This is a genomic window from Pseudomonas sp. St316, assembly GCF_018325905.1.
GTDB lineage: Bacteria > Pseudomonadota > Gammaproteobacteria > Pseudomonadales > Pseudomonadaceae > Aquipseudomonas.
In genome coordinates, this window is sequence record NZ_AP021901.1 from 1,032,214 (window position 1) to 1,089,884 (window position 57,671).

The following is a 57,671-nucleotide window of genomic DNA, read 5'->3' on the forward strand; positions in this document are numbered from 1 at the left end:
GAGTGGCTCAATGAGCGTGATCGAATTTTCGGCGAATGTCGTCTTCACAGTATAACCAGATTGCTTGGGGTTATATGGTCAAGTGAAGAAGCGCATACGGTGGATGCCTTGGCAGTCAGAGGCGATGAAAGACGTGGTAGCCTGCGAAAAGCTTCGGGGAGTCGGCAAACAGACTTTGATCCGGAGATGTCTGAATGGGGGAACCCAGCCATCATAAGATGGTTATCTTGTACTGAATACATAGGTGCAAGAGGCGAACCAGGGGAACTGAAACATCTAAGTACCCTGAGGAAAAGAAATCAACCGAGATTCCCTTAGTAGTGGCGAGCGAACGGGGACTAGCCCTTAAGCTTCTTTGATTTTAGCGGAACGCTCTGGAAAGTGCGGCCATAGTGGGTGATAGCCCTGTACGCGAAAGGATCTTAGAAGTGAAATCGAGTAGGACGGAGCACGAGAAACTTTGTCTGAATATGGGGGGACCATCCTCCAAGGCTAAATACTACTGACTGACCGATAGTGAACTAGTACCGTGAGGGAAAGGCGAAAAGAACCCCGGAGAGGGGAGTGAAATAGATCCTGAAACCGTATGCGTACAAGCAGTGGGAGCCCACTTTGTTGGGTGACTGCGTACCTTTTGTATAATGGGTCAGCGACTTATTTTCAGTGGCGAGCTTAACCGAATAGGGGAGGCGTAGCGAAAGCGAGTCTTAATAGGGCGTCTAGTCGCTGGGAATAGACCCGAAACCGGGCGATCTATCCATGGGCAGGTTGAAGGTTGGGTAACACTAACTGGAGGACCGAACCGACTACCGTTGAAAAGTTAGCGGATGACCTGTGGATCGGAGTGAAAGGCTAATCAAGCTCGGAGATAGCTGGTTCTCCTCGAAAGCTATTTAGGTAGCGCCTCATGTATCACTGTAGGGGTAGAGCACTGTTTCGGCTAGGGGGTCATCCCGACTTACCAAACCGATGCAAACTCCGAATACCTACAAGTGCCGAGCATGGGAGACACACGGCGGGTGCTAACGTCCGTCGTGAAAAGGGAAACAACCCAGACCGTCAGCTAAGGTCCCAAAGTTATGGTTAAGTGGGAAACGATGTGGGAAGGCTTAGACAGCTAGGAGGTTGGCTTAGAAGCAGCCACCCTTTAAAGAAAGCGTAATAGCTCACTAGTCGAGTCGGCCTGCGCGGAAGATGTAACGGGGCTCAAACCATACACCGAAGCTACGGGTATCACGTAAGTGATGCGGTAGAGGAGCGTTCTGTAAGCCTGTGAAGGTGAGTTGAGAAGCTTGCTGGAGGTATCAGAAGTGCGAATGCTGACATGAGTAACGACAATGGGTGTGAAAAACACCCACGCCGAAAGACCAAGGTTTCCTGCGCAACGTTAATCGACGCAGGGTTAGTCGGTCCCTAAGGCGAGGCTGAAAAGCGTAGTCGATGGAAAACAGGTTAATATTCCTGTACTTCTGGTTATTGCGATGGAGGGACGGAGAAGGCTAGGCCAGCTTGGCGTTGGTTGTCCAAGTTTAAGGTGGTAGGCTGGAATCTTAGGTAAATCCGGGATTCCAAGGCCGAGAGCTGATGACGAGTTACCCTTTGGGTGACGAAGTGGTTGATGCCATGCTTCCAAGAAAAGCTTCTAAGCTTCAGGTAACCAGGAACCGTACCCCAAACCGACACAGGTGGTTGGGTAGAGAATACCAAGGCGCTTGAGAGAACTCGGGTGAAGGAACTAGGCAAAATGGCACCGTAACTTCGGGAGAAGGTGCGCCGGTGAGGGTGAAGCACTTGCTGCGTAAGCCCACGCCGGTCGAAGATACCAGGCCGCTGCGACTGTTTATTAAAAACACAGCACTCTGCAAACACGAAAGTGGACGTATAGGGTGTGACGCCTGCCCGGTGCCGGAAGGTTAATTGATGGGGTTAGCTAACGCGAAGCTCTTGATCGAAGCCCCGGTAAACGGCGGCCGTAACTATAACGGTCCTAAGGTAGCGAAATTCCTTGTCGGGTAAGTTCCGACCTGCACGAATGGCGTAACGATGGCGGCGCTGTCTCCACCCGAGACTCAGTGAAATTGAAATCGCTGTGAAGATGCAGTGTATCCGCGGCTAGACGGAAAGACCCCGTGAACCTTTACTATAGCTTTGCACTGGACTTTGAATTTGCTTGTGTAGGATAGGTGGGAGGCTTTGAAGCGTGGACGCCAGTTCGCGTGGAGCCAACCTTGAAATACCACCCTGGCAACTTTGAGGTTCTAACTCAGGTCCGTTATCCGGATCGAGGACAGTGTATGGTGGGTAGTTTGACTGGGGCGGTCTCCTCCTAAAGAGTAACGGAGGAGTACGAAGGTGCGCTCAGACCGGTCGGAAATCGGTCGTAGAGTATAAAGGCAAAAGCGCGCTTGACTGCGAGACAGACACGTCGAGCAGGTACGAAAGTAGGTCTTAGTGATCCGGTGGTTCTGTATGGAAGGGCCATCGCTCAACGGATAAAAGGTACTCCGGGGATAACAGGCTGATACCGCCCAAGAGTTCATATCGACGGCGGTGTTTGGCACCTCGATGTCGGCTCATCACATCCTGGGGCTGAAGCCGGTCCCAAGGGTATGGCTGTTCGCCATTTAAAGTGGTACGCGAGCTGGGTTTAGAACGTCGTGAGACAGTTCGGTCCCTATCTGCCGTGGACGTTTGAGATTTGAGAGGGGCTGCTCCTAGTACGAGAGGACCGGAGTGGACGAACCTCTGGTGTTCCGGTTGTCACGCCAGTGGCATTGCCGGGTAGCTATGTTCGGGAAAGATAACCGCTGAAAGCATCTAAGCGGGAAACTTGCCTCAAGATGAGATCTCACTGGGACCTTGAGTCCCCTGAAGGGCCGTCGAAGACTACGACGTTGATAGGCAGGGTGTGTAAGCGCTGTGAGGCGTTGAGCTAACCTGTACTAATTGCCCGTGAGGCTTGACCATATAACACCCAAGCAATTTGTGAACTCGAAAGAGGCCAGATTGCGGTGTGTGAAGACGAAACGAACCGAAAGTTCGAGAGACTCGACAGCAACACACAAATCTATCGCATACCCATTCGCTGGCACGTGACCGCAAGGCACGCACCGGCTACCGAATTTCTTGACGACCATAGAGCATTGGAACCACCTGATCCCATCCCGAACTCAGCAGTGAAACGATGCATCGCCGATGGTAGTGTGGGGTTTCCCCATGTGAGAGTAGGTCATCGTCAAGATTAAATTCCGAAACCCCAATTGCGAAAGCAGTTGGGGTTTTGTTTTTGCCCCTAGGAAAGCCTGCGAAAGCTCGTGATAAATTTGCACAGTTATTTCCGAGCCGCAGCACTAGAATAGCCCCACCTTAGCTGAGCCAGAGCTGTTTATGCCCGATACGTCAGACATTGATAGGTTGTCAGATCTGCCCCTGAGCGATCTGGTGGCGTGTCATGAGTGCGACCTATTGCTGCGCAAGCCTCAGCTGGCCCATGGTGAAAAAGCCGAGTGCCCCCGTTGTGGTTATGAGCTCTATGCTCACCGGCACAATGTAGTCGAACGCAGTCTTGCCTTGGTTATCGCCGCCCTGCTGTTGTATGTGCCGGCGAACTTCTTACCCATCATGGAACTCAATCTGCTCGGGCAGTCCTCCCAGGACACCGTTTGGAGTGGGGTAGTCGGTCTGTTCGATACCGGCATGCAAGGTGTCTCGGTGGTGGTGTTTTTGTGCAGCATGGGCATTCCGCTGCTCAAGTTGCTTTGTCAGTTGGCTGTGCTGCTGACCATCCGCTTGGACATTGGCCGTAGCTACGGTTTGTTGCTGTACCGCATTTATCACCATCTACGCGATTGGGGAATGCTTGAGGTTTACCTCATGGGCGTGTTGGTGGCCATCGTCAAGTTGGCAGACATGGCGGCCATCACCGTAGGCCTCGGCTTGGTGTGCTTCATCAGTTTGTTGCTGGTCCAGGTCTGGCTGGAGGTGGTGATGTCACCGCATCAGATCTGGCAGGCGTTATCAGGAGAAGATGCCCATGCGGGCGATTGATGCTGGCATTCTGGTTTGTACGGAATGCCATGAGTTGAACCGGCAGGACGCTGAAGCCGACCAACAAAGCTGTACTCGCTGCGGCGCGCTGGTCCACCCCCGTCGGCCGAACAGCTTGATGCGAACCTGGGCATTGTTGATCACGGCCGCGATTCTTTATATCCCGGCCAATATGCTGCCGATCATGACCATCAACTCGCTGGGCCAGGGCGCCCCGAGCACTATCATGGCCGGCGTCATCGAGTTGGTTCACCACGGCATGATTCCTATCGCGGCCGTGGTGTTCATCGCCAGTATCCTTGTGCCCACCTTCAAGCTGGTGGGCATCGCCTTGTTACTGTTTTCCGTGCAGCGACACCAGCCCATGTCGGCCCGGCAACGCATCCTTATGTACCGCTTCATCGAGTTCATTGGTCGTTGGTCGATGCTGGACATCTTCGTGATAGCCATTCTGGTGGCCGTGGTGAATTTCGGACGGCTCGCCAGTGTCGAAGCCGGTCTCGGCGCGATCGCTTTCGCCAGCGTAGTGATTTTGACAATGATTGCCGCAGTAACCTTCGATCCCCGACTGATTTGGGATAACACGGAGTCGGATGACGACCATGACTGATTTGCCTACCGCTAAAACCCGACCGGCTTCGAACTGGTCGGCCATCTGGGTCCTGCCGTTGATAGCCTTGATCATCGGCGGCTGGCTCGGCTGGCGGGCTTATAACGAGACCGGAATCGAGATCAATGTGCGCTTTGAGAGCGGCGAAGGCATCCAGGTCAACAAAACCGAAGTCGTCTACAAAGGGATGACGGTCGGCAAAGTGACGGCTCTTACCCTCGATGACGAAGGCAGCTCCAAGGGAGTGGTCGCGACCATCGAGATGAACAAGGAGGTCGAGCAATACCTCAAGACCGGAACACGTTTCTGGCTGGTCAAGCCGAGCGTGAGTCTGGCCGGGATCACTGGCCTGGAAACCCTGGTATCGGGTAACTATGTGGCGATCAGCCCAGGTGAGGGGGAGTCGTCCCGTAAATTCAAGGCCCTGGTTGAAGAGCCGCCGCTGTCGGACGCCAAGCCGGGTTTGCACCTGACCCTCAAGGCTGATCGGTTGGGTTCGCTGAACCGTGGCAGCCCGGTGTTCTACAAACAGATCCAGGTCGGTCAGGTGAAGAGCTACCTGCTGTCCGAGGATCAGAGCAAGGTCGAGATCAAAATCTTCATCGAGCCGACCTATGCCAACCTGGTGCGCAAACACACGCGCTTCTGGAACGCCAGTGGCATCAGCATCGATGCCAACCTCTCGGGCGTCAAGGTGCGCAGCGAGTCCCTGGCCAGCATCGTGGCTGGAGGGATTGCCTTCGCCACGCCGGAGAACCGCAAGGACAGCCCGCCCACGGATCCAAGCCTGCCGTTCCGTCTTTACGAAGACTTTGACGCGGCGGCGGCGGGCATCCGTGTGAAGGTCAAACTCAGCGATTTCGAAGGGTTGCAGGCCGGCCGTACGCCGGTCATGTACAAAGGCATCCAGGTCGGCAGCCTGAAGAACCTCAAGGTCGATCCAGACCTGTCCAGCGCCACGGCTGAATTGACCCTGGACCCCTTGGCCGAAGATTACCTGGTGACCGGCACGCAGTTCTGGGTCGTCAAGCCGTCGATCTCCCTGGCGGGTATCACCGGCCTGGAAGCGCTGGTCAAGGGTAACTACATTGCCGTACGACCGGGTGACAAGGGCGGCGCGCCGCAACGCGAATTCGAAGCCCGGGCAAAAGCGCCGCCGCTGGACTTGCGTTCCCCGGGGCTGCACTTGGTCCTGCTGACTGAAAACCTCGGATCGCTAGAGGTCGGCAGTCCGATCCTCTACAAGCAGGTCAAGGTTGGGTCGGTGCAGAGCTATCAGTTCTCCCGCAAGAAAAAGCAGTTGATCATTGGTGTGCACATCGAGAAGGAGTACGAAGGGCTGGTCAACGGTTCGACGCGCTTTTGGAACGCCAGTGGCATCACGCTTTCGGGAGGCTTGACGGGCGGCATCCAAGTCAAGAGTGAGTCCCTGCAAAGCCTGATGGCTGGAGGGATTGCCTTCGAGACGCCGGAACCCAATGTACCGCTGAAAAGACGCATTCCACGTTTCCGCCTGTTTGCCGATCACGAAGCGGCACAACAGCGGGGCACCGTGGTTACGATCAAGGTCGACCGTGCCGATGGCTTGCGCAGTGGTACGCCGATCCGTTTCAAAGGGCTGGATGTGGGCAAGATCGAGGACGTTGATCTCAGCGCCGATATGCAATCGGTGCTGCTCACTGCGCGTATCACCGAAGTGCCGGAGCGCATCGCCCGGGTCGGGTCTCAGTTCTGGGTGGTCAAGCCAGAGTTGGGGTTGATGAAGACCTCCAACCTGGAAACGCTGGTAACAGGCCAATACATTGAAGTGCAGCCTTCGGCAAAAAACCTCGGGCCGCAGAAAAGCTTCGTGGCCCTGGCCAATCCACCGGAAAGTGCCGTGCCCGAAGCGGGATTGAGCCTGGTGCTGAGCGCAGCCCGCCGTGGTTCGTTGAAAATCGGTGTACCGGTGACCTACCGCGAGATTACGGTGGGCAAGGTTACCGGTTATGAGCTGGGTCAGACGGCGGACCGAGTGCTGATCCATATCCTGATCGAGCCTAAATATGCGCCGTTGGTGCGCAGCGGCTCACGCTTCTGGAACAGCAGTGGCTTCGGTCTGGACTTCGGTCTGTTCAAGGGGGCCACGGTGCGAACCGAGTCGCTTGAAACGCTGATCCAGGGTGGCATTGCCTTCGCAACACCGGATGGGGAACGAATGGGCAACCCGGCACGAGCGGAGCAGACTTTCCCATTGTTCGACAAGTTTGAAGATGAATGGCTGACGTGGGCGCCGAAGATCAGTCTCGGCAAGTAAATTGAATAGCGTTAGTCTGTTTTGACGCCATCGCGAGCAAGCTCGCTCCCACAGGGATGTAGGATCATTCATCCAGAAGCTTTCCAATAGGGATGTAGGATCATTCATCCAAAAGCTTTCCAATGTGGGAGCGAGCTTGCTCGCGATGAGGCCATTCGTTGCACTGAAGACTTTAAAATAGCGCTATGAAAAAGGCCGCGATCCAAATGGATCGCGGCCTTTTTCACATCCGGATATTCACATCACACCGGATCCAGCTCCGGCTCGTCGGCCTGGACATTCACTGTGGCCTTCACCGCATCGTGACGACGGATGTATTTCCAGTCCGCTTCGTCGATGTAGATGCCGTTTGGACCGCTGCCGCCTTCCAGGTCGATGGCGACACTGGCGCAAACTTGCGGTTTCACACTGGCCAGGATCGGCACGAAGCCCAGTTGCAGGCTGGTTTCCAGCAAGGCCGCCTGGTTTTTCTCGTCGATGTCCGCCGCTTCGTCCAGGTAGTACGGCAGGCGCACGCGGCCGGCCTGTTCGCGGTCCATCAAGTGCAGCAACAAATACATGTTGGTCAGCGCCTTGATGGTCATGGTGGTGCCGTTGGACGCCGCGCCGTCGATGTCGGTATGGATCACGGGCTGGCCGTTGACCTTGGTGATCTCGAACGCCAGTTCGAACAGGTCCTTGAGGCCGAGCTGGTTGTGGTTCGCCGCCACCAGCCGCGCCAGGTACTCCTTGGCTTCTTCGTTCTTGTTGTCCTGCTCGGCGCTCTGGCTGAGGTCGAACACCGACAACGTCTCGCCTTCCTCGTACTGGCCGGCACTGTGGATGATCTGGTCGATGTGCTTGAGCGCTTCCTTGTTCGGCGCCAGGACGATACGGAAGCTCTGCAGGTTGGACACCTGGCGCTTGTTGATCTCGCGGTTGAACAGCGCCAGTTGGTGCTCGAGGCTGTCGTAGTCGCTGCGGATGTTACGCAGGGTCCGGGCAATGTCCGTCACCGCTGCACGTCGGGCCTTGCCCAGGGTCAGGGCTTCGTCGGTGCGGTGGGCATAGGCGTTGATCAGCAGTTGCAGGCGCCGCTCCATGTCGTCTTCGCTGTCGAACTTGGCCACGCCCTTGAGGCGCACCTGGGCATACAACGCTTCGATCTGGCCATCGACTCGCAGCAGGCCTTGCCAGCTGTCCTGGTAGTCATTGAGCAGTGGCAGCAGGTTGTCCATGGAGTCGTCGACCGGGTCCATGAACGGCGTGCCGAACGGCAGGTCCGCCGGCAGCAATTGGCGGCGACGCAGGGCATCGTCGAGGGTGCGTTGCTTGGCTTCCATGTCGGCGATCTGGCGGCCGACCAATTGCAACTTGGCGGAGAGTTGCTGGACGCGTTCGGTGAAGGCATCGCTGGAACGCTTGAGCTCGTCCTGGGCCGCTTCCATCTGCGCCAGTTGCTCAAGCTTCTCGCCTTCTTCGGCGCTCAGTGTCTGGGTGCGGCGGAAATCCTCCAGGGCTTTCTGGGCATCCAGGACCTGCTGGTACAGCGCTTCGGTCTGGGTCTTGCTCGCCGCGCGGTCGGCCGCGACGGCTTGCTGGGTCTTGAGCTGCTTGAGTTCTTTTTCCAGGCGCTCTTTCTGGTCGCGCAGCGCGGCGCGATCGGCCAGGGCTTGCAGGGCGGGTGGTTCGATGTGGGACAGGTCGATGGACAGGCCCGGCACTTCGAAGCGTTCACCCTTGAAGCCGTCGAGGATCAGCTCCATGGATTTGACCCACTCGCCGTTCTCGTCCAGCGCGATGCCGTGTTCGCCCAGTGGCAGGCTGAACAGGGCACTGTTGAACAGGCGCATCAGGCGTTCGACGTCCTGCTGCGAGAACTCTTCGCGCAGGCGGGCGTAGCTGTTGTTGTCGGCGTGATCGAGTTGCTGCTTGACCGACTTCAGGCGTTTTTCCAGATCCCGCAGACGCTCTTCCAGGTCTTCGGCGCTGAACTGCCGGGACTGGGCCAGGGCGCCGGCCAGTTCGTCGTGGGCGTCCTTGGCGGCGAGCAGTTGCTGCTCCAGGACCTTGACGTCATCCACCAGGGCGAAGCGGTTCTTGAGCACCGACAGTTCGCCGATCCAGCGCTGGATGCCGCTGATTTCCCGTTCCAGGCGCATCAGCTCCTGAGTGCCGCCGCGCTGGTCGTTTTGCAGCGAATCCTGTTCGTTGCGGTAGTGCTCGGCCTGGATGGTCAGCTCTTCCTTGCGCGCGCTGGCGTAGTCTGACCAGGTACCCAGCAATGAATCGAGCAATGGCGAGAGACGATGCAATTTGCCACGCAAAATGTCGCGCTGCTTCACGCCATTGGCCAGGGCTTCCACCAGTGGGCCGGCGGCGACCAGGGAGTTGTAGTCCTGCTCCATGCGTCGCACATCGCGGAAGGCTTCTTCGCACGCGGCGATGTAATCCACGCTGCCGGAGCGCAGGCTGTGCTCGAAGGCGTCGAGGAACAACTGCTTGAGCTTGGCCGCGGTGATTTCGCGCATATGCAGCAGGTTGATGAACAGCGCGCGGAAGGTCTTGAGGCTCTGTTCGCTGGTAGAGCGCAGCGGGATCAGCGTCAGGTCCAGCGGGATCGAGGTGTGGCCACCCACCAGCAGGCGTCGCAGTTCATCCGGCTTGAGTTCGTAGGCTTTCAGGCCTTCGCGCTCCAGGTTGGTGAACAGCTCTTTCTGCCGCAGGCAGGTGTCATTTTTCTGATAGTGGGCCAGGTCCAGTTTGCCGGCGTAGGCAAAGAACTGGTGACCGAAACCGCCGCCAGGGCCGCGACCGACCACGCCAATCACGTGCGGGCCGTGGGGCAGGGCGACTTCCACCAGGATGTAGCTGGTGTCCGAGGCAAAGTAGAAACGGCGGGATTGTTCCAGGCTGTACTTGCCGAAGCTCATGTCCGACATGCGCGCCAGGATCGGGAACTGCAAGGCGTTGATCGAGGCGGATTTACCGAGGTTGTTCGCGCCATAGACCGACAGCGGTTCTTCCAGCGGGAACAAACCGAGGCTGTAGCCGGCGGTGTTCAAAAGGGCAAAGCGGCGGATGCCGTAGCGTTCCTTGCTCATGCGTCGGTCTCCTGTTCTTCGGCAATGGCGCGGGCCAGTGCGTCTTCTTCGCGCTCACCTTCAAATTCGCTGAGGTCCAGCGGATCATCGGTCCGCAGCAATTTTTCATCGCTGTCTTCGTCGATCAGCACCGGCGCCGGCAACGGCAGCACGCTGTGTACGCTGGCGGCCAGGTCGCGGTCCTGCTGGACCGACAGGCACACGTCGAGGAAGCGGTGCATCGGCGGCAGGAAGCGGTACACGCCGTTCTCTTCGCTGGCAAAACCCAGTTGGGTCATGCGCCGCATGATTTTTTCTTCCAGCTCTTCCTGGGTCTGTACTTCGGCCTGGATGAACAGGTCGCGGTACTTTTCCAGCAGCGAAGGCAGCTCATCGCGGCCCAGGCTGCCGCCGTCGAGCACGGCAATCGGGTCGCGGCCCTGGTCGGCCAGGTGCTCGACCAGGATGAAGGTAAACAGGGCCAGGCGCTGGGCGGTCTTGTTCACCGTCGCGGCGGCCAGGTCTGGCACGAAGTAATAGAAGCCACGGGTATCGCACACCAGCTCGAAGCCCAAGGCCTTGAACAGCGTGCGGTACTGGTCCTGGAAATTCGACAGCTGTGCGTACAGCTCCGGGTCGCGGCGGCTGACGTGGTAGCCCTTGAACAGCTCGCGGAAGATCGGCGCCAGCTGGGACAGTTCGGATAGATCAAGATGCATGGGGGATGCTCGCAGAATCCTCGGCGGCGGTGTCGCCGGCCGAGAGCAGGGCGAAGGAGCGCAGGCTGACCTGATGCTCGTGAGTGTGGTAGTCGCGGCGTTCCAGACGCTCACGCTTGAAACGTTTTTCCCGCGACAGGCGCGAGAACCAGTACAGCAATTCGTCGGTGGCGCCGTCCGGTTCCTGTTCCAGCAGCCAGGTCATCAGGTCCGGCATCGGCAGGGCGTCTTCGCAACGCTCGACCATCTCGCGCACGGTGCGTGGCGCACGCGGTGCTTCGCCGCCCTTGTGGGTCTTGTGGGACTTGGGGAAGCGCGCCGGTTTCGGTTCGAAACGGGCCAGCGCATAGACATAGGCTTCGACTTGGCTGGCACTGCCGAGGAAGGTGCTTTGCGGCCGGGTGAACAGCGGCATGGCCGCCTGTGGCACGGCATCGATGCCTTTGCGACGAATGGCCGCCAGGGCCAGGGCGGCGCCACGGGTCACGGCGTTGTGGCGGCGGGCCTCTTCGCGCAGTGGCAGGAGCAGTTCACGGGCATGGCGCAGGGTCAACTGGGCGCTGGTCTGCATTTCAAGGATGCGCGCGTGGGTGCGCAGCAGCATGTCGTCGTCCACCAGGTGGCCGAGACGCTGCTGTTCGGTGAGCATGCGCAACAGCACGTTCTCGACCTTGCGCACGCCTTGCTCGAAGGCGCCGTCGGCATTCACCAGTTGGATCATCGGTTCGACGTATTCGTCCCAGGTCGCCAGCACTTCGGCATAGCGTTGGCGCAGCGGGATCTGCCGGTCGCTGGTCTTGGCCCGTTCGGCCACGGCCACCAGGGCCTGTTCGTCGTTGGCGAGTTTCTTGAGCACGTCGCGCACGCGCATGTCCAGCAGGCGCAACTGGCGGGCCAGGTCGTTGCTGTCGCGAATGTCGAAGGCGTCCTGGATATAGCCAGCCAGGCGCTCGAGGTGGCGCAGGTAGGCTTCGATCTCCAGGCACAGGCCCAGGCGGTGTTCGCGGCGCAGGTAGGCGAGGAAGTCATGGATCTGGGCGTTGAGCTCGAAGCGGTTCGGGCTTTTCGCCACCGGTACGAGAATGTCCAGGCGGATCCACACATCCAGCAGGCTGGTGATGTCCTGGGGCGTGCTGTCCAGTTGTTGGGCGGCCAGCTGTGAACGCAATTCGTTGAGGCTCAGGGTGCCCTGGTCGAAGTGCTCGCACAAAGGTTCCAGCAATGCCCAGTGTTCAGCGAGGGCGCGCAAGACGCGCTTGGGTTCGATCATCGCAATGGCCGTCGGGTTGGCAATTAAAAGCGGCGATTGTACTGCATCGGGCCGGTTGCGATTCACCCCTTGGACGGACTGTCGTTCTGTATCGATCAACTATCGATGCAACAGGGAAGCGATCCGCGTCGAAGGGCGGTAGAATCCCTCCCACTTTCAGTTATCCACAAGTGGCCGACCCTTGCTTATCGAGTCCCGTCGCCGCGCCTATCTGACCGCCATGCAGGTGGTCAACTGGCTGCCGCGTACCGAATTGCCGTTCGCCGCCCCGTCGCGGCCCGAGCTGCTGGAAACGCCCGAGCCCGAGTACATCGCGCCGGTCGTGACCGCGCCTGTGGCCAAGACGGTCGCCGAGCCGGTGACACCCGTGGTCGAACGGCCAAAAATCGAAGTGCCGCGCCCGAGCCTGGCCTCGACCCGTACCAACGCCAAGCCGGTGGAAGAGGTTGTCGAGGCGCCGCCCAAGGCCCCCTACGTCGCGCCGCCGCGTTTCGCCTTGCAACTGCTGCGTGCCGGGCGTTGCCTGCTGTTGGTGGAGTTGCCCACGGGTGAGCCGTTTCAAAGCCGCGATCCAGCCTACTTGCTGCTCAAGGACATGCTGCGCGCCGCCGGTCTGCCGGATAGCCCGCAGATCATTGGTGAACCGGTGCGCTGGCCGCTGTTATCGCGCGGGACCATGGACCAGGGGCCCGAAGCGGCGCGGGATTTCGTCCAGGGCTTCGTTTCGGCACGCCTCGAGGACGAGCCCTGCGTGTGCCTGTGGCTGATCGGCCTGCCAGCGGTGAGGTTTGCCGGCGAGGCGGATGCCGAAGCGTTCAATCGTGAACTGCAGGTCGAAGGCCTGGGCTCGGCCTGGGCGTTGCCTGGGTTGGAACTGTTAATGGAAACGCCACAGCACAAGGCTGATGTCTGGCAAGCCATGCGCCGGCTGATGGCGCGCTGGAAAGAATCGAATGAGTGACGCTGTATCGTTCCGCCCGATGACCGAGGCGGACCTCGAGGCTGTACTGAAAATCGAATACGCGGCCTACAGCCATCCCTGGACCCGTGGGATATTTCTCGATGGGCTGGGCAAATACCAGATCTGGCTGATGTTCGAAGGCCAGCAGCAAGTGGGCCATGGCGTGGTGCAGATCATCCTGGATGAAGCGCACCTGCTCAACATCACGGTCAAACCGGAAAACCAGGGCCGCGGCCTGGGCTTGCGTCTGTTGGAGCACTTGATGTCGATTGCCTACAAGGCCGAGGCCCGCGAGTGCTTCTTGGAAGTGCGCGACAGCAACCGCACGGCATTCCGGCTATATGAGCGCTATGGCTTCAATGAAGTGGGCCGGCGCCGGGATTACTACCCGGCGGTGGGCGGACGCGAAGATGCGGTGGTGATGGCCTGTACCTTGGTGGACTGAAGCACCACGGCCCGATGTGGGAGCGAACCTGCTCGCGAAGACGACGGTACATCCGACATTGATGCAAACTGATCCACCGCTATCACGAGCAGGCGCGCTCCCACAGGGTATGGGTGGGGTACATCAAACCTGAGGTCATACACAAAGCCCCTGTGGGAGCGCGCTTGCTCGTGATGGCGGTTGTCGGGTCAGTGCTTGCCATCCAGCGGATCGATATCCGCCATTTCCGCTTCGTCCAGCCCGTCGCCCCCACCAATATCATTTTCATCCACCACACTCAGGTCCCAGTCCGCCTGTTCGTCGTCGCCGGCCTCGAAGGCGTCCCGGGCGCCGTCTTCGCGAATGAGGGTTTCGGGGCTCATGTCGTCATCGGTCGGCTGGTGATCCTCCGTCGAGGCGCCTGTCATACCCGCTTCCCGGACGCGTTCACGTGGCATTAGCTGTTCGCGTTCGTTTTCCGGCAATTCGTCGCCGATTTTCGCGCTGGGCTGCTCGTCGTCGAACTCCAGTTCATGCATCGAGCCCATGCGATCTTCGTTGTCGTCGATGGGTTCCGGTTGCGTCGCATCGAAGGGGCGTCGTGAATCATTCATGGCAATTCCTCATACTGTGGGCCTTACTGGTGTCGACCGGCAGCGCACCCAGGAATTCCAATGCATCGTCGACGTGACCTGGACCAGCGGTCGTTTGTCACAGTTGCGCACTCTCAATCGAGGCTAGACAGCATGAACGAATTACAAGATCTGATTGATAACAACGCGCGTTGGGCCGATGCGATCAAGCAGGAAGATCCTGACTTCTTCTCCAAGCTGGCTCGTCAGCAAACCCCGGAATACCTGTGGATCGGCTGTTCCGATGCGCGGGTGCCAGCCAACGAGATCGTCGGCATGCTGCCGGGCGATCTGTTCGTACACCGCAACGTGGCCAACGTCGTGCTGCACACGGACCTCAACTGCCTGTCGGTGATCCAGTACGCGGTGGACGTGCTCAAGGTCAAGCACATCCTGGTCACCGGCCATTACGGTTGTGGCGGTGTGCGTGCCTCGATGCAGGACCGGCAACTGGGCTTGATCGACGGCTGGCTGCGCTCGATTCGCGACCTGTACTACGAGCATCGCGAGGCATTGGGCCAATTGCCGACCGAAGAAGAACGTGTCGACCGCCTGTGCGAGCTCAACGTGATCCAGCAGGTGGCCAACGTCGGCCATACCAGCATCGTGCAGAACGCCTGGCACCGTGGGCAGAAACTGTCGATCCACGGCTGCATCTACGGCATCAAGGACGGACGCTGGAAGAGCCTGGACACCACGATCAGCGGTTTCGAGCAGTTACCGCCGCAGTATCGGCTGCGTCCGGTCGACGCGCCCTGATTCAGGGGCAGTCGCGATGACAGCGACGACGCCAGTGCCGCGTCCGTCGCTCGTTTGATGCACGTCGAAAGCGCGGACGGATGGGTAACCCAGGCCGGTGCTGAGTTCTTTCTCAGGGCAAATGCAATCCCAGTTCTGTGAGTGAGCTCTATTTGCAATGAAGGGGGTCATGACGGTCCCTGTCGGCTTAGGACACTCGACTTTTTGGCGCCGGCGATCCTGCCTGCGGTCGCTATAAACCGCGATAGCTTCGCCCAAGTCGAGCAGGGCATCTACTGTCGACTCTGACAGGCCAAAGGCGCTTTCCCGCGTCAGCGCAAGCCTGCGCGGGAAGGCGCCTCAAGGTTTAGACCGCCTCGGCAGGCAGCGGCATGGGCACCTTCAGGTGCGGAAGTTGCGACTTGATCGCCGGTGTTTCGCATTTTTTCGCCGCGTCTTCCTCGCTCAGTTTACGAACCGAGGTGTAGAACAGCTCGCAGGTCTTTTCCTTTTGCGTGACCTGCCAGGTCTGCGTGCACTGGTTCAGCAGGGTGTTCGGGGCGGTGCCCGGCTTGCTGCCCATGCCGGCCTGCCAGCATGCCGCGCTCAGGTCCTGGCCCATGACTTTCAAGCCAGCGGCATCGGCCTTGGCTTCGTCACCGTCGTAGTTGTCCTTGTCGGCGGCGTACCAGATATAGCTTGGGTGGTTGGAGCCCAGGACCGGAACCTTGATCCCGCTGCCCGTTGTGATGGTTGTCAGGCCGAGCACGCCCACGGTCTGGCCGTACTGGGTCTTGATCCAGTTCCGGACGGGCGCTCCGAAGGCCACCATCGGCAATGCGGCGCCGCTGGCGGTTTGGGTGACCTGGGTGACCATGGTGGTTTGGTAATCGTTAAAGTAGCTGTAGAGCCCCTCCAGCGTGCTGCCAGCATTGGACGGAGCCGCGATGGGCGCGATGTCGATGATGGTTTGGTAGGCCGGCGTCTGTTCAACCGCAATGCCGTTGACGGTCAGCAGCGTGGCCCAACGATCGGTGGTCGCCGACTCCAGATAGTCCTGGGCCTGGGTCAGGGAGTAATCCGGCGGGAAGTGCAGCAACTCGACACTCTTGCGGTTTTCCAGGGCCATGCCCAGCGGCAGGAACAGGTACCAGTTGTAGGACCATTTCTTGTCGCTGTTGAGTTTCGAGGCACCGTTGTACGCCAGGTCCCCGGCGTCAAGCAGGGCCTTGAGCGGTTGGCCGTAGCTCTTCGGTACGCCGCTGATGCTGGCATAGACCTTATCGTTATCGATTTTGACGTGGACCTTGGCCGTGCCGTAGCCGTCGCGCTGCACGCTTTGGGTCAGGTAGTGCTCGACGGTCTGTTCCAGCGTCCAGTCGCGAAAGCAGATGACGTTGCAGTTGTTGGGGTAGGCAAAGAGGCGGGTGACGCGTTCGGTGCTGCCCAGTTGTACGTCAATGTCGGTGGCGTGGGCGGCGGCACTGAAGGCCAGGGCGGCAACAGAAAGTACGGCGAGTTTGGACATGCTCAGATCCTTTTCAGCGTGTGAGCCCCTCGAAACAGGGCGTATCCATACTGAAACAGACCGGGCCGAAGAAGAAGTGGGCCGATGGAAATATCGGCCCTTTTTTATGGCTTTATGGCATCACTGGTGGCAAATAACTCAATGTCGTCCCCAGCGCCCATAGCAGCGCCAGCACCAACGGCGTATGCACCAGCAACTGCACGAAGGAAAAACCGATCAGGTCCCTGGCCTTCAGCCCCAGGACCCCGAGCAACGGCAGCATGTAGAACGGGTTGATAAGGTTCGGCAGCGCTTCGGCGGCGTTATAGATCTGTACCGCCCAGCCCAGGTGATAGTTCAGGTCATTGGCCACCTGCATGACATAGGGCGCTTCAATGATCCACTTGCCGCCGCCGGAAGGAATGAAGAAGCCCAGCACCGCTGAATAGACACCCATCAACAGGGCGTAGGTGTCATGGGAGGCAATCTGGACGAAAAAGGTCGAGATATGATGGGCCAAAGTCTGGGCATCGCTGCCCTTGACTGTGGTCAGCAGCGCGGCGATCGAGCCGTACAACGGAAACTGGATCAATACGCCGGTGGTGGTCGGCACTGCACGGGCCACGGCATCGAGAAAACTGCGCGGCCGCCAGTGCAGCAAGGCGCCCAGCATGATGAACAGGAAGTTGTAGGTGTTGAGCCCGGAAATGGCACTGATCGCAGGTTTGGTCGAAAACTCGTGGAACAGCCAACCGGCTGCCAGCAGCACCAGGGCAATGATCAGCAGTGGACTGTGCTCCAGCCATTCCCCTGGGCGGGTACGGGGCTGCAACGCCGGCATGCTGAAGCTGGGGTCGATACCACAAGCGGCGGCGTCACGGGCGCTGTTCGGCCCGGGGGCGGTGGCGTAGGCGACGATCAGGGAAATCACGATCAGCGCCAGCAACATGGCCCCGGACTGCCAGAGAAAAATGGTCTGGGTAAAGGGGATGACGCCGGTAATGGACAGGATCGAGGGCGGCAGGCTGGCCGGGTTGGCCTGCAATTGCGCTGCCGACGAAGACAAGCCCAGGGCCCACACTGCGCCCAGGCCCAGGTAAGCAGCGGCCCCGGCGGCGCGATAGTCCATTTTCAAGTCGGTGCGCCGGGCGAGGGCGCGCACCAGCAAACCGCCAAACACCAACGACAGTCCCCAGTTGAGCAACGACGCGACCATGGAAATCAGCGCCACCCACGCCACAGCGGAGCGGCCGTTGGTCGGAATCCGTGCCAGGCGATCAATCAATTTGACGGCCGGTGGCGAGCTGGCAACCACGTAGCCGCCGATCACCACGAAGGCCATTTGCATGGTGAACGGGATCAGGCTCCAGAAGCCGTCGCCGAACGCCATGGCCGCCGCCGTGGGCGTGGCGCCGATGAATTGTGTCGCCGCGGCAACCACCAGCACCGCCAGCGCGGCAAAGACCCAGGAGTCGGGGAACCAGCGCTCGGCGAAACTGGAACAGCGCAAGGCGAAGCGGGCGTAACTGCTGTCTTCGATGTCGGTGGTCACGGCAACTACCTCGTTTTTATGGTTATGGGTATTGATGGCGGCAAGGCTGCAAGGAGCAGCGGCAACAGTAGAACAATCCAGTGACCATGGGAGGCTTATCGGGTTCGAGGGCCCCAGGATTATTTTCAACACGGGCTCGTGGCGCTCTTTAGAAAAAAAACGCCGGGCCGATGGCAAGAGAACAAGCCCTTTAATTCTCCTGCTGTCGGAGCTGCCAATGTTCAACAACCGCCTGAAGCAGGAGCTACTGGCTCTTCGCCAAGAACTGTCCAGCCTTATGCAAGTCAAGGAAAGCCTGGACCGCGAAATGCTTGGCCTAACCCTGGATGCCGACGGACGGATTCAATCGGTCAACCAGAACTTCCTCGACGAGATGCACTACAAGAGCCAGGACTTGATTGGCCGTGCTGTGGATGAGCTGGTTCCCGCGTACTTGAAATCCAATGAGTTCCAGGTTCGCTTCAAGTCGGCGCTGACCCGTGGCGAGCACTTTTCCGGTGCCGTGCGCATGCAGCGGGGCAACGGCCAGGAAGCCTGGCTGCGTTCGATCCTCCAGCCCGTACGGAGTGCCGACGGGCGAATTCGCTTTTTTTCGATGTACTCCAATGACCTGACCCGCACCATCGAGGCTTCCCGCGAGCATGAAAACCTCATCGGCGCGTTGGTGCGTTCAACGGCGGTGATTGAGTTCGATTTGAGCGGTCACGTGCTGACGGCCAATGATCGCTTTCTCAACGCCATGGGTTACAGCCTTGCGCAGATCAAGGGCAAGCACCACCGCACGTTTTGTGAACCTGAGGAATACAACAGCGCGGCCTACGAGCAGTTCTGGAAGCGCCTGAACAGCGGTGAATTCGTGGCAGGTCGCTTCAAGCGTATCGACAGCAGTGGTCGTGAGGTCTGGCTGGAAGCCTCCTACAACCCGGTGCTCGATGCCAACGAGCGGCTTTACAAGGTGGTCAAGTTCGCCACCAACATCACGGATCAGGTCAACCAGGAAAAAGCCGTCGCCGAGGCGGCCAACATCGCCTACAGCACCTCGTTGCAGACCGACAACAGCGCCCAGCGTGGCACGACGGTGGTAACCCAGGCCGTGGACGTGATGCGCGACCTGGCCCGGCACATGCAAACCGCTGGCGAAGGCATCGAGGCGCTGAATGAGCAATCCCTGGTGATTGGCACCATCGTCAAGACCATCAGCGGCATCGCCGAACAAACCAACCTGCTGGCGCTCAACGCCGCGATCGAAGCGGCCCGGGCCGGCGAGCAAGGTCGCGGCTTCGCGGTGGTGGCCGATGAAGTGCGACAACTCGCATCGCGCACCAGTCAGGCGACCGATGAAATCGTTGGCGTGGTCCGCCAGAACCAGGACATGGCTCGCAACGCCGTGGCCCTGATGACCGACGGCCAGCACCAGGCCGAACACGGGCTGGCCCTGGCCGCCGAGGCGGGGACGGTGATCGTCGAGATTCAGGACGGGGCGAAGAAGGTGGTCGATGCGGTGAGCCAGTTTGCCAACCAGCTATCGACTTGAGAAACCTGCTGAGCGAGCCGCCGCTATCGCGAGCAAGCTCGCTCCCACAGTTCTCCCTCAATAGCCCTGATATGGTGTTCGCCGCCACGCCTGTGGGAGCGAGCTTGCTCGCGATGACGGCCACACATTCAACATCCAGGCACGCTGCCCAACTTGATCGGCGAGTGCTTAATCTCCCAGTGCGGCGCCTTCCCGGCGTGGGTCTGCGCCGCCGGCCAGTGAGGTTTTCCCTTGCGCATCACGCACCCGGACAATGGCCTGGGTGCCGCTGTTCATTTCGACCTCGCTTACGGTGTGGCCCTTGTCTTTCAGCGCCTGGATCAGCGTCGGGCTGAATTGCCCCTTTTCCAGTTCGGTGGGCCCATTGCGGCTGCCGAAGTTGGGGAGGTTGATGGCGGTTTGTGGGTCCAGGTCCCAATCCAATAGGCCAATGACTGACTTGGCGACGTATTCGATGATTTGCGAGCCGCCGGGGGAGCCGACAGCGGCCAGCAATCTACCTTGTTGATCGAAAATCAGCGTGGGTGCCATGGACGAGCGAGGGCGTTTGCCCGGCTCGACGCGGTTGGCGACTTTTTGCCCATTCTCTTCGGGAGTGAACGAGAAGTCGGTCATCTGGTTGTTGAGCATGAAGCCCTGAACCATCAAATGGGAGCCGAACGCCGATTCCACCGTCGTGGTCATGGACACCGCGCCACCCTGGTCATCCACGGCCACCACTTGCGAGGTGGAAATACGCAGGGGGGAACGATCCGGGGCGTAGGCCACCTGGATGCCCGGTGGTGTGCCAGGCTTGGCGACACCCATGCTACGCGGGCCGATCAGGCTGGCGCGACTGGCAAGGTAACCTTGATCGACCAAACCTTTGAGCGGCACGGCGACAAAGTTCGGGTCGGCGATGTATTGGGCGCGGTCGGCATAGGCCAGGCGCTCGGCTTCGGCAATCAGGTGCACCGCCTCAGGGGTGGGTTCAATGCCGGCGGGTTTAGCGGTCTTGAGGGGTTTCAAGGGGGCGAGGGCCGCGTTGCTGTCGCGCTGTTCCACGGCCTGCAACATCCCGAGGATCTGCGCCACGGCAACCCCGCCCGAAGACGGTGGCGGCATGCCGCAGATTTGCCAGCGCTTGTAGTCGGTGCACAACGCGGGCCGTTCCCGTGCGGTGTAGCCCTTAAGGTCGTTCAGCGAAAGACTGCCGGGGTTGGCGTGGCCCTGCACCTTGGCGACGATTTCCTCGGCAACCGGCCCTTTGTACAACGCGTCGGGACCTTCGTTGGCGATGCGCTTGAGCACGGCTGCCAATGCCGGGTTTTTCAGCACGGTGCCGACAGCCTTCGGGCTGCCATCGGCATTGAGAAAGTACGCCGCCATGTCGGGCGAGCCCGGCAACGACGCGTCGGACGCGATCAAGGCGTGCAGCCTTGGAGAGATCGCGAAGCCCTGCTCCGCCAACGCGATCGCCGGCTCGAACAGCGTCGCCCATTCGAGACGGCCATGTTTGCGATGGGCCAGTTCCAGTCCGCGCAATACCCCCGGTGTACCCACGGAACGACCGCCGATCTGCGCGGCCGTAAACGGCATGGGTTGGCCGTCGGCTTGCAGGAACAGTCTTTCTGTGGCGCCCGCCGGTGCCGTTTCGCGCCCATCGTAAGTGCGCACGGCGTTGCCATCCCACAGCACAATGAACGCGCCACCGCCGATGCCTGAAGATTGCGGTTCCACAAGGGTCAGCACCGCTTGCATCGCAATCGCCGCGTCGATGGCGGAGCCGCCCCGTCGCAACATCTCCCGCCCAGCCTCGGCCGCCAACGGGTTGGCCGCAGCAGCCATGTGCTTGTCGGCGTGGCGGGTCTGTAGATCGGTGCGGTAGCCGGAATTGATTTCCGGAGGGGCAGGCAATGCCGGTGTGGTGGTGGAGGAGGGCGGGGCCTTACAGGCGATGAGTGCCAAGGCGACAGCCAGCAACGAAACGGCTGACAGGTGACGAAGGTTCGGTTTCAGGTCTATAAGCACGTGTCGCTCCATCCGTGGGCCTGGGGTATGGATATCGACTGTAGCGATGCGAGGCGTGTGGCGCAAATCAACAAGCCCTCTCGCCACAGGGGGCAACCAAATCCTGAGGGGGCGGGCAGGCACTTTTCTCGAGGCATAAAAAAACGGCTTATCTTTCGATAAGCCGTTTTTAGTACTTGGTGGCTACACAGGGACTTGAACCCCGGACCCCAGCATTATGAATGCTATGCTCTAACCAACTGAGCTATGTAGCCAAGTGGCGCGCATTATTCGCCGGTAACGAAGATGTGTCAAGCGTAAATCTGAAATATTTCTCAGCGCTTTCAACCGCTTAACAATCCTCGCTGCAAATCGTTATCAACCGAGCTGAAATCTCCCTGTGTTGGCACTCAAGGCCTGGCTTCCCTGGCTCAGGGTATCCGCCGCCACGTTCACGGCGCGTGCGCCTTCGAGCAAGCGCATGGCCGCCTGGTCGACCTGCTGGATATTACCGCTGACTTCATCGGCCACGCAGGCCTGTTCGTCCACGGCGGTGGCGATTTGCGCCAGGGTGTCGGTGACGCTTTGCACCGCGCTGGCAATTTCTCCCAGCCGTTCGCCAAGGCCGGTGACGGCTTGGGCGTCGGTCTGGGCCTGGCCGCAGGCGGCTTCCATCAGGCTGACGGCTTCGTTGACCGTGGCGCGCAGGCTGTCGACAGTGGCGGCAATCTGTTGTGTGGAGGATTGGGTGCGTTGCGACAGGCTGCGCACCTCGTCGGCCACCACCGCGAAACCACGGCCCTGTTCCCCGGCGCGAGCGGCTTCGATGGCGGCATTGAGGGCCAAAAGATTTGTCTGCTCGGCCACGCCACGAATGGTATCGACCACCAGTTGGATCTGTTGCCCCTGTTCGCTGACCCGCCCCAATGCGGCGGCGGTTTCATTGAGGCGCTGGTTGAGCTGCTGGATGCTTGCCGTGGTGCGTTGGCTGTCGTGGCTGCTGTCGGTGGCGATGCGGCGGGTCTGCTGGGCGCTGTCGGAGGCCTGCTCACAACTCTTCGCCACACCCTGGGAGGTGGCGGCCAGTTGTGTTGCGGCGGCAGCGATCTGGCTGATCTGCATCTGTTGGGCTTCTACTTCGCCCAGGGCGCCGCTGGAGTGTGTATTGAGGATGCGTACGGCGTTGCTCAACTGCAACGTTTCGTGGTCGACCCCCAGCAGGCTGTTGCGCAACTGCACCACGGCAACGTTGAGGGCGGTGCTGATGGCCGCCAATTCATCGCGTCCTTGCACCGGCACTTGCAGGCTGAGATTGCCGTCGCGCAGGGCTTCGGCCAGCAGGGTGATGCCGCTGGCGCTGCGCCGGATCGACGCTTGCAGGCAAACAAAAAGATACAGCGCCGCCAGCAGCAGGCAGCCCAGTACCATCGCTACCAGGGTGAACTGGCGAATCGCCGAACCGTGGTAGTGGTCCAGTCGCGTATCGAGTGCCACCAGCGACTGTTGCCGCAGGGTCGCCAGGTCGGCGAGGAGGGCGTCCATGTGTTTTTCGAAGTCTTCGGGCTTGAGGTTGATGGAACCGCCGAACACGCCGTCATCCAACACTTTCAGGCCGGCATCCAAGTGCTTGAGGCTGCCCTGGTATTGTCCGGCCCAGGTTTGCAGATCGCTGGGCAGGCGGGTTTCCAGCAGCGCTCCGGTCTTGACCAACTGGTCCCGGGCGTCGCCGATACGGCTGCGCAAGTCCCGCAGTTGCAGGCGACTTTGCAACGTGAACTGGCCTGATACCACGGAAGCCTGTCCAACGCTGGCCAGGCGACCGACCCGTTCGATCAGGTCCGGCGTCTGCTGGGTGGAAATCTGCGTCAGTAAATACGTCTCCAGCCAGGAGGCGAGGGTCAGGCGGTTGTCCATGACCATCTGCTCGCGCAAGGCTTGCAGGGCGCTGAGGGCGGCGGTGAAGCGGTCGTAGCCATCCGGCCACCAGCCCACGCTCCCCAGGCTTTTGGAATCCAGACCGTTGAGGCTGGTTTGCAGGGCTTGATAGCGGGCGAGGGTATCGGCTTCGGCCCCTTCGGTTTGCAGGGCGTTGCCCAGGCCACTGGCGGCCTGGGTAAGGGCCGGTTGCACGGTGTCATACGCTGCCATGGCGGCCAGCGTCGCGGGTGTCGGCTGCCGATTGGTTTCGGTGGCACGCCAGCGGGCGGCGCGGTTGCGCTGCGCGGTGAGCAGGTTGTCCAGGTTATCCAGGGCCAGCAATTGGCGCACCCCGGCGCGTTCCCCGGAAATCAGGCTGAGTTTGTCGCGATAGTCCTGGCCGATGAGCCACAGGCTGCCCATGAGCGGCAGGATAAAAAGCAGGAACAGCAATTGGAATTTGCGGGCGAAGCCGAAATGCCCCAACAACCTGATTCCCGGTGATAAAAATGCCTGCATGCCCATACTCCCCTGAACACCCTTGCACTATTTTTGTGCGTTTTCTACACAAGTGCCGAAACGGGTGCTCTTTTAAAAGGCTTCGAAGTTTGTCCAAATCGGCTCGGTAGGCCAGCTCTGTAGCGAAACTTCCCATTCTCGGTCCCCTTTGTAAGGAGCCGCGTTGTAGGCCATTAACAAGGCAAGATTCAGACCATGGCGTTGGGCTATCACCTTGGATTTCGACAATTTTTCGAGGTCGATAGCTAGCTAAGGGGATAGCCTTGCCGCACCGAAAAATGGCACATTGACGCACCTGCCCGTGTGCACCCTCTGTCGTATGGAAACTCCCATGGCTATCAGCAATACCCAGGCCGAGATCCCAACCGTTGCCGCCACTGCGCAAAGCAGTCCGTTGGTCATGCGGATCATCGGCGCCGTGGCGCTGGCGCACCTGATCAACGACTTGATCCAGGCCGTGCTGCCCTCGATTTATCCAATGCTCAAGGACAGCTATGGCCTGTCGTTCACGCAGGTTGGCTTGATCACCCTGACGTTCCAGTTGACCGCCTCTTTGTTGCAGCCTTGGGTCGGTTATCACACTGACCGGCACCCCAAGCCCTGGCTGCTGCCGGCCGGGACGGTGTGCACGCTGATCGGCATTGTGATGATGTCCATGGTCGGCAGTTTTGCCTTGATCCTGTTGGCGGCGGCATTGATCGGCATTGGTTCGTCGACCTTTCACCCGGAAGCGTCGCGGGTGGCGCGATTGGCCTCGGGCGGCCGTTATGGGCTGGCGCAATCGACGTTCCAGGTGGGCGGTAACGCCGGCTCAGCCTTCGGCCCGCTGCTGGCGGCGGCGATCATCATTCCCTATGGGCAAGGCAATGTGGCTTGGTTCGGGTTGTTCGCCGTGTTTGCGCTGTTCGTGCTGTACCGCATCAGCCGTTGGTACGCCAACCACCTGAACCTGTTCAAACTCAAGCAAGGCCAGGCGGCCACCCATGGCCTATCCAGAGGTCGGGTCTTGAGTGCGCTGGTGGTGCTGGGGCTGCTGGTGTTTTCCAAGTATTTCTACATGGCCAGCTTCACCAGCTACTTCACGTTCTACCTGATCGAGAAGTTCGACCTGTCGGTGGCCTCTTCGCAATTGCACCTGTTCCTGTTTCTCGGGGCAGTGGCGGCGGGGACCTTTTTCGGCGGTCCCATTGGCGACAGGATCGGGCGTAAGGCGGTGATCTGGTTCTCGATCCTCGGCGTGGCGCCATTCACCTTGCTGCTGCCACACGTGGACCTGATGTGGACGAGCATCCTCAGCGTGATCATCGGCTTCATCCTCGCTTCGGCGTTCTCGGCCATCGTGGTGTACGCCCAGGAATTGGTGCCGGGCAATGTCGGGATGATCGCCGGGGTGTTCTTCGGGCTGATGTTCGGTTTCGGCGGGATTGGCGCCGCGCTGCTGGGGCACCTGGCGGACATCCGTGGCATCGAGTATGTGTACTGGTTGTGCTCGTTCCTGCCGTTGTTCGGGGTGTTGGCGATTTTCCTGCCGAGAACCCGAAAGGCCTGAGACGAGGAACATCCATGTGGCTGAGCCGACGCCTTCGCGGGCAGGCTCCCACATGGAGTTGTGGATGTTCACGGTATCCGCATCCGACCACAAAGCCTGTGGGAGCGAGCTTGCTCGCGAAGGCGTCGGCACATCCGACATCATTGCAACTGACCCGCCGCTATCGCGAGCAGGCTCGCACTGGGGTTGTGGGTGCGCAGGCATCCAGGTCCCGAAACTAAGTCCGGGCATGCCAGCAGCGACGGGCTGGTACGTGAAATAAGTCTCCAGTTAAAACACAGTGAGTCTTGAATCGCTACTTGATGAGTAAGTTGCAGTTGCGACTAAAGTACGGGTTTGTATAAGCCTTAAGTGGGTATTTGTATAAAGGTTGGTCGTGTTAATTTGCACTTGTGGTTAATGGTTAGAAGGGAATCTGCAGCAGTATTCAAGGGTGACCCCTGTGGTGACTGAAAAAGCAGGCTTTCATATTCTTTCCAGCTATCGCCCTTATTGTCCCGGACATAAGGCCTTCGGTTCTTGGTTTGATGACCTCTTCTGCGCTGCGGGCGGACAGCGGTTGCGCCCCCCTATCTGCCATATTGAAATTCTTATAAAGAGCTGTATCGCCAGGTTCTTCCAAGGTGTTTGCCTTGTGGGCGGCGTAGCGGCCGTGATCGATTGTTCTTGCCGCGCCGTGCACGCGTTAGAGGCTGCCGTCTTTGACGTTTGGCCATAAATAGAATCAGGCAGGGGATAGTATGAAGTTCAAGTCATTGCAGGCACGCATTTGTGTCACGGCAGGCGTTTGCCTGTTTGTTTCATCCATCAGCCTGATTGTCTACGGGCTCTTTAGCGCCCGGGCCAACGAGCAATATGTCGCGGCCGAAGTCAGCGCGCTGGTTGAACAATCAACCATCCGCGAAATCCAGAACCTGGCCGAATCCCGGGCCAATGCCATCCAGGCCAAGTTCCAGAATGCCCTGGATGCGGCCCGCACCATGGCCAATGCCTTTGCCGCCAGCAAGGCCACGCAAAGCCCTCTGGCATTGGGCCGTGAGCAGATCAACAGCGTATTGCTCAGCGTCCTCAAGGATAACCCCGACTTCAACGGCACCTATTCCTGCTGGGAACCGAATGCGCTGGACGGTCAGGATCTGGCGTTGCGCAATGCAGAGAGTGGCAATAACCCGCTGACCGGGCGTTTCACGCCTTACTGGACGCGCGGCGCCGATGGTCACGTTGCCGTGCAGCCCCTGGTCGAGTATGACTCCCCGGACCGTCACCCCAACGGTGTGCCCAAAGGTGGCTGGTACAGCGGCCCGCGCGACACTCTGAAGGAAAGCGTGCTGGACCCCATTCCTTACGTGGTCCAGGGGAAAAACGTCTGGCTGACCACCTTGTCGGTGCCCATCGTGTCCGATGGCAAGTTCTACGGCGTGGTCGGGGCTGACTTCGATATCGCGTTTATCCAGAAACTCAGCGAGCAGATGTCTGCCGATCTCTACGGCGGCAAAGGCACGGTTTCGATCCTGAGTAACCAGGGCCTGGTGGTCGCGGACAGCCAGCGCACCGACCTGATTGGCCAGCCGATCAAGGCCTTGTTGCCTGAGTCCTGGGAAAAAGTGCTCAGCGATATCCAGGGCGGTCGGGGGGATGGCCTGCTCAATGCGCAAACACAGAATATCGAAGTGTTGATGCCCATTACGCTCGGTCGTACTGGCAAGCCCTGGGCGGTGTTGATTCGCCTGCCCAAGGCCGTGGTCATGAGCCAGGCCATCGTCCTGGAGCAGGAGTTGCAGGCACGCAGCCTCAACAACAGCATCTGGCAGGTGTCGGTAGGGTTGGTCATTTCGTTGTTGGCCCTGGCTGCCTTGTGGTATGCCGCAGCCAAAATCGTCGGGCCGATTCGCGAAGCCGCCGCCTTGGCCGCTACCATCAGCCTGGGAGATTTCTCTCGCCGCCTGGTGCAGAAATCCGAGGATGAAGTCGGGCAGTTGTCTGCGGCGCTTAACGATATGTCTGAAAGCCTGCAACGGCAGGTGCGGGTGGCCGAGCGCATTTCCGAAGGTGACCTGGACCTGGAGGTCCGCTTGTCTTCGCCCCACGACACCCTCGGCAAGTCATTGGAGAAGATGGTCAGCAACCTGAACCAACTGATTTCGGAGGTTCAAACCAGTGCCACGCAGATTACCGGCAGTTCGGCGCAAGTCACCGACCTGAGCCAGTCATTGTCCGATGGGGCCTCCAATTCCGCCTCGTCCATCACCGAAATCAGTGCGGTGATGACGCAAATGGCGGCGCAGACCCGGGACAACGCCGCTAACGCCAAGAAGGCCGATGAGCAATCCCAGGCGTCACGAGCCGATGCGGGGGAGAGCGATAAATTGATGAGCGAGCTGATTGCCGCCATGGCCGAGATCGACAATTCGGGCAAGGACATCACTGCGATCATCACCACCATCGATAACATCGCCGCACAAACCAACCTGCTGGCCTTGAACGCGGCGATCGAAGCTGCCCGGGCCGGTGAGCTTGGGCGCGGTTTCGCCGTGGTGGCCGATGAAGTGCGCAGCCTGGCCGCCCGCAGCGCCGAGGCCGCCCAGCAAACAGCGGCGCTGATCGCCGACTCCTCGAGCAAGACCCAGCGCGGCATGATCATCGCCGGCCGGACCGCCGAATCGCTGAAAAACATCGTCACCGGAACCAGCGCGGTTTCCAACCTGGTTTCGCTGATCTACCAGGCTTCCAGCGAGCAGGCTTCAGGTTTGCAGCAGGCCAGCATCGGCCTTGAGCAGATCGATGAGGTGACGCAGAAAAACCAGTCGAATTCACAAGAGTGCGCCGTGGCGGCCAAGGACCTTTCGGAGCGAGCCTCGCTGATGCAGCGGGTGTTGGGACGTTTCAAAGTCAAAAGGGGCTAATGGGTTTGCGTAGCGAGGGGGCAAGCTCCCTCGTCACGACGAGCACAAGCCCTCAAATGAACAGCATTACGACATAGCAGGCTTTTTGTTATCCTCGCCGTCTTCTTTCATGGACGAATACCGGGACAAGCCATGGCTAACGACACCCCGTCACGCATCGGGACGATTCTGCTGGGCCTGCTTTTTGCCCTGATTGGCATTGGCTTATTGGGCATTGCCGTCAATCTCACCCTCGACCGGCGCGACTTCCTCGCCCGGGCTCAGACCGCCGATGGCATTGTCAGCCACTTGAATGCCGGTGGTTCGCATCCTGAGATCGCCTTCACCACCGCCAGTGGCGAAAAGATTTCCTACCCCCAGGGCGGTTTTATCTTCGGTTATCAGAAGGACCAGCCGGTGCGGGTGCATTACTTGCCCGAGCAGCCGGCGGGCAGTGCCATCGTCGATGCCCCGGCCGCCCTGTGGGGCACCTCTGGAGTTCTGGGGTTTATCGGTCTGGTGTTCACTCTTGTCGGCCTGCTAAAAGCCACCCGCCAACGCGGTCGCGATGCGGTTCATTCACATAAAGGACTTTGAACGTATGAGCTACAACATCCCACTCCCGGTCAATGAAAGTCGCTGGCAGTACCAGACCGCCAGCGGCGGTGGCCTGACCGTGGTCATGGTGGCGGGCAGTGGCGGCTCGATTATCCTGCGCTCGCCCCAGGGCGAAGACGTCAGCTACCGCTATGGCGGTGTTGGCGTGGGTGTCGGGTTCGGTGCAAGGCTACCGCGGTTCGGCAAGATCAATATCCAGATCAAGGGTAAGGGTGTAGCTGCGGCCGGTGCGGCAGAGGCGTTTCCCAGCACCGGCAAGGTGTTTGTCAGCGACGCCCTGGTCGATCGCGACCTGACCAGTGACGACATCACCGGCCCTTGCATGTATACCGAAGTGGGCGTGGGCCTGGGGATCGGCGGCTCGGCCACGGCCCTGCTGTTCGGGCTCGATCCCAAGTTGCTGGCGTTGTCGGTGGCCCTGAGTTCCAATCCGGCAACCTCGCTCATCGCGTCCACCACGGTCAATCGGCAGCTGGCGCGTTCGGCCAAGGGCGCGGTGGTCATGGCTGGGATGAACGCTGGCCTGCAGGCCGGTGGCGGTGCGGCGATCTACATAGGGTATCTGTTCTAGTCAGGTTGCGGGGGCGGCACGACTCCCGAGCACGCCCGCTCCCACAGGGACTTAGCCCACAAAAAAACCGCCAATCAGGCGGTTTTTTTGTGAGCAACTGCAGCGGATGTAGCACGCCAGGCCCGATGCTTAGGCCCACCAGCGAAGCCAGGCGGCTGCTACACACCGTTGGTCGAACGGCGCTCGTTCAAGCGGCGGGGGCGCGTGCAAATCCTTGGCGCTCTACTAAAGTGACGGATCCCGTATTCCTTAAAGGATTAAGCTTATGGCAGCCACCGATAGCGAGACGGCAAGCACCCATACCGTGAGAACCGGGCCTGGCACTGTCCAGGTCGATCTCACCGGCCAGTTCGACGATAACCAGAGCATCTTGATCCAGCCGGACGGCAAGATACTGGTCGGCGGCTATACCCAATACCTCGCCTGGGGCTACCCGGGGGCACCAGGGGAGGAAAGCTACGGTTACGAACAGAACCACAGCGTGATTCGCCTGAACGCCGATGGCAGCCTGGACACGAGTTTCCATGACGGCGGCATCGACATCGTCCCGGCCGCCACAGCCCCAGCGTCACACTACGAGCTGACGGCGGTGCAGCCCGATGGCAAGGTGCTTGTCGCCGTGGCGCTGAACACCGGCGTACAGGTCGAGCGCTTCAACAGCGACGGGACACGGGACGCAACCTTCGGTCAAAACGGCGCCGTTTCGGTCGGCATCGGCCATGACTTCAAAGACATCGACCTGACGGCCAATACCGATGGCTCCTTCCAGATCAGCGCCCGTGGGTTCGACCAGGCCACCGTGACCCGGATCGGCGGTGACGGCACGTTCATCGATGGCTTTGGCGACAACGGTGTGCTGACCGTCAACATCCCCGCAGACAAATACTACAACGGAGGGATCTCGACGGCGGTTCAGGCAGACGGAGGTGTCGTGGTCGGCGCCGCCTACAACGCTGCCGGCGCAGGTGATCCGACGTATCTGCTGCAGCGCTTCACCCCCGACGGCAAGCTGGATACCCACTTTGGCGATAACGGAGCCCTTTACCTGACCCCTGCCATGGGGTTCGGCGAAGACTCGGTGGTAAGCCTGCAAGCTGACGGCAAGATCATCGTCATGGGCCATGTCGAGGGCAACGCTTGGGCGACGGTCGCCCGGCTCAACGCCGACGGCTCCTTCGACAGCGGCTTTGGCACCCAGGGTACGGTGACTTTCGAGGCCGACACCCCGGTGGCCTTGACGGTGCAAACCGATGGCAAGATCGTGGTTGCCGGTACGAGCGGTGGGGATTTCAGTGTCATCCGCTTGAACGCCGATGGCAGTGTGGATACCGGCTTCGGCAGCCACGACGGCAAGCTCCATATGGACGGATACGCCGGCGAGGAAATCCTGCAGGGCACCGATGCCGCCGAGGTCATCCATGGCCTGGCGGGCGATGACGTGCTCCAGGGCAATGGCGGACGCGACGTCCTGCAAGGTGGCGCTGGCGGCGACATCTTCCGCTTTACCGAGTTGGGCGACAGTTTCCGTACCGACACGCAAAACGGCAGCGACCGGATCCAGGACTTCGATGCCACCCAGGACCGCATCGACTTGACCGCCCTCGGGTTCACCGGCATTGGCAATGGTCACGACGGCACCTTGGCAGTCCTGGTCAGCGCGGACGGAGCCCGCACCTACCTCAAGAGCTACGACATCGATGCGTTAGGGCAACGGTTTGAGTTGGCGCTGGACGGCAATTGGGTCGGGCAGTTGAACAACACCAACCTGGTGTTCACCGCGCCCACCGTCGAAGGTACCGCTGGCAAAGATACGATAAACGGTTCTGCCCTGTCGGAAATCATCCATGGCCTGGACGGCAATGACCGTATCAACGGCGGCGCTGGCGCGGATGTCATCATCGGCGGCAGGGGCGCTGATCGCCTCGATGGCGGAGACAGGAGCGATATCTCGTTGTGGACGGACAACCGGGAGAACGCCGACGTGTTCCGCTATACCTCCACCGAGGACAGTTATCGCACCGACAGCCAGAGCTTCGTCGACCTTATCGAACGCTTCACGGTCGACGACCGGATCGATGTATCGAGCCTGGGCTATACCGGTTTGGGGGAGGGGACGGGCACGACGCTGAAGATGGTTTACAACCAGGCGCTGGACCGCACCTATCTGACGGATGTGGAAGCTGACGCACAAGGCCAGTGGTTCCAGGTCGCGCTTGCGGGGGATTGGCGGGAGAGTCTCGATGAAGACAACATGATCTTTGCTTCCGATACAGAAATTGGGCTGATCGGCGTAGCACCCGATGTCGATCCAGGTCACCTGTTGACCTGATGCCGTTCGGGAGTGGCGTGGCAGTGAGTCACTGCCACGCCAACCGTCAGACGTTGAAGCGGAAGTGCATCACATCACCGTCCTTGACGATGTATTCCTTGCCTTCCAGACGCCATTTACCGGCTTCCTTGGCACCCGCTTCACCTTTGTACTGGATGAAATCCGCGTAGGCGATGACTTCGGCACGGATGAAGCCTTTTTCGAAGTCGGTGTGGATCACGCCAGCGGCTTGCGGTGCGGTAGCACCGACGCGAACGGTCCAGGCGCGGACTTCTTCGACGCCGGCGGTGAAGTAGGTCTGCAAGTGCAGCATCTCGTAGCCAGCGCGGATCACGCGATTCAGGCCAGGCTCTTCCAGGCCCAGGGCCTCGAGGAACATGTCTTTCTCTTCACCGTCATCCAGTTCGGCGATTTCTGCTTCGATCTTGTTGCAGACCGGAACGACCATGGCGCCTTCTTCTTCGGCAATGGCCTTGACCACGTCCAGGTGCGGGTTGTTCTCGAAGCCGTCTTCAGCGACGTTGGCGATGTACATGACCGGTTTGGTGGTCAGCAGGTGGAAGCCCTTGATCACCAGCTTCTCGTCGGTGCTCATGTTCTTCATCAGGCTGCGCGCAGGCTTGCCTTCGGTGAAGTGGGCGATCAACTGCTCCAGCAGGCCTTTCTGAACGACCGCGTCCTTGTCGCCACCCTTGGCGTTGCGAGTCACTTTCTGCAGTTGTTTTTCACAGCTGTCGAGGTCGGCGAAAATCAGTTCCAGGTCGATGATTTCGATGTCGCGTTTCGGGTCGACGCTGTTGGAGACGTGAATCACGTTCTCGTCTTCGAAGCAGCGCACCACGTGGGCGATGGCATCGGTTTCACGGATGTTGGCCAAAAACTTGTTACCCAGGCCTTCGCCCTTCGACGCACCGGCTACCAGGCCTGCGATGTCGACGAATTCCATGGTGGTCGGCAGGATGCGCTTGGGGTTGACGATAGCCGCCAAGGCATCCAGGCGCGGATCGGGCATCGGCACGATGCCGGTGTTCGGCTCGATGGTGCAGAAGGGGAAGTTCTCGGCCGCGATACCGGATTTGGTCAGGGCGTTGAACAGGGTGGACTTGCCGACGTTAGGCAGGCCGACGATGCCGCAATTGAATCCCATGGTGTTTCCCCTCGGATAAGTGTCAGGCCTTCTGGCTGTGCAGGCTTTTCATCGCGCGGTTCCATTCACCGGCGAGGATATCCGGCAGCACGCCGAGGGCAAAGTCGATGCTGGCATCGAGTTTTTCCTGTTCGGCGCGAGGCGCACGACCCAGGACAAAGTTTGAAACCATACTGGCAACGCCCGGGTGGCCGATGCCGAGCCGCAGGCGGTGAAAGGTATTCTGATTACCCAGTTGCGCGATGATGTCGCGCAACCCGTTGTGACCGCCATGGCCGCCGCCTTGCTTGAGCTTGGCAACGCCCGGAGGCAGGTCGAGTTCGTCGTGGGCCACCAGGATTTCTTCAGGCTTGATGCGAAAGAAACCGGCCAATGCCGCCACGGCCTGGCCGCTACGGTTCATGTAGGTGGTGGGAATCAACAGGCGAACATCCTGACCCAGGTGCGAGAAGCGACCGGTCAGGCCGAAATACTTGCGATCGGCTGCCAGGCTGACGCCTTGTGCGTGCGCGATGCGCTCAACAAAAAGGGCCCCTGCGTTATGCCGGGTCTGTTCGTATTCAGCGCCTGGATTTCCCAGGCCAACGATCAGTTTAATGGCAGTCACGATAGGGGCCCTTCCTGGAGTGTGGATAACGATGTCGCAATCAGGCGGTGTTGCGACAGTGGACGAAAATGGCGGATTTACCGTTAAGTAAACTTCGCGTTCTCGCCCGCTGTCTCGCTACGTTCCAGTCCGCGATGTTTCCGGTCACTCCGGCGACAGAGTGAAATTACTCTGCAGCGCCTTCTTCAGTGGCTTCTGGAGCAACACGTGGAGCGTGGACGTTGGCAACAGCCTTGTCATCGCCGTGTGCCAGAGCAACAAACTCAACGCCTTTAGGAGCCTTGAGGTCGGACAGGTGAACGATCGTGCCGACTTCGGCGTTAGCCAGGTCTACTTCGATGAATTCAGGCAGGTCTTTCGGCAGGCAGGTCACTTCGATTTCCGAAACAACGTGCGAAATTTCGCCGCCTTTCTTGATCGGAGCAGCTTCGCCAACGAAGTGTACAGGCACGATAGCGGTCAGTTTCTGGCCAGCGACTACGCGTACGAAGTCGGCGTGCATCACGTGGCCTTTGGCCGGGTGACGCTGCAGGGCTTTGATCACGACGTTTTGCTTGGTGCCACCAACGTTCAGCTCGATGATGTGGCTGTAGGCCGCTTCGTTTTCGAGCAGTTTGGCAACTTCTTTGGCCAGCATGCTGATGGACTCAGGGGCTTTTTCGCCACCGTAGACTACAGCTGGAACCAGGCTTGCGAGACGACGCAGGCGGCGGCTCGCACCTTTCCCCAGGTCGGAACGCACTTCAGCATTCAGAGTAAAATCGTTCATGTTGTATCTCCAAAGTAACCACATTCACCCCAGCGCTTGCGACCAGCGCTTAAGGCGATATGGGCAAAAAAGCCCCGCCCCGACAGGTAATGCCGGGGCGGGGCGCTTTTCGTCAACGAGATGTCCTGGAAAGGGCAGGGCCCTTAGCGGAACATCGCACTGATCGATTCTTCGTTGCTGATGCGGCGAACCGCTTCGGCAACAACCGGTGCGATATCCAGTTGGCGGATACGCGCACAGGCTTGTGCTGCTGCGGACAGCGGGATGGTATTGGTCACCACCAGCTCGTCCAGCACGGAATTTTCAATGTTCTCGATCGCTCGACCCGACAGCACAGGGTGTGTGCAGTAGGCAAAGACCTTGGCAGCGCCATGCTCTTTCAGGGCCTTCGCCGCGTGGCACAGGGTGCCGGCGGTATCGACCATGTCATCGACCAGAATACAGGTACGCCCTTCGACATCACCGATGATGTGCATCACTTCAGAGTGATTGGCCTTCTCACGGCGTTTGTCGATGATACCCAGATCCACGCCCAGGGATTTGGCAACGGCCCGTGCACGCACGACGCCACCAATGTCCGGGGACACGATCATCAGGTTTTCGAAGCGCTGATCTTCAATATCATCCACCAGGACCGGGGAGCCGTAGATGTTATCCACGGGAATATCGAAGAAACCCTGAATCTGGTCAGCATGCAGATCAACCGTGAGGACACGGTCGATGCCGACTACGGTCAGCATATCAGCCACGACTTTCGCGCTGATCGCCACACGTGCGGAACGCGGACGGCGATCCTGACGGGCATAACCAAAGTAAGGAATAACAGCAGTGATACGAGTAGCCGAGGAGCGGCGGAAGGCATCAGCCATCACGACGAGTTCCATCAGGTTATCGTTGGTCGGAGCGCAAGTCGGCTGAATAATGAAGACGTCTTTACCGCGAACGTTTTCATTGATCTCGGCAGTGATTTCGCCGTCGGAAAACTTACCGACAGAAATGTCACCGAGAGGGATATGCAGCTGACGTACGACACGCCGAGCCAGATCGGGGTTGGCGTTCCCCGTAAAGACCATCATCTTGGACACGCGCAGTACCTGAAGGCTGAGGGTATACCTGGATGAGTATAGGAAAATGGCAGGGGCGGCTGGATTCGAACCAACGCATGGCAGGATCAAAACCTGCTGCCTTACCGCTTGGCGACGCCCCTGTATCTGTTGCTGCGAGTGCCCAGCACTCGATTCCTTTTAGAGCAGGTCTTGCAGCTTGCGATGCAACATCGAAACGTTGCTTCCTTTTGCTACAAACCCTGTAAGGGTCTCTGTCAGAAGGGCCGAGACTTTATCAGCTTCAGCTTTGCTTGGGAAGCCCCCAAACACACAACTTCCAGTTCCGGTGAGTTTTGCTTCGGTAAATTTACCTAACAAATTCAATGCGTTACGAACATCTGGATAACGCCTTGCTACCACCGGTAAGCAGTCATTTCGACTGTTTCCCTTGGGAACGGGGCGCACTTTAATGGGAGGAGAGTTACGTGTCAACAGTGGATCTGAAAAAATTTCTGCTGTACTTACAGAGACTTGCGGCACCAGTACCAAGTACCAAGGTTCTTCGGGCTCCACCGGGGTGAGTTTTTCCCCTACGCCCTCGGCGAAAGCGGCGTGGCCACGAACGAAAACCGGCACGTCGGCGCCCAGTGTCAGGCCCAGGGCGGCCAGGCGATCCGCGTCCCAGCCCAGCTGCCACAAGTGGTTGAGACCGAGCAACGTGGTGGCCGCATTCGAACTGCCGCCGCCGATGCCGCCACCCATGGGCAGGATTTTTTCGATCCAGATATCGATGCCCAGCGTACAACCGGATTGCGCCTGGAGTTTTTTCGCGGCCTTGACGATCAGGTTGCTGTCGTGGGGAACGCCTTCGAATTCGGTGTGAAGGCGAATCACCCCGTCGTCGCGCACGGCAAAGGTGATTTCGTCGCCGTAGTCCAGGAACTGAAAAATCGTCTGCAGCTCGTGGTAGCCGTCCGGGCGACGGCCGAGGATGTGCAGCATCAGGTTGAGCTTGGCCGGGGAGGGCAGGGTCAGGCGTGCGGCGCTCATGTCATTGCCCCAGCTTGCGCGGCTGCCATTGCTTGATCACCAGCGTGACGTCGAGGTTGCTGCCGTGCAGCTTGATGCGTTCGGGCAGCCAATAGCCGTTCTGCTGGGCATAGCTTAAGTATTCGATCTGCCAGTCATCCTGCTCCAGGTTGGACAGGCGGCTGTCGGCGTCGAGGGTCAGGCGGCTTTTGCTGTCCGGTGCCGGCAGCCCGCGAACCCACCAGGTCAGGTGGGATACCGGCAACTTCCAGCCCAATTGTTCTTCCAGCAGCGCTTCGGGGGTGGGTGCCTCATAGCGTCCCTGGTTGGCGACTTCCAACGATACCTGGCCCGGCCGACCCGTCAGGCGGGCCGCACCGCGACCCAGTGGGCCCGACAGGCGAATGTCGTAGTAGTCCTGGCGCTGCAGCCAGAACAGCGTGCCACTGCCCGAGTCTTTCGGGGCGCGGATGCCGATCTTGCCGTCGATCTGCCAGCCGTCGAGGCCGCTCAGTTGTTGCTTGTGCTCGCGCCATTGGGCCTGGTTGCCCTGGCCCTGGACGGATTCACGGGCGCCGAAGCCCGCGCAACCGGCGAGCAGGGCAATAAAGCTGAAAACGATGAGATGGCGCAAAAACATAATCTTAAAGAGTCTCGGATCCGGTCAGGCGTTTGATGGTGCTGCGCAAGAGGGGGCTGTCAGGCTGATCCTTGAGGAATCGGCTCCAGATCTGCCGGGCTTCGCGTTGTTTGCCGTTGGCCCACAGGACCTCGCCCAGGTGAGCGGCGACTTCCTGGTCGGGAAAGCGCTCCAGGGCCTGGCGCAACAGGCGTTCGGCTTCGTCGAGATTGCCCAGGCGGAAATTCACCCAGCCGAGGCTGTCGAGCACCGCCGGGTCTTCCGGGTTGATCTGGTGGGCCTGTTCGATCAGCAGCTTGGCTTCGTCGTAGCGGGTGGTGCGGTCCGACAAGGTGTAGCCCAGGGCGTTGAGGGCCATGGCGTTGTCAGGATCACGCTGGATGATCAGGCGCAGGTCTTTTTCCATCTGGGCCAGGTCATTGCGTTTTTCCGCCAGCATGGCGCGGGTGTACAACAGGTTCAGATCGTCCGGGTACTGCTTCAAGGCTTGTTGCAGCACGTTCCAGGCCTTGTCGCCCTGATTGTTGGCCGACAGGGTTTCGGCTTCGATCAGGTACAGCTGGATGCCGTAGTCCGGCTGGGAGTCGCGTTGCACGGCGAGGCGGCTCTGGGCTTCGGCGGTCTTGCCATTGCCGATCAGGATATCGGCCTGGCGCAACTGCGCAGGCAGGTAGTCGTTGCCCGGGCCGACCTGGGCGTACTCGATCAGTGCGCTCTCGGGGTCGTTGCGTTCCTCGGCGATGCGACCCAGGTTCAGGTGGGCAGAGTCGACATGGCTTTCCCGGGCGATCAGGTCTTCCAGGTACCCCTTGGCCTCGTCCCAGGCCTTGGCCTCCAGGCAGACCAGCGCGAGGGAATAGCGCAACTCGTCGTCTTCCGGGTATTGCTGGACCAGGCTGGAGAACTCCACCTTGGCGTCGTCCATGCGGTTGTTTTCCACCAGCATGCGGGCGTAGGTGAGGCGCAGGCGTTTGTCGTCCGGGTACTTCTTGATGCTTTTTTCCAGCAGCGGCAGCGCTTCGTCACCGCGATTCAAGCCTTGCAGCAGGCGTGCGCGCAGCAGGATCGGCGCCACTTCGCCAGCTTCCGGCGGGTTGTCTTCCAAAAGGGTGAGGGCGCCTTGGGTGTCACCGTCCTGTTGCAGCAGCAGGGCCTTGCCGAAAATCAGCTGGCCGTTGTTCGGGTGGCGCAGCAACAGGCGATCGAAGCTTTTCATCAGGCCGTTGCGGGTTTCCTGGTCGGTATCGGCGGCGGACAGGGCCAGGAAGTCGAAATGGGTGTCGCCCTTGCCCAGCAGGACCTTCTCCATATACATCATGGAGTCGTCGTAGCGCCCGGCCCGAGCCAGTTGCACGGCGGCGGCGCGCTGCGCTTCGAGGTCGTCCGGGGCATTCTTGGCCCAGATTAGCGCGGTATCCAGCGCGGGCTGGTCGGCGCCCAGGTATTCGGCAATGCGAAAGGCCCGCTCGGAGATGCCCGGGTCCTGGGTATTGATGGCTTGGGTCACGTAGTTGTCCAGCGCAATGTCGAAGCGATTGCGCTGGCCTGCCAGTTCGGCGCTCAACAGGCTGAAGATGGTTTCTTCGCTGAACGAGCCGTAGACCTTGGGTTTTTCAGGTACCTGCACGCTGTCTTCGACCGGCGGCGTACCGTCCGTCGAAACGGGGGCCATGGACTGGCAGCCGCTGAGCAAGGCAAGAGCAAGGAGCAACGCGGAAGATCTATTCATATAGGAAGAGGACGACTAACCTGCGGTCGGATCATCATGACACAAGCCTTCGGTCAAACATAACCGCCCCGTCGATTTACAACTCAGGGCAGGGCGATAGAGATCGAGTGGTTGTTCTGGATCTGACGAAGTAGGACAATTGCCGGCTTCACGTCACCATCAGCGACCTTGAATGGCCTTCCTTGCACTCGGTATTAACCACAAGACTGCTTCAGTAGACGTCCGCGAGCGCGTGGCCTTTACGCCTGAGCAGCTGGTTGAGGCCTTGCAGCAGCTCTGCCGACTCACCGACAGTCGCGAAGCTGCGATCCTCTCCACCTGCAATCGCAGCGAGCTTTATATAGAACAGGATCACGTTTCGGCCGATTCAGTCCTGCGCTGGCTGGCCGACTATCACAACCTGAGCCTTGAAGAGCTGCGCGCCAGTGCCTATGTGCACGAAGACGATGCGGCCGTTCGTCACATGATGCGTGTCGCCTCGGGGCTCGATTCGCTGGTGTTGGGCGAACCGCAGATTCTCGGCCAGATGAAGTCGGCCTACGCCGTGGCCCGCGAGGCCGGCACCGTCGGCCCGCTGCTGGGGCGGCTGTTCCAGGCCACGTTCAACGCCGCCAAGCAGGTGCGCACCGACACCGCCATCGGCGAGAACCCGGTGTCCGTGGCGTTTGCCGCGGTCAGCCTGGCGAAACAGATTTTCAGTGATTTGCAACGCAGCCAGGCGCTGCTGATCGGCGCTGGCGAGACCATCACCCTGGTCGCCCGCCATCTCCATGACCTGGGTGTCAAGCGCATTGTCGTCGCCAACCGGACCCTGGAACGAGCCAGCAGCCTGGCCGAGCAGTTCGGCGCCCATGCGGTGCTGCTGTCGGACATTCCCGCGGAGCTGGTGCACAGCGACATCGTCATCAGTTCCACCGCCAGCCAGTTGCCGATCCTCGGCAAGGGCGCTGTAGAAAGTGCCCTGAAGCTGCGCAAGCACAAGCCGATTTTCATGGTGGACATTGCCGTTCCCCGGGACATCGAGCCGGAAGTCGGCGAGCTGGACGACGTTTATCTCTACAGCGTCGACGATCTGCACGAGGTGGTCGCCGAGAACCTCAAGAGCCGGCAGGGCGCGGCCCAGGCGGCGGAAGAGATGATCACCGTCGGCGCCGACGACTTCATGGTGCGCTTGCGCGAGCTGGCCGCGGTGGATGTGCTCAAGGCCTATCGTCAACAGAGCGAACGGCTGCGCGACGAGGAGCTGCAAAAGGCCCAGCGCCTGCTGGCCAACGGCGGCAGTGCCGAAGAGGTGCTGGTGCAACTGGCCCGCGGCCTGACCAACAAATTGCTCCACGCCCCCAGTGTCCAGCTCAAGAAGCTGACCGCCGAAGGCCGTCTCGATGCGCTGGCCATGGCCCAGGAACTCTTCGCCCTCGGTGAGGGCTCACCGGATAGCTTTTCGGATAAAAAACCGCAATGAAAGCGTCACTGCTCAACAAGCTGGACATCCTCCAGGACCGTTTCGAAGAACTGACCGCCTTGCTGGGCGATGGCGAAGTCATTTGCGACCAGAACAAATTCCGCACCTATTCCAAGGAATATGCGGAAGTCGAGCCGATTGTCGCCACTTATAAACAGTTGCTCAAAGTGCAGGGCGACCTTGAAGGCGCCCAGGCGCTGCTCAAGGACAGCGACCCGGACATGCGCGAAATGGCCGTGGAGGAAGTCCGCGAAGCCAAGGACCAACTGGTTGAGCTGGAAAGCAGCCTGCAACGCATGCTGTTGCCCAAGGACCCGAATGACGGACGCAATGTGTTCCTTGAGATCCGTGCCGGTACCGGCGGCGATGAGGCGGCGATTTTTTCCGGTGACCTGTTTCGCATGTATTCGCGCTACGCCGAGCGTCGCGGTTGGCGCGTGGAGATCCTTTCGGAAAACGAAGGCGAACACGGTGGCTATAAAGAAGTCATCGCCCGGGTCGAAGGTGACAACGTCTACGGCAAACTGAAATTCGAATCCGGCGCCCACCGCGTGCAGCGTGTGCCGGCCACCGAATCCCAGGGCCGCATCCACACCTCCGCCTGCACCGTGGCGGTATTGCCCGAGCCGGACGAGCAGGAAGCCATCGAGATCAATCCGGCGGACCTGCGGGTCGATACTTATCGTTCCTCCGGCGCGGGCGGCCAGCACGTCAACAAGACCGACTCGGCGATCCGTATCACGCACTTGCCGTCGGGCATCGTGGTCGAGTGCCAGGAAGAACGTTCCCAGCACAAGAACCGCGCGCGGGCCATGTCCTGGCTCTCGGCCAAGCTCAACGACCAGCAGACCAGTGCCGCGGCCAATGCCATCGCCAGTGAGCGCAAATTGTTGGTGGGCTCGGGCGATCGTTCCGAGCGGATCCGTACCTACAACTTCGCCCAGGGCCGGGTCACCGACCATCGCGTCAACCTGACCCTGTATTCCCTGGATGAAATTCTTGCCGGTGGTGTCGATGCGGTGATCGAGCCGCTGCTGGCCGAATACCAGGCCGACCAGTTGGCTGCGATTGGCGAGTAAGCACAGGTGAACAAATGACCATCATCGCCAGTCTGTTACGCGCCGCCGAGCTGCCGGATTCGCCCACCTCACGGCTGGACGCCGAATTGTTGCTGGCCGCTGCGCTGGGCAAGTCCCGCAGCTTCCTGCACACCTGGCCCGAGCGGATCGTGCCCAGCGAGGCAGCGTTGCTGTTCTCCGAATACCTGCGCCGGCGTCGTTGCGGCGAGCCGGTGGCGTACATCCTCGGGCAGCAAGGTTTCTGGAACCTTGATCTGGAAGTCGCGCCCCATACGCTGATTCCGCGTCCCGACACCGAGCTGCTGGTGGAAACCGCGCTGGCCCTGTTGCCGGCCACACCGGCCCGGGTCCTGGACCTGGGCACCGGCAGCGGTGCGATTGCCTTGGCATTGGCCAATGAGCGCCCAGCCTGGAATGTCACCGCAGTCGACCGGGTGCTGGAGGCCGTGGCCTTGGCCGAGCGCAATCGCCAGCGCCTGGACCTGCGCAACGTCACGGTGCTGAGCAGCCATTGGTTCAGCGCATTGGAGGGCGAGCGTTTTACATTGATCATCAGCAATCCGCCTTACATCGCGGCCAGCGATCCGCATCTGGCCGAAGGCGATGTGCGTTTCGAGCCGAGCAGTGCCCTGGTCGCGGGGCCGGACGGTTTGGATGACTTGCGCCAAATCATTGCCCAGGCCCCCGTGCACCTTGAGCCGGGCGGCTGGTTGATGCTTGAACACGGTTACGATCAGGCCGAAGCGGTGCGTGATTTGCTCCGAGTCCATGGCTTTACTGAAGTCCACAGCCGTAAGGACCTGGGCGGTCATGAGCGCATCAGCCTGGGGTGCCTGCCGTGCTGAACGATCAGGAGCTGTTGCGCTATAGCCGGCAGATTCTGTTGCAGCACGTCGACATCGACGGGCAATTGCGTCTCAAGCAAAGCCGCGTGCTGATCATTGGCCTTGGCGGTCTCGGCGCCCCGGTGGCGTTGTACCTGGCCGCTGCTGGAGTGGGCGAGATGCATTTGGCGGATTTCGACACCGTCGACTTGACCAACCTGCAACGCCAGATCATTCACGACACCGACAGCGTCGGCCTGAGCAAGGTCGATTCGGCGATGCGGCGCTTGGGGGCGATCAACCCCGAGGTTCATCTGGTGCCTCACCGGATGGCCATGGACGAAGACAGCCTCGCCGCTGCGGTCGCGGCGGTGGACGTGGTGCTCGACTGCTCCGACAATTTTTCGACCCGCGAAGCGGTGAACGCAGCCTGTGTCGCGGCGGGTAAGCCGCTGGTCAGCGGTGCGGCGATTCGCCTGGAAGGGCAGTTGTCGGTGTTCGATCCACGCCGCCCCGAAAGCCCCTGCTACCACTGCCTTTACGGCCACGGCAGCGAAGCCGAGCTGACTTGCAGCGAAGCCGGCGTGATCGGTCCGTTGGTGGGGTTGGTGGGTAGCCTGCAAGCCCTTGAAGCCTTGAAGTTGCTGGCCGGTTTCGGTGAGCCGCTGGTGGGGCGCCTGCTGTTGATCGATGCATTGGGCACGCGTTTCCGTGAGTTGCGGGTCAAGCGTGATCCAGGCTGCAGCGTCTGTGGTGGCCGGCATGAGTGAAGCGCCGGTCGGTGTGCTTGACTCGGGTGTCGGCGGGTTGTCGGTGCTGGGGGAAATCCGCCGGTTGCTGCCCAACGAATCGCTGTTGTACGTGGCTGACTGTGGGCATATTCCCTACGGTGAGAAGACCCCGGAATACATCCGACAACGCTGCGCGATCATTGCCGACTTTCTCCTGGGCCAGGGCGCCAAGGCGCTAGTCGTCGCGTGCAACACCGCGACGGTGGCTGCTGTTGCCGATCTACGCCGTGATTTCCCCCATTGGCCCATCGTCGGCATGGAACCGGCAGTCAAGCCGGCGGCTGCCGCGACCCGCAGCGGTATCGTCGGCGTACTGGCCACCACCGGCACCTTGCAGAGCGCCAAGTTCGCCGCGTTGCTCGACCGCTTCGCCACCGATGTGCGGGTTATCACGCAACCGTGCCCGGGACTGGTGGAACTGATCGAAGCGGGTGACTTGCACAACCCGGCCTTGCAGCAATTGCTGCAACATTACGTCGACCCCTTGCTGGCTGCCGGCTGCGATACGCTGATCCTGGGTTGCACGCACTATCCGTTCCTCAAGCCATTGCTGGCGGGGATGATTCCTGAGCACATCAGCCTCATCGATACCGGCGCCGCAGTGGCCCGGCAACTTCAACGCCTGTTGAGTGAACGAGGGCTGTTGGCTGAAGGACCTGCCACTGAAACGCACTTCTGGACCAGCGCAGATCCGATACATTTAAGAAAAATCCTACCAACGCTATGGCATTCGTCTGGCGTTGTGCGAAGCTTCGGTCTGTAAAAAAAACGTGAAAATTATGTAAATCGTGCTGAACTTCTGTTTTAGCGCTGATTTCTATAGCTTCGAGTGTCGGTAACAAAATCAACTAAGTCTGTCCGGAAAAGGATGTTTCTAATGAAGCGCTTATTCTGCTTTGCCGCGTTTGCGGCTGCGTTGTTGGGGCACACTTACACTGCGCAAGCAGCGGGTGTGGAGTTTGGGGTGGGCCAGACCAGCGACTCGACCATGACCTATCGCCTGGGCATGCAGTTCGACTGGGACAAGAGTTGGCTGCAAAGTGACGTCGGTCGCCTGACCGGCTACTGGAGCGGCGCCTATACCTATTGGGAAGGGGACGAGACATCCAGCAACCACAGCCTGTCGTTCTCGCCCGTGTTCGTGTATGAATTTTCCGGCCAGAACGTGAAGCCTTACGTCGAAGCAGGTGTCGGTGTGGCACTGTTTGCCAATACCGAAGTGGAAACCAACAAGTTGGGAACGGCCTTCCAGTTCGAAGATCGCATCGGGTTCGGCCTGCGCTTCAATGGCGGACATGAAGTGGGCATTCGTGCCACCCATTACTCCAATGCCGGCATCAAGTCGACTAACGACGGTGTAGAAAGCTACTCGCTGCACTACACGATGCCGCTGTAACAAAACAGTTTGAGAACTGTGGGAGCGAGCATGCTCGCGATAGCGATAGACCAGCCAAGATAAAGTTGTCTGAGCCACCGCTATCGCGAGCAAGCTCCCACAGTAGATCAGACCAGACCTTTATCGATACGCCGTCGCAATCCCCTGGCGTTCTTCCAGGCACTCCGGTGCACCCATCTCGAACTCTCGGCAGATCAACGGACGCTTTTCGTAGATGGTGCACATCATGCTGTCGCGATCCAGGGCTGCGCACCAACCGTCATCAAGCCGCAGCATCACCTCACCCCCCAATCGTCCGTGTCGATAAAGCGCTCCGGGACCCCGGTGTCGGTGATCAGCATCACTTCCAACTGGCAGCAGCACGCCGCGCACGTCGAACACGTGACGGCCGGTACCGGGATTTCATGGAGGGGGATGGTTTTCATGGCGCGCAGTGTAAGGCAATCAGCGGCTCAGCGTTGTCCCTTGATCGGATAGCCGTTTTTCGCCTGGCATGAGCCGATATCGGACGGCAGGGTTTCGGTCGACGAAGGTAGCGGCCAGAGTGCGGTCATGGACGCAATGGGGAGTGCGATTTCCCGCGGGCGCTCGATCAACTGATTCAGCACATGCCGCGCTGCTTCGTCCGACGACCAGTGCGTCGGGGTTGGGAAACACTCGTCGGGCCCCCGCAATGGGTCGTCGTAGCCAGGGTGTACCAACGTCACATCGACACCCGCGTACGCCAGGTCCACCCGAGCCGATTCGAACAGATGGCGCATCCCGCTGCCACCCGCTTCGGTTTGCGAAGGCGGCAGGTAAGTCGCCGGGCTGGCAATACCCACCAGATGAGGTTCGGTCCCGGCGCGCAACAAGGGCGCGGCCACTTCGATACAGAAACTGGCAGCCAGCAGATTGCTGCGCACGATATGCTCGATCAATGTGTGATCAGCCGGCAGCCCATCAACGTACTCGGCCGTCCCGGCATTGACGATCACCTGATCCAGGGCGCCCCATTGCCGGGCGATCTGCTCGCCGATCTCGCGCACGGCCTGGCTGTCGGTCAAATTGCCGGGCACGGTCAGCAATTGCCCCGGATAACGTGCCGAAAGGGTTTCGCACGCTCGGGCCGAGCGCGAACTGACGGCCAGGTGTGCCCCCGTCGCCAGTATCGCTTCAGCCAACGAAGCGCCGATTCCGTTGCCAGCCCCGGTGAGCCAATAGCGCCGTGGCAGTCTTGGACCCATTCTCTACTCCTTTCGATTGGACAGCGCACTGATACGTGGCTTTTCAGTAGCGTCCGTACGATTAGTAAGACTATATGTCATCGGCTAAACAATGCATCTCGCAGGCTGGCAATTTCATGTTCGCTAATCGCCCATCCCTTCAACGGCTGCGTCCTGTCGCGCTGGCAGGTTTCTGAATGCTGCCAGCGCACGCGCCCTGGATTGGCTCAAGTCGACAATCGGTGCCGGATAATCCACGGCGCCAAACAAGCCGCCCTGGGTATTTGGATTGTGGACCTGTTGCCTGTCCAGATCGTTCAGTTCAGGTAACCAGCGCTTGATGAACAAACCCTCGCGGTCAAATTTTTCCGACTGGCTCAACGGGTTGAAGATGCGAAACCAAGGCGCCGAATCGGTGCCGGTGGAGGCGCTCCACTGCCAGCCACCATTGTTGGCGGCCAGGTCGCCGTCGATCAGGTGCTGCATGAAAAAGCGCTCGCCTTCGCGCCAATCGATCAACAGGTTCTTGGTCAGGAACATGGCGACGACCATCCGCAAACGGTTGTGCATCCAACCGGTCTCCAGCAATTGACGCATGGCCGCATCGATAATCGGCAGGCCGGTGCGTGCCTGCTTCCAGGCTTGCAGTTCAGCGGGGGCCTTGCGCCAGGCCAGCGCCTCGGTTTCGGGGCGAAACGCACGATGGCGCGACACGCGTGGATAGCCCACTAGAATGTGTTTATAAAACTCGCGCCAGAGCAATTCATTGATCCAGGTCACAGCGCCGGCACTTCCGCTCTCGAATTCACCTTGGTTGGATTGCAGGGCGGCGTGCAGGCACTGACGCGGCGACACCACCCCTGCCACCAGATAGGCCGATAGCTGGCTGGTGCCGGGCCTGGCGGGATAATCCCGTTCGCCTTGGTAATCGTCGATGTGCTGCTCGACAAAGGTGTCCAGGCGCCGACGGACTTCGGTCTCCCCGGCGGGCCAGAGGGCGCGTAGCGCTTCGCTGGGCGGGGCGAACCCGTCGACTTGCGTCGGCACCGGGTCGCGGGCAATGCCGGTGGGGGCCTGCCGGGCCGGCGTGGCGACCAGACTCGGCAATGAAAAGTGCAGGCGGCTATAGCAGACCTTGCGGAACTGACTGAACACTTGGAAGTAATTGCCGGTCTTGGTCAGCACGCTACCGGGCTTGAACAACAATTGATCGAGGTGGCTGTGAAATTCAACGCCCTGGTCATTCAACGCGCGGGCGACTTCGGCGTCGCGTCGGGTTTCATTCAGGCCGTACTCTTCGTTGACATGCACGGCACCGACGTTCAGTTCGCGACACAGCTTGAGCAGTACCTGCGGGGCTTGGTGCCAATGCGCTGCGGCGCGGATCAGCAGTGGGACGTTCAATTCGGCCAGGGCCGCACTTAACGCGGCGAGGTTGCGCAGCCAGAAATCGATCTTGCACGGTGCGTCGTCATGGGCGCGCCATTGTTCGGGGCAGGTCAAGTACACCGCCACGCAGGGTCCTTGGGCTGCAGCCGCTGCAAGGGCGGTATTGTCGTGCAGGCGCAAGTCGCTGCGCAGCCAGATAAGTTGCATGCTGTCTTCCATCTAAAGGAGTTCTCGGCGACTCAGTTCGCGGTGAGCCGATAACGGGTCTTCGGCCCAGGACACGTCAACCATCGACACGCCTGTGGATAACCTGGCGTGGTGGATCGACGCGGCTGGGCCGGCAATGACGATAGGGCAATCGATTCCACCCAGCAGCCTGGGCAGTAGGGACAGGTTGAGGGCTTGACTGGCATACAGCAGGACGCCGCGGGCCTTGAGGCGCTCGACAGCCAGGGCCAGTTCGCCGGCCGGTAGCGGGCTGTCGAACACTTCCACCGGGCAGTCGGCGCTGCTGGCCAGCCAGGCGGTGAGCCACAGGTGTGGCTCCTGGGGCGAGTCCGAATGATTGACCAGCAACAGCGGCGCGCCGCGCAACTGACGATTGTTGTGGTAGATCCGGCTGCCGAACTTGCTGCGCAGCCACGAGTACAGGAAGACCCGTTCCAGCTGCGCGCCGAACTGGCCTTGCCAACGCACGTGCAGCTCGGCCAGCAACGGCAAGAGCAACTGCTCGCACACGGTCCAGGGCGGGTACAGCGCCATCGCCTGGTTGACCAGGTCATCGATCTGGCGCTCGGCCAGTTGCGTCACCGCCAGCACCAGGGCGTGGCGCTGACGTTGCCAGTCATTCTCCGGCACCTGTGTAGGTTCGGTCGGTGGCTGCGGTGTGTCCAGCAAAGGCTTTATCTTGCTTACCGCAACGCCGCGGTCGATCCAGGTGAGAATGCTCAGGATCCGTTGCACATGGTCGGCATTGAACAGTCGGTGGCCCTTGGGGGTGCGGTGCGGCACGATCAGGCCATAACGGCGCTCCCAGGCTCGCAACGTGACGGCGTTGACGCCGGTTTGCCGGGCGACCTCGCGTATGGGAAGCCAGCCTTGCGCCAAGGCCTTGGCAAAATCGGCACCCAGGTCTTCGCTGGCGCTGGAGTCGGGTTCGTTCTTCATCAAATAGCGTTTCGCAAGCTGAGGTTTTCCGGGTGCGGTTGCAGGTAGACCTGCTGCGCCAGGTAAGGATCGGGGTGCAGGCGCAAGTGATGCTTGAGCAACGTCAGTGGCACCACCAAGGGCACGATGCCGAGGCGATATTGCCCGATCAGATGCTGTACTTCCTGTTTGTCCTCGGCGTCGATGGCGCGCTTGAGGTAACCGCTCAGGTGTTGCAGCACATTGGTGTGGGTGCGGCGGGTGGCGCATTTCTTCAAGGCGGCCATCAATGCGCTGAAATAGCGTGAGCCCAACTCATTGGGGTCGGCCTTGCCCATGTTGCCCAGCAAATTGCCCAGGGCCTTGTATTGCACCGGGTTGTGGGCCATCAGCAGGTACTTGTAGCGCGAGTGGAATTCGATCAGGTCGCGACGGGTCAGGCCCTGGCGACGCAAGGATTGCCAGGCGGCATAGGCGAACACCCGGGTCAGGAAGTTCTCCCGCAGCACCGGGTCATTGAGGCGACCGTCTTCCTCAACCGGCAGGTCGGGGTGGCGTTCGCAGAAGGCCTGGGCATAGATGCCGCGGCCGCCGCCGTCCTGGGTCACGCCGTTGTGGTCGTAGACCTTGACCCGCTCCAGCCCGCAGGACGGCGATTTCTGCATGAAGATGTAGCCGCAGATGTCATCCAGTTCCCCTGCCATTTGCTGCCCGTAGTCGGCCAGCGGCCGGGTCACGTTGAGGTCGCGATTCACCGTGCCGAGTGCCTCGGGGTGTTCGGGGTTGCCCACCAGCCGAATCGGCTCCCGGGGGATACCCAGGCCGATGGCGACTTCGGGGCACACCGGCACGAAATCGAAATAGTCGACGAGGGTGCGGCTGCACAACTGCGATTGCTTGTGCCCGCCGTTAAAGCGAACTTCAGCACCCATCAGGCAGGCGCTGATGGCGATTCTGGGTTTGGCGATGGCTGTGCTGGGCATAGGCGGCCTCTGATTGCTAAAACTTGTACAGTTTTGTATTTCTGTACAATATTTTCATCATAGGTCCGAACGTGCACAAGTCAACCGGATTTGTAGGGTGAGGTAACGTCAATCTCTGTCGCAGGCAGGCTGCTGTCTCTTTCGACAGCAGCGGATGGCGATGTGTGGCGCGCTTTACTGCAGGCTTGCATGCAGGCGGCGTGCAGCCTCCTGGCCGCTGAGCCATGCACCTTCGACCCGGCCGGACAGGCACCAGTCGCCGCACACATACAGGCCCAGGTCGGCATCGGCCAGGGCGCCCCATTCATGGTTGCCGGCGGGGCGGGCGTACAGCCAGCGATGGGCGACGCTGAAGCTCGGTGCGGGCATCGCGCTGTGCAGCAGTTCGGCGAAGGCGCCGTGCAGATGTTCGATCACCGCTTCCTTGGGCAGGTCGATGTGCTGCCGGCTCCAGTCGCTGGTGGCGTGCAGTACCCAGGTGTCGAGCGTGTTGTCGCGTCCCGGCTTGCTGCGGTTGCGCGCCAGCCAGTCCAGGGCACTGTCCTGTACGAAGCAGCCTTCCATGGGTGTATCCAGCGGAGTTTCGAAGCCCAGCGCCACGGCCCAGGTCGGGTCCATCTTCACGCCGGCGGCCACGGCGGCCAGCTTCGGTACGGCCGCCAGCAATGCGGTAGCCTGGGGCGCGGGCGTGGCGATCACCACTTGGCCGAAGGGGCCATGGGTGAACCCTTCCGCGTCCTGCAGATGCCAATGCTCCTGGCCGCGGTAGACCTCGGTGATCCGGCAGGAAAACTGCACCTGCAACTTGTCGAGCAAGGCGCGGGTGATGGCGCTCATGCGCGGGGTGCCGACCCAGCGGGTCTGTTCGTCCGGCGATGGGCTCAGTTGTCCGTTCTGGAAGTTGTAGAGTTGCGGGTTCCATTCCGCCGCCCAGCCGTTGGCTTGCCAGCGCTGGACTTCCGTGACAAAGCGGCGATCGCGGGCGGTGAAGTACTGCGCGCCCATGTCCAATGCGCCGGCTTCGCTGCGTTTGCTCGACATGCGTCCGCCGCTGCCGTGGCTTTTATCGAAGAGTTGAACGATATGCCCGGCCTCCGTCAGGGCCTGGGCGGCTGAAAGTCCGGCGATGCCGGTGCCGATGATTGCGATAGGTACAGTCATGAGGGCCTCGTTTACCTTTCTGTACAGACTACGCCGTCGTTTAAACCTGTACAATTCGGGTTTTTGGTATAAGTTTTACCGTTCGCGTTTGGACAGGTTGTCCTATTGTTAAACACAGACCCTGTCCGATACGAAAAATCCCTGCTTATAAAAATAGACTAATGGGCCGGGTAAAACGCGATGCGAGGAACATCTCATGCACATATTGCTGACCGGCGGTACTGGTTTGATCGGACGTCAGCTCTGCCGCCTCTGGTTAGGGCAGGGACATCGCTTGACGGTATGGAGTCGCCGACCCGAAGAAGTGACGAAAATCTGTGGCGCAGATGTGCGAGGCGTTGCCAGGCTTGATGACGTTGTCGAGCCGGTGGACGCGGTGGTCAACCTCGCGGGAGCGCCGATTGCCGACCGGCCCTGGAGCCACAAACGCAAGATGTTGCTGTGGAGCAGTCGCGTCACGTTGACGGAAGTTTTGCTGGCGTGGCTGGAGCGTTGCGAACAGAGACCGCAGGTGTTGATTTCCGGTTCTGCCGTGGGCTGGTACGGCGACGGTGGCGAGCGTGAGTTGACCGAGGAGTCGGGGCCGGTGAGTGAAGATTTCGCCAGCCAGTTGTGCATCGCTTGGGAAGAAACCGCGCAACGGGCCGAGGCGTTGGGCATGCGTGTGGTGCTGGTTCGTACCGGCCTGGTCCTGTCTGCCGAGGGCGGCTTTTTGTCGCGGTTGCTGCTGCCATTCAAACTGGCGCTGGGCGGGCGTATCGGCAATGGTCGGCAGTGGATGCCGTGGATTCATATTGACGATCAAATCGCCCTGATTGATTTTCTTCTGCACCGCTTTGATGCCCGCGGTCCTTATAATGCGTGCGCGCCGAACCCGGTGCGCAACCGCGATTTTGCCAAGGCCCTGGGGCATGTATTGCATCGGCCAGCCGTGGTGCCGATGCCGGAACTTGCGTTGAAAGTTGCGCTGGGGGAGTTGTCATTGCTGTTGCTCGGCGGCCAGCGCGCCACGCCGGCCCGATTGCAGGCGGCGGGTTTTACATTCCGCTTCACTGATTTGCCTGCGGCCCTGGAAGACTTGTCCAGCCGCCTTTGAAATAGGACGTTGCATGACCGATCACGCGTTGCTTCTGGTGAATCTGGGTTCACCTGCCTCCACTTCGGTGGCCGATGTGCGCCGCTACCTCAATCAATTCCTGATGGATCCGTATGTCATCGACCTGCCGTGGCCGGTGCGGCGCTTGCTGGTGTCGCTGATCCTGATCAAGCGTCCCGAGCAATCGGCCCATGCCTACGCCTCGATCTGGTGGGAGGAGGGTTCACCGCTGGTGGTGCTCAGTCGCCGGCTGCAACAGGTCATGACCGCGCAGTGGACCCAGGGCCCGGTAGAGCTGGCAATGCGTTATGGCGAGCCGTCCATTGAATCGGCGTTGGTGCGGCTGGCGAGCCAGGGTCACAAGAAGATTACGTTGGCGCCGTTGTACCCGCAGTTCGCCGACAGCACCGTGACCACGGTGATCGAGGAGGCCAAGCGGGTCGTGCGGGAAAAGAAACTCAATGTGCAGTTCTCGATTCTCCAGCCGTTCTATGATCAGCCCGAATACCTCGACGCCCTGGTGGCCAGCGCCAAGCCGTACCTGATGCAGGAACACGATCATCTGTTGTTGAGTTTCCACGGCTTGCCGGAGCGACACCTGACCAAGCTCGACCCTACGGGGTTTCATTGCTTCAGGGATGCCGACTGTTGCAAGAACGCCCCACCGGAGGTCATGGCGACCTGTTACCGCGCGCAATGCATCCGCACGGCCGAGCTGTTCGCCCAACGCATGGGGCTCAAGGACGGCCAATGGTCGGTGTCGTTCCAGTCGCGATTGGGGCGGGCCAAGTGGATCGAACCCTATACTGAGGCGCGCTTGGATGAGTTGGCCAAAAGTGGCGTGAAGAAAGTGTTGGTGATGTGTCCGGCGTTCGTGGCCGACTGCATCGAGACCCTGGAGGAAATCGGCGATCGCGGTCGTGAGCAGTTCCGCGCGGCAGGGGGGGAGGAGTTGGTGCTGGTGCCGTGTCTCAATGACGAGCCGCAGTGGGCCAAGGCGTTGAGTACTCTCTGCGAACGGGCGCCGATAGCGTTGTGAGGCTCAAGGGCCTCATCGCGAGCAAGCTCGCTCCCACAGTGGATCTCGAGTGATCACAAAACGTGTGTACACCGCAGATCTCATGTGGGAGCGAGCTTGCTCGCGATGGCTTTCTGACGGACAACAAAGTACTTCAGATCAGCGGCTCATCCGCCTTCTTCTGCTTCCAGCTGTCATTGCCCGGCAGCAGCAGGTTCAGCGCGATCGCCACCACCGCGCACAGCGCGATACCTTTGAGGCCGAAGTCGTCCGGCCCAGTGCCGGTGCCCACCAGCACACCGCCGATGCCGAACACCAGCGTCACTGACACGATCACCAGGTTTCGCGCCTCGCCCAGGTCGATCTTGTGGCGGATCAAGGTGTTCATGCCCACCGCCGCAATCGAACCGAACAACAGGCACAGGATCCCGCCCATCACCGGCACCGGGATGCTTTGCAGCAGCGCGCCGAACTTGCCGATGAACGCCAGGCTGATGGCAAAGATCGCCGCCCAGGTCATGATCTTCGGGTTGTAGTTCTTGGTCAGCATCACCGCGCCGGTCACTTCAGCGTAGGTGGTGTTGGGCGGGCCGCCGAACAGGCCGGCGGCCGTGGTGGCAATACCGTCACCGAGCAGCGTGCGGTGCAGTCCGGGTTTTTTCAGGTAGTCGCGACCGGTCACGCTGCCCACGGCAATCACGCCGCCGATGTGCTCGATGGCCGGCGCCAGCGCAACTGGCACGATGAACAGGATCGCCTGCCAGTTGAACTCCGGTGCGGTGAAGTTCGGCAGGGCGAACCAGGGTGCGGCGGCGATTTTCGCGGTGTCCACGACGCCGAAGAAAAACGCCATGGCAAAGCCCACCAGTACGCCGGAGATGATCGGCACCAGGCGGAAAATGCCTTTGCCGAACACCGCCACGATCAGGGTGGTGAGCAGGGCCGGCATCGAAATCAGCATCGCGGTTTGATAATGAATCAGCTCGCTGCCATCGCCGGCCTTGCCCATCGCCATGTTGGCGGCAATCGGCGCCATGGCCAGGCCGATGGAGATGATCACCGGGCCAATCACCACCGGCGGCAGCAGCCGGTCGATGAACCCGGTGCCCTTGATCTTCACCGCCAGGCCAAGAAAGGTGTAGACGAAACCCGCCGCCATCACGCCGCCCATGGTCGCGGCCAGGCCGAACTGGCCCTTGGCGAGGATGATCGGGGTGATGAAGGCAAAGCTCGAGGCCAGGAACACCGGCACTTGGCGCCCGGTGACGATTTGGAACAGGATCGTTCCCAGGCCGGCCGTGAACAGCGCCACGTTAGGGTCCAGTCCGGTGATCAGCGGCATCAGTACCAGCGCCCCGAAGGCGACGAACAGCATCTGCGCGCCGGACAGCACCTGGCGCCAGAGCGGATCGTTGAACTCATCCTGCATGCTCAAGCGTCCTTCTGCTTGGTGCCGAAGATCTTGTCGCCGGCATCGCCCAGGCCGGGGATGATGTAGCCGTGTTCGTTGAGTTTCTGATCAATGGACGCGGTGTAGATGGTCACATCCGGGTGGGCATCCTGCACGGCCTTGATGCCTTCGGGAGCGGCGACCAGCACCATGGCACGGATGTCCCGGCAACCGGCTTTCTTCAACAGGTCGATGGTGGCGACCATGGAGCTGCCGGTGGCGAGCATCGGGTCGATGATCATCGCCAGGCGCTCGTCGATTTCCGGCACCAGTTTTTCCAGGTAGGTGTGCGCCTGCAGGGTCTGCTCGTTGCGAGCCACGCCCACGGCGCTGACTTTTGCCCCGGGAATCAGGCTCAGCACGCCCTCGAGCATGCCGATGCCGGCGCGCAGGATCGGCACCACGGTGATCTTCTTGCCGGCGATTTTCTCGACCTGGACCGTACCGGCCCAGCCGTCGATTTCATAGGACTCCAGCGGCAGGTCCTTGGTGGCCTCGTAGGTGAGCAGGGCACCGACTTCCTGGGCGAGTTCACGGAAGTTCTTCGTGCTGATGTCGGCGCGGCGCATCAGGCCGAGTTTGTGTCTGATCAGCGGATGGCGGATCTCGAGGATGGGCATGGGGAAGGCTCCGGCGGCGGGCAAAAAAACCGGCTTAGATTAATCTATCCGAGGGGGTTGTCCTATAGACAATACAGAACGTTAGTCCACAAACGCTTGATCTGGCCGGGCGGGGTGCGTACCTTTGCCGGTTTTTCCGATCCGCTACCCCTGGAGAGCGACATGTCCGCTGATCTCGAGCATATCCGTCAAATCATGCGAGAGGCTGACTGCCTGTACACCGAAGCCGAAGTCGAAGCGGCGATCGCCCGTGTCGGTGCGCAAATCAACGAGCAACTGGCCGAGTCCAACCCGGTGGTATTCTGCGTCATGAACGGCGGGCTGATTTTCTCCGGCAAGCTGCTGACCTATCTGAACTTCCCCCTCGAAGCGTCCTACCTGCACGCCACCCGTTATCGCAACGAAACCAGCGGCGGCGACCTGTTCTGGAAAGCCAAGCCGGAAGTCTCGTTCATCGACCGCGACGTGCTGATCATCGACGACATCCTCGACGAAGGGCACACCCTGGGCGCCATCATCGACTTCTGCAAGCATGCCGGTGCCCGCGCCGTGCACACCGCCGTGCTGATCGACAAGGACCATGACCGCAAGGCCCGTCCTGACTTGAAAGCCGACTTCGTCGGCCTGCCGTGCATTGACCGCTACATCTTTGGCTACGGCATGGACTACAAAGGTTACTGGCGCAACGCCAATGGCATTTTCGCCGTCAAGGGGATGTAATCGATGACTCGGCCGAGCTTCCTGGATCATGCACTGTTCGATGACTTGGCCGAAAAATCTGCGGCCAGTCCTCGTGGGCGGCAGCACCATAACTTCCATGAGATGGATGAGCCGTGCCACCGCATGGCGGTGGGTCTGCAGCCTTCGACCTACATCCCGCCGCACCGCCACCTGAGCGCCGACAAAGCGGAAACCTTGCTGGTGCTCAAGGGCCGGTTGGGGGTATTGATCTTCGATGAAGCCGGTACGGTGGTGGACAAGCGCATCCTGCAGGCCGGTGGCGATTGCCTGGGCGTCGACCTGCCGGCCGGCGTGTATCACGGATTGGTGGTGCTGCAAGCCGACAGCCTGATGTTCGAATGCAAGGCCGGCCCCTATCGGCCCGTGGGCGAGGGCGAACTGGCCCACTGGGCGCCCCGTGAAGGCGAGCCAGGCGTGGCGCAATACCACGCCTGGATGCGCGCCCAGTTCGACTAGTACTCCGTGGCGCGGGAGCTAGCTCGTGCTGGGTCTGTAGGAGCTGTCGAGTGCAACGAGGCTGCGATCTTTCCACAGCCACTTGAGTCTCAAGCGAAAGATCAAAAGATCGCAGGCTTCGCCAGCTCCTACAGAGCCAAGCGGGAGCAATCTCAGGCCGCAGATCAGGCAAGCCTTGAGTGAGTGGTGCCACCGGCCAGCCATTGCTCGCTCTTGACCCGCGCCTGCTCCAGGGTCTGCACATACGCCAATTGCCGCTGCTCGCGATGAATACCGGCACGGCGCAGCTTCAGGCGCACCCTTGGCGCCGTCGCGACCAGGATCAGGCCGATGCCCTGCTTGCGGTAATCCTTCAGGATGTTTTCAAACGCGGCCAGCGCGGTCATGTCCAGCATGGGCACGGCGCTCATTTCCACCACAACCACGCGCACCCCCGGATCGAACTTGCGCAGCACGTCCAGGGCTTTTTCTGCCGCACCGAAGAACAGCGGCCCACGAATGGCGTAGCAGCGCACATGCTCTGGCATGTCCAGCAAGGCCTGGTGGAAGTGGCGCGGCAGTTCGGCGCTGTCCGTCAGTTCGCTCATGCGCTTGATGAACAGCCCGGCGGCCAGTAGCAGGCCGACGGCGACGGCCATGACCATGTCGAACAGGACGGTCAGGCTAAGGCAGGTCAGCAACACCAGTACGTCGCTGCGCGGGGCGATGCGCAAGGTATGCAACACGTGTCCGGCTTCGCTCATGTTCCAGGCCACTATCACCAGTAGCGCCGCCAGTGCGGCCATGGGCAGGTAGCTGAACAACGGCGCCAGCAGCACCATCGCCAGCAGTACCACAAGGCTGTGAATGATTGCGGCCAGCGGCGAAGAGGCGCCGCTGCGCACATTGGTCGCACTGCGGGCAATGGCCGCCGTGGCGGTGATACCACCGAACAGCGGCGCTACCAGGTTGCCCAGGCCCTGGCCGATCAGCTCGGCATTGGGGTCATGCTTGCTGCCGGTCATGCCATCGGCCACCACGGCGCACAGCAGTGATTCGATGGCGCCAAGCATGGCAATGGCGAAGGCTGGGCCCAGCATTTGGCGGAGCAGGTCATAGGAAAGCGTCAAGGGGTGCCCCTGGCCATCTGGCAGGTTCCATGGCCACTCGAAGCTCGGTAAAAACGGCGGGATGCCGGGGTGGCTGATGCCATCGACCACGTAGCTGAAACGCTCACCCAACGTCGCCACCGGCCAGCCGCCGTGCTCCAGCGCCAGACCCAATAGCGCCCCGACCAGCAAGGCAACCAAATGCCCGGGAACCCGCGGCACCCAGCGTGGCCAGGTAATCAACACCGCCAGGCACGTGACGCCGATGATGCCATCGCCGAGTCGGGCGCTGGGCAGCGCCACGATCAGTTCGCCCAACTGTTCGATGTAGTGCTTGGCTTGCCCGGCGGTGGTCAGCCCCAGCAGATCCTTGAGTTGCAAGGTGGCGATGACCACGCCGATCCCGGCGGTAAAGCCGAGGATCACCGGATAGGGGATGTATTGGATCAGTCGTCCGGCGCGCATCAATCCCAGGGTGATGAGAATCAGGCCGGCGAGCATGGTGCACAACAACAGGCCGCCCAGGCCGTACTGTTGGGTGATGGGCAGCAGGATCACCACGAACGCCGCCGTCGGCCCGCTGACGTTAAAGCGCGAGCCACCGGTGAGGGCGATCAAGGGCGCGGCCACCAACACCGTGTACAAGCCATGTTGCGGTGGCACGCCAACGGCAATCGCCAGGGCCATGGCCAGTGGGATGGCGATGATGCCGACGGTCAGCCCGGCCACCAGGTCGCCACGCAGGCGTTCAAGGGTGTAACCGGCGCGCCAGGACTGGCGCCAGGCGGCGAACAAGGGTGGGGCGGAGAAGGACATAGACACTCCACGGAATGAAGGGGGCAACCCCGAACGCCCGGCGAACACTTGACCTGTGGCGAGGGGATAAATCCCCTCGCCACAATAGGCCTTGTAAGGCGCTTGCACTGAATAGCCTTTTGAGTATGCCGCGCGCGAAGTCACTCTGTATTGACCCGGCGCGCTTATTTTTATCATTCCCACCCATGCTAGAGTGCCCGGCCAAGACCCTGGAGCTTGTCATGCGTGTATCGATCCGCCACTGCGCCACTTTGCTG

The 57,671-nt window shown here is 60.5% G+C and carries 45 protein-coding genes, 2 tRNA genes, 2 rRNA genes and 4 pseudogenes (1 of these 53 running past the window's edge); 27 read left to right on the forward strand and 26 right to left on the reverse strand.

What is annotated here, in order from left to right; all coding sequences use genetic code 11:
* Positions 1–76: 76 nt before the first annotated feature.
* From KI237_RS04540 to KI237_RS04560, 5 genes are all read left to right on the forward strand, one after another.
* Positions 77–2,967, forward strand: a 23S ribosomal RNA gene (locus KI237_RS04540).
* Between the two features lie 158 nt (positions 2,968–3,125).
* Positions 3,126–3,241, forward strand: a 5S ribosomal RNA gene (gene rrf / locus KI237_RS04545).
* Between the two features lie 146 nt (positions 3,242–3,387).
* Entirely contained in the window at positions 3,388–4,047 is a 660-nt protein-coding gene (locus KI237_RS04550) for a paraquat-inducible protein A (RefSeq protein WP_212798973.1), read from the forward strand.
* Positions 4,034–4,657, forward strand: a complete 624-nt coding sequence (locus KI237_RS04555; protein WP_212798974.1) for a paraquat-inducible protein A — start codon at positions 4,034–4,036, stop codon at positions 4,655–4,657. Before KI237_RS04550 ends, KI237_RS04555 begins: the two co-directional genes overlap by 14 nt.
* Complete coding sequence (locus tag KI237_RS04560) at positions 4,650–6,953, forward strand: PqiB family protein (protein WP_212798975.1); 2,304 nt, start codon at positions 4,650–4,652, stop codon at positions 6,951–6,953. Before KI237_RS04555 ends, KI237_RS04560 begins: the two co-directional genes overlap by 8 nt.
* 242 nt (positions 6,954–7,195) lie before the next feature.
* Here KI237_RS04560 and mksF read toward each other — a convergent pair whose 3' ends face one another.
* From mksF to mksB, 3 genes are read right to left on the reverse strand one after another with little or no spacing between them, the layout of a single operon-like run.
* Entirely contained in the window at positions 7,196–10,036 is a 2,841-nt protein-coding gene (mksF, locus tag KI237_RS04565; protein ID WP_058546015.1) for an Mks condensin complex protein MksF, read from the reverse strand.
* The gene (gene mksE, locus KI237_RS04570; RefSeq protein ID WP_212798976.1) at positions 10,033–10,734 is read right to left on the reverse strand and encodes an Mks condensin complex protein MksE; all 702 of its coding nucleotides are present in this window, start codon (positions 10,732–10,734) and stop codon (positions 10,033–10,035) included. Before mksE ends, mksF begins: the two co-directional genes overlap by 4 nt.
* Positions 10,724–12,004, reverse strand: coding sequence for an Mks condensin complex protein MksB (mksB, locus tag KI237_RS04575; protein WP_212798977.1), 1,281 nt, complete (start codon positions 12,002–12,004; stop codon positions 10,724–10,726). The genes mksE and mksB overlap by 11 nt, the downstream gene beginning before the upstream one ends.
* A 181-nt stretch (positions 12,005–12,185) precedes the next feature.
* On the opposite strand from mksB, the gene KI237_RS04580 reads away from it, so the two are divergent.
* Both KI237_RS04580 and rimI read left to right on the forward strand, forming a co-directional pair.
* Entirely contained in the window at positions 12,186–12,965 is a 780-nt protein-coding gene (locus tag KI237_RS04580) for an energy transducer TonB (protein ID WP_212798978.1), read from the forward strand.
* Complete coding sequence (gene rimI / locus KI237_RS04585; RefSeq protein ID WP_212798979.1) at positions 12,958–13,410, forward strand: ribosomal protein S18-alanine N-acetyltransferase; 453 nt, start codon at positions 12,958–12,960, stop codon at positions 13,408–13,410. The genes KI237_RS04580 and rimI overlap by 8 nt, the downstream gene beginning before the upstream one ends.
* A gap of 188 nt (positions 13,411–13,598) precedes the next feature.
* On the opposite strand, the gene KI237_RS04590 is transcribed toward rimI, so the two are convergent.
* Positions 13,599–14,003 (reverse strand): serine kinase/phosphatase, encoded by a 405-nt coding sequence (locus KI237_RS04590; RefSeq protein ID WP_212798980.1) that lies wholly within the window; start codon positions 14,001–14,003, stop codon positions 13,599–13,601.
* A 132-nt stretch (positions 14,004–14,135) separates the two neighbouring features.
* Between KI237_RS04590 and can the strand changes: the two genes are divergently transcribed.
* Positions 14,136–14,780 (forward strand): carbonate dehydratase, encoded by a 645-nt coding sequence (can, locus tag KI237_RS04595; protein ID WP_003205581.1) that lies wholly within the window; start codon positions 14,136–14,138, stop codon positions 14,778–14,780.
* Positions 14,781–15,126: 346 nt separating this feature from the next.
* Here the strand turns inward: can and KI237_RS04600 are convergent, their stop codons facing one another.
* Positions 15,127–16,287, reverse strand: a complete 1,161-nt coding sequence (locus tag KI237_RS04600; RefSeq protein WP_212798981.1) for a hypothetical protein — start codon at positions 16,285–16,287, stop codon at positions 15,127–15,129.
* Positions 16,288–16,399: 112 nt separating this feature from the next.
* The gene (locus tag KI237_RS04605; RefSeq protein WP_212798982.1) at positions 16,400–17,818 is read right to left on the reverse strand and encodes a short-chain fatty acid transporter; all 1,419 of its coding nucleotides are present in this window, start codon (positions 17,816–17,818) and stop codon (positions 16,400–16,402) included.
* Positions 17,819–18,125: 307 nt separating this feature from the next.
* Here KI237_RS04605 and KI237_RS30885 point away from each other — a divergent pair.
* Together KI237_RS30885 and KI237_RS30890 are read left to right on the forward strand one after the other, a co-directional pair.
* Positions 18,126–18,812: pseudogene (locus tag KI237_RS30885) on the forward strand (PAS domain-containing protein); the annotation flags it as partial.
* Between the two features lie 108 nt (positions 18,813–18,920).
* Positions 18,921–19,352 (forward strand): annotated as a pseudogene (locus KI237_RS30890) (methyl-accepting chemotaxis protein); the annotation flags it as partial.
* A 168-nt stretch (positions 19,353–19,520) separates the two neighbouring features.
* Here the strand turns inward: KI237_RS30890 and ggt are convergent.
* The 3 genes from ggt to KI237_RS04625 all read right to left on the reverse strand — a co-directional run bounded on the left by ggt (position 19,521) and on the right by KI237_RS04625 (position 23,777).
* Positions 19,521–21,362, reverse strand: a complete 1,842-nt coding sequence (gene ggt, locus KI237_RS04615; protein WP_249410692.1) for a gamma-glutamyltransferase — start codon at positions 21,360–21,362, stop codon at positions 19,521–19,523.
* A 177-nt stretch (positions 21,363–21,539) separates the two neighbouring features.
* A tRNA-Met gene (locus KI237_RS04620) sits at positions 21,540–21,616 on the reverse strand.
* A 103-nt stretch (positions 21,617–21,719) separates the two neighbouring features.
* The gene (locus KI237_RS04625) at positions 21,720–23,777 is read right to left on the reverse strand and encodes a methyl-accepting chemotaxis protein (RefSeq protein WP_212798985.1); all 2,058 of its coding nucleotides are present in this window, start codon (positions 23,775–23,777) and stop codon (positions 21,720–21,722) included.
* Positions 23,778–24,108: 331 nt separating this feature from the next.
* On the opposite strand from KI237_RS04625, the gene KI237_RS04630 reads away from it, so the two are divergent.
* The 6 genes and pseudogenes from KI237_RS04630 (at position 24,109) to KI237_RS04650 (ending at position 31,726) form a co-directional block, all read left to right on the forward strand.
* Complete coding sequence (locus tag KI237_RS04630; RefSeq protein ID WP_212798986.1) at positions 24,109–25,326, forward strand: MFS transporter; 1,218 nt, start codon at positions 24,109–24,111, stop codon at positions 25,324–25,326.
* 980 nt (positions 25,327–26,306) lie between these two features.
* Positions 26,307–27,329, forward strand: a pseudogene (locus KI237_RS30895) (PDC sensor domain-containing protein); the annotation flags it as partial.
* A 111-nt stretch (positions 27,330–27,440) separates the two neighbouring features.
* Positions 27,441–28,229 carry a methyl-accepting chemotaxis protein gene (locus KI237_RS30900; protein WP_436278775.1) on the forward strand — a complete coding sequence of 263 codons (789 nt, stop codon included), beginning with the start codon at positions 27,441–27,443 and terminating at the stop codon, positions 28,227–28,229.
* Positions 28,230–28,361: 132 nt separating this feature from the next.
* Complete coding sequence (locus tag KI237_RS04640; protein ID WP_212798988.1) at positions 28,362–28,805, forward strand: DUF3592 domain-containing protein; 444 nt, start codon at positions 28,362–28,364, stop codon at positions 28,803–28,805.
* Positions 28,806–28,809: 4 nt separating this feature from the next.
* Positions 28,810–29,397 carry a hypothetical protein gene (locus KI237_RS04645; RefSeq protein ID WP_212798989.1) on the forward strand — a complete coding sequence of 196 codons (588 nt, stop codon included), beginning with the start codon at positions 28,810–28,812 and terminating at the stop codon, positions 29,395–29,397.
* Positions 29,398–29,662: 265 nt separating this feature from the next.
* Positions 29,663–31,726 carry a calcium-binding protein gene (locus KI237_RS04650; RefSeq protein WP_212798990.1) on the forward strand — a complete coding sequence of 688 codons (2,064 nt, stop codon included), beginning with the start codon at positions 29,663–29,665 and terminating at the stop codon, positions 31,724–31,726.
* A 46-nt stretch (positions 31,727–31,772) separates the two neighbouring features.
* Here the strand turns inward: KI237_RS04650 and ychF are convergent, their stop codons facing one another.
* The 8 genes from ychF to KI237_RS04690 form a co-directional block, all read right to left on the reverse strand.
* Positions 31,773–32,873 (reverse strand): redox-regulated ATPase YchF, encoded by a 1,101-nt coding sequence (gene ychF / locus KI237_RS04655; RefSeq protein ID WP_212798991.1) that lies wholly within the window; start codon positions 32,871–32,873, stop codon positions 31,773–31,775.
* A 22-nt stretch (positions 32,874–32,895) separates the two neighbouring features.
* Positions 32,896–33,480: an aminoacyl-tRNA hydrolase gene (pth, locus tag KI237_RS04660; RefSeq protein ID WP_212798992.1), complete on the reverse strand. Its 585-nt coding sequence runs from the start codon at positions 33,478–33,480 to the stop codon at positions 32,896–32,898.
* A gap of 166 nt (positions 33,481–33,646) precedes the next feature.
* Positions 33,647–34,249 (reverse strand): 50S ribosomal protein L25/general stress protein Ctc, encoded by a 603-nt coding sequence (locus tag KI237_RS04665; protein ID WP_212798993.1) that lies wholly within the window; start codon positions 34,247–34,249, stop codon positions 33,647–33,649.
* Positions 34,250–34,392: 143 nt separating this feature from the next.
* The gene (locus KI237_RS04670; protein ID WP_003171603.1) at positions 34,393–35,334 is read right to left on the reverse strand and encodes a ribose-phosphate pyrophosphokinase; all 942 of its coding nucleotides are present in this window, start codon (positions 35,332–35,334) and stop codon (positions 34,393–34,395) included.
* 47 nt (positions 35,335–35,381) lie between these two features.
* Positions 35,382–35,456, reverse strand: a tRNA-Gln gene (locus tag KI237_RS04675).
* A gap of 37 nt (positions 35,457–35,493) precedes the next feature.
* Complete coding sequence (gene ispE, locus KI237_RS04680; protein ID WP_212798994.1) at positions 35,494–36,345, reverse strand: 4-(cytidine 5'-diphospho)-2-C-methyl-D-erythritol kinase; 852 nt, start codon at positions 36,343–36,345, stop codon at positions 35,494–35,496.
* 1 nt (position 36,346) lies between these two features.
* The gene (gene lolB / locus KI237_RS04685) at positions 36,347–36,964 is read right to left on the reverse strand and encodes a lipoprotein insertase outer membrane protein LolB (protein WP_003205525.1); all 618 of its coding nucleotides are present in this window, start codon (positions 36,962–36,964) and stop codon (positions 36,347–36,349) included.
* A 4-nt stretch (positions 36,965–36,968) separates the two neighbouring features.
* Positions 36,969–38,693 carry a tetratricopeptide repeat protein gene (locus tag KI237_RS04690; RefSeq protein ID WP_212798995.1) on the reverse strand — a complete coding sequence of 575 codons (1,725 nt, stop codon included), beginning with the start codon at positions 38,691–38,693 and terminating at the stop codon, positions 36,969–36,971.
* A 172-nt stretch (positions 38,694–38,865) separates the two neighbouring features.
* Between KI237_RS04690 and hemA the strand changes: the two genes are divergently transcribed.
* The 6 genes from hemA (at position 38,866) to KI237_RS04720 (ending at position 44,245) form a co-directional block, all read left to right on the forward strand.
* Positions 38,866–40,155, forward strand: coding sequence for a glutamyl-tRNA reductase (gene hemA, locus KI237_RS04695; RefSeq protein WP_212798996.1), 1,290 nt, complete (start codon positions 38,866–38,868; stop codon positions 40,153–40,155).
* Positions 40,152–41,234 carry a peptide chain release factor 1 gene (gene prfA, locus KI237_RS04700; RefSeq protein ID WP_212798997.1) on the forward strand — a complete coding sequence of 361 codons (1,083 nt, stop codon included), beginning with the start codon at positions 40,152–40,154 and terminating at the stop codon, positions 41,232–41,234. Before hemA ends, prfA begins: the two co-directional genes overlap by 4 nt.
* Before the next feature lie 14 nt (positions 41,235–41,248).
* Complete coding sequence (gene prmC, locus KI237_RS04705) at positions 41,249–42,079, forward strand: peptide chain release factor N(5)-glutamine methyltransferase (protein ID WP_212798998.1); 831 nt, start codon at positions 41,249–41,251, stop codon at positions 42,077–42,079.
* A complete protein-coding gene (locus tag KI237_RS04710; RefSeq protein ID WP_212798999.1) occupies positions 42,073–42,828 on the forward strand; it encodes a molybdopterin-synthase adenylyltransferase MoeB in 756 nt (251 codons plus the stop codon). The genes prmC and KI237_RS04710 overlap by 7 nt, the downstream gene beginning before the upstream one ends.
* A complete protein-coding gene (gene murI / locus KI237_RS04715; protein WP_212799000.1) occupies positions 42,821–43,612 on the forward strand; it encodes a glutamate racemase in 792 nt (263 codons plus the stop codon). The genes KI237_RS04710 and murI overlap by 8 nt, the downstream gene beginning before the upstream one ends.
* 114 nt (positions 43,613–43,726) lie before the next feature.
* The gene (locus tag KI237_RS04720) at positions 43,727–44,245 is read left to right on the forward strand and encodes an acyloxyacyl hydrolase (RefSeq protein WP_212799001.1); all 519 of its coding nucleotides are present in this window, start codon (positions 43,727–43,729) and stop codon (positions 44,243–44,245) included.
* Positions 44,246–44,365: 120 nt separating this feature from the next.
* Here KI237_RS04720 and KI237_RS04725 read toward each other — a convergent pair.
* From KI237_RS04725 to KI237_RS04750, 6 genes and pseudogenes are all read right to left on the reverse strand, one after another.
* Positions 44,366–44,670, reverse strand: a pseudogene (locus KI237_RS04725) (YkgJ family cysteine cluster protein).
* A 27-nt stretch (positions 44,671–44,697) separates the two neighbouring features.
* Positions 44,698–45,471 carry an SDR family NAD(P)-dependent oxidoreductase gene (locus tag KI237_RS04730; protein WP_212799002.1) on the reverse strand — a complete coding sequence of 258 codons (774 nt, stop codon included), beginning with the start codon at positions 45,469–45,471 and terminating at the stop codon, positions 44,698–44,700.
* A gap of 123 nt (positions 45,472–45,594) precedes the next feature.
* The gene (gene phrB / locus KI237_RS04735; protein ID WP_212799003.1) at positions 45,595–47,046 is read right to left on the reverse strand and encodes a deoxyribodipyrimidine photo-lyase; all 1,452 of its coding nucleotides are present in this window, start codon (positions 47,044–47,046) and stop codon (positions 45,595–45,597) included.
* Between the two features lie 12 nt (positions 47,047–47,058).
* Positions 47,059–48,006 (reverse strand): MerR family transcriptional regulator, encoded by a 948-nt coding sequence (locus KI237_RS04740; RefSeq protein WP_212799004.1) that lies wholly within the window; start codon positions 48,004–48,006, stop codon positions 47,059–47,061.
* Positions 48,006–48,968, reverse strand: a complete 963-nt coding sequence (locus KI237_RS04745; RefSeq protein WP_212799005.1) for a YbgA family protein — start codon at positions 48,966–48,968, stop codon at positions 48,006–48,008. Before KI237_RS04745 ends, KI237_RS04740 begins: the two co-directional genes overlap by 1 nt.
* A 174-nt stretch (positions 48,969–49,142) precedes the next feature.
* The gene (locus KI237_RS04750) at positions 49,143–50,129 is read right to left on the reverse strand and encodes an NAD(P)/FAD-dependent oxidoreductase (protein ID WP_212799006.1); all 987 of its coding nucleotides are present in this window, start codon (positions 50,127–50,129) and stop codon (positions 49,143–49,145) included.
* Positions 50,130–50,325: 196 nt separating this feature from the next.
* Between KI237_RS04750 and KI237_RS04755 the strand changes: the two genes are divergently transcribed.
* Positions 50,326–51,225: a TIGR01777 family oxidoreductase gene (locus tag KI237_RS04755; RefSeq protein WP_212799007.1), complete on the forward strand. Its 900-nt coding sequence runs from the start codon at positions 50,326–50,328 to the stop codon at positions 51,223–51,225.
* 13 nt (positions 51,226–51,238) lie between these two features.
* Complete coding sequence (gene hemH, locus KI237_RS04760; protein WP_212799008.1) at positions 51,239–52,264, forward strand: ferrochelatase; 1,026 nt, start codon at positions 51,239–51,241, stop codon at positions 52,262–52,264.
* A 133-nt stretch (positions 52,265–52,397) separates the two neighbouring features.
* Here hemH and KI237_RS04765 read toward each other — a convergent pair whose 3' ends face one another.
* The gene (locus KI237_RS04765) at positions 52,398–53,672 is read right to left on the reverse strand and encodes a uracil-xanthine permease family protein (protein ID WP_212799009.1); all 1,275 of its coding nucleotides are present in this window, start codon (positions 53,670–53,672) and stop codon (positions 52,398–52,400) included.
* Positions 53,673–53,674: 2 nt separating this feature from the next.
* Positions 53,675–54,313: a uracil phosphoribosyltransferase gene (gene upp, locus KI237_RS04770; RefSeq protein WP_003185330.1), complete on the reverse strand. Its 639-nt coding sequence runs from the start codon at positions 54,311–54,313 to the stop codon at positions 53,675–53,677.
* 162 nt (positions 54,314–54,475) lie between these two features.
* Between upp and KI237_RS04775 the strand changes: the two genes are divergently transcribed.
* A complete protein-coding gene (locus KI237_RS04775; RefSeq protein ID WP_042732257.1) occupies positions 54,476–55,033 on the forward strand; it encodes a hypoxanthine-guanine phosphoribosyltransferase in 558 nt (185 codons plus the stop codon).
* A gap of 3 nt (positions 55,034–55,036) precedes the next feature.
* Positions 55,037–55,510: a WbuC family cupin fold metalloprotein gene (locus KI237_RS04780; protein WP_212799010.1), complete on the forward strand. Its 474-nt coding sequence runs from the start codon at positions 55,037–55,039 to the stop codon at positions 55,508–55,510.
* 164 nt (positions 55,511–55,674) lie between these two features.
* On the opposite strand, the gene dauA is transcribed toward KI237_RS04780, so the two are convergent.
* The gene (dauA, locus tag KI237_RS04785) at positions 55,675–57,414 is read right to left on the reverse strand and encodes a C4-dicarboxylic acid transporter DauA (protein WP_212799011.1); all 1,740 of its coding nucleotides are present in this window, start codon (positions 57,412–57,414) and stop codon (positions 55,675–55,677) included.
* A gap of 221 nt (positions 57,415–57,635) precedes the next feature.
* On the opposite strand from dauA, the gene KI237_RS04790 reads away from it, so the two are divergent.
* On the forward strand, positions 57,636–57,671 hold the 5' end (the start) of the coding sequence (locus KI237_RS04790; RefSeq protein ID WP_212799012.1) for a hypothetical protein. The gene runs 450 nt beyond the window's last position; the window shows 36 of its 486 coding nt (coding positions 1–36); the start codon lies at positions 57,636–57,638; its stop codon lies off the right edge, out of view.

Excerpts from the sequence above, each read along its gene's own strand:
- KI237_RS04630 (WP_212798986.1), top strand. The coding sequence starts at position 24,109 with ATGGCTATCAGCAATACCCAGGCCGAGATCCCAACCGTTGCCGCCACT.
- lolB (WP_003205525.1), bottom strand. The coding sequence starts at position 36,964 with ATGTTTTTGCGCCATCTCATCGTTTTCAGCTTTATTGCCCTGCTCGCC.
- KI237_RS04765 (WP_212799009.1), bottom strand. The coding sequence starts at position 53,672 with ATGCAGGATGAGTTCAACGATCCGCTCTGGCGCCAGGTGCTGTCCGGC.
- KI237_RS04650 (WP_212798990.1), top strand. The coding sequence starts at position 29,663 with ATGGCAGCCACCGATAGCGAGACGGCAAGCACCCATACCGTGAGAACC.
- KI237_RS30900 (WP_436278775.1), top strand. The coding sequence starts at position 27,441 with ATGGTCAGCAACCTGAACCAACTGATTTCGGAGGTTCAAACCAGTGCC.
- KI237_RS04730 (WP_212799002.1), bottom strand. The coding sequence starts at position 45,471 with ATGGGTCCAAGACTGCCACGGCGCTATTGGCTCACCGGGGCTGGCAAC.
- KI237_RS04775 (WP_042732257.1), top strand. The coding sequence starts at position 54,476 with ATGTCCGCTGATCTCGAGCATATCCGTCAAATCATGCGAGAGGCTGAC.
- mksB (WP_212798977.1), bottom strand. The coding sequence starts at position 12,004 with ATGATCGAACCCAAGCGCGTCTTGCGCGCCCTCGCTGAACACTGGGCA.
- dauA (WP_212799011.1), bottom strand. The coding sequence starts at position 57,414 with ATGTCCTTCTCCGCCCCACCCTTGTTCGCCGCCTGGCGCCAGTCCTGG.
- ychF (WP_212798991.1), bottom strand. The coding sequence starts at position 32,873 with ATGGGATTCAATTGCGGCATCGTCGGCCTGCCTAACGTCGGCAAGTCC.
- can (WP_003205581.1), top strand. The coding sequence starts at position 14,136 with ATGAACGAATTACAAGATCTGATTGATAACAACGCGCGTTGGGCCGAT.
- KI237_RS04645 (WP_212798989.1), top strand. The coding sequence starts at position 28,810 with ATGAGCTACAACATCCCACTCCCGGTCAATGAAAGTCGCTGGCAGTAC.
- mksE (WP_212798976.1), bottom strand. The coding sequence starts at position 10,734 with ATGCATCTTGATCTATCCGAACTGTCCCAGCTGGCGCCGATCTTCCGC.
- KI237_RS04780 (WP_212799010.1), top strand. The coding sequence starts at position 55,037 with ATGACTCGGCCGAGCTTCCTGGATCATGCACTGTTCGATGACTTGGCC.
- prfA (WP_212798997.1), top strand. The coding sequence starts at position 40,152 with ATGAAAGCGTCACTGCTCAACAAGCTGGACATCCTCCAGGACCGTTTC.
- KI237_RS04690 (WP_212798995.1), bottom strand. The coding sequence starts at position 38,693 with ATGAATAGATCTTCCGCGTTGCTCCTTGCTCTTGCCTTGCTCAGCGGC.
- KI237_RS04720 (WP_212799001.1), top strand. The coding sequence starts at position 43,727 with ATGAAGCGCTTATTCTGCTTTGCCGCGTTTGCGGCTGCGTTGTTGGGG.
- prmC (WP_212798998.1), top strand. The coding sequence starts at position 41,249 with ATGACCATCATCGCCAGTCTGTTACGCGCCGCCGAGCTGCCGGATTCG.
- KI237_RS04590 (WP_212798980.1), bottom strand. The coding sequence starts at position 14,003 with ATGAATGATTCACGACGCCCCTTCGATGCGACGCAACCGGAACCCATC.
- KI237_RS04625 (WP_212798985.1), bottom strand. The coding sequence starts at position 23,777 with ATGCAGGCATTTTTATCACCGGGAATCAGGTTGTTGGGGCATTTCGGC.
- upp (WP_003185330.1), bottom strand. The coding sequence starts at position 54,313 with ATGCCCATCCTCGAGATCCGCCATCCGCTGATCAGACACAAACTCGGC.
- KI237_RS04550 (WP_212798973.1), top strand. The coding sequence starts at position 3,388 with ATGCCCGATACGTCAGACATTGATAGGTTGTCAGATCTGCCCCTGAGC.
- phrB (WP_212799003.1), bottom strand. The coding sequence starts at position 47,046 with ATGCAACTTATCTGGCTGCGCAGCGACTTGCGCCTGCACGACAATACC.
- KI237_RS04560 (WP_212798975.1), top strand. The coding sequence starts at position 4,650 with ATGACTGATTTGCCTACCGCTAAAACCCGACCGGCTTCGAACTGGTCG.
- mksF (WP_058546015.1), bottom strand. The coding sequence starts at position 10,036 with ATGAGCAAGGAACGCTACGGCATCCGCCGCTTTGCCCTTTTGAACACC.
- KI237_RS04600 (WP_212798981.1), bottom strand. The coding sequence starts at position 16,287 with ATGTCCAAACTCGCCGTACTTTCTGTTGCCGCCCTGGCCTTCAGTGCC.
- hemA (WP_212798996.1), top strand. The coding sequence starts at position 38,866 with ATGGCCTTCCTTGCACTCGGTATTAACCACAAGACTGCTTCAGTAGAC.
- KI237_RS04640 (WP_212798988.1), top strand. The coding sequence starts at position 28,362 with ATGGCTAACGACACCCCGTCACGCATCGGGACGATTCTGCTGGGCCTG.
- KI237_RS04555 (WP_212798974.1), top strand. The coding sequence starts at position 4,034 with ATGCGGGCGATTGATGCTGGCATTCTGGTTTGTACGGAATGCCATGAG.
- KI237_RS04665 (WP_212798993.1), bottom strand. The coding sequence starts at position 34,249 with ATGAACGATTTTACTCTGAATGCTGAAGTGCGTTCCGACCTGGGGAAA.
- rimI (WP_212798979.1), top strand. The coding sequence starts at position 12,958 with ATGAGTGACGCTGTATCGTTCCGCCCGATGACCGAGGCGGACCTCGAG.
- KI237_RS04745 (WP_212799005.1), bottom strand. The coding sequence starts at position 48,968 with ATGCCCAGCACAGCCATCGCCAAACCCAGAATCGCCATCAGCGCCTGC.
- hemH (WP_212799008.1), top strand. The coding sequence starts at position 51,239 with ATGACCGATCACGCGTTGCTTCTGGTGAATCTGGGTTCACCTGCCTCC.
- murI (WP_212799000.1), top strand. The coding sequence starts at position 42,821 with ATGAGTGAAGCGCCGGTCGGTGTGCTTGACTCGGGTGTCGGCGGGTTG.
- KI237_RS04755 (WP_212799007.1), top strand. The coding sequence starts at position 50,326 with ATGCACATATTGCTGACCGGCGGTACTGGTTTGATCGGACGTCAGCTC.
- KI237_RS04740 (WP_212799004.1), bottom strand. The coding sequence starts at position 48,006 with ATGAAGAACGAACCCGACTCCAGCGCCAGCGAAGACCTGGGTGCCGAT.
- ispE (WP_212798994.1), bottom strand. The coding sequence starts at position 36,345 with ATGAGCGCCGCACGCCTGACCCTGCCCTCCCCGGCCAAGCTCAACCTG.
- KI237_RS04750 (WP_212799006.1), bottom strand. The coding sequence starts at position 50,129 with ATGACTGTACCTATCGCAATCATCGGCACCGGCATCGCCGGACTTTCA.